47 protein-coding genes and 1 pseudogene (1 of these 48 running past the window's edge) are annotated in these 57,671 nt (G+C 59.5%); 26 read left to right on the top strand and 22 right to left on the bottom strand.

Translation table 11 applies throughout. The annotated features are described in order from the left end of the window. Both HMPREF3160_RS03975 and HMPREF3160_RS03970 read right to left on the bottom strand, forming a co-directional pair. Positions 1–3,197: the 5' portion of a hypothetical protein gene (locus HMPREF3160_RS03975; protein WP_070507156.1), read on the bottom strand. 1,381 nt of this gene lie to the left of the window's left edge; only the first 3,197 of its 4,578 coding nucleotides appear in the window; the start codon lies at positions 3,195–3,197; its stop codon lies beyond the left edge, outside the window. Beyond that, on the bottom strand, positions 3,190–4,086 hold the full coding sequence (locus HMPREF3160_RS03970) for a DUF4132 domain-containing protein (RefSeq protein ID WP_035754413.1): 897 nt from the start codon (positions 4,084–4,086) through the stop codon (positions 3,190–3,192). The genes HMPREF3160_RS03975 and HMPREF3160_RS03970 overlap by 8 nt, the downstream gene beginning before the upstream one ends. A gap of 115 nt (positions 4,087–4,201) precedes the next feature. On the opposite strand from HMPREF3160_RS03970, the gene HMPREF3160_RS03965 reads away from it, so the two are divergent. Both HMPREF3160_RS03965 and HMPREF3160_RS03960 read left to right on the top strand, forming a co-directional pair. Then, positions 4,202–5,227 (top strand): DUF4272 domain-containing protein, encoded by a 1,026-nt coding sequence (locus HMPREF3160_RS03965; protein WP_035754415.1) that lies wholly within the window; start codon positions 4,202–4,204, stop codon positions 5,225–5,227. A gap of 64 nt (positions 5,228–5,291) precedes the next feature. Continuing rightward, the gene (locus HMPREF3160_RS03960) at positions 5,292–5,675 is read left to right on the top strand and encodes a VOC family protein (RefSeq protein ID WP_070507154.1); all 384 of its coding nucleotides are present in this window, start codon (positions 5,292–5,294) and stop codon (positions 5,673–5,675) included. Positions 5,676–5,791: 116 nt separating this feature from the next. Here the strand turns inward: HMPREF3160_RS03960 and HMPREF3160_RS03955 are convergent, their stop codons facing one another. The 5 genes from HMPREF3160_RS03955 to HMPREF3160_RS09590 all read right to left on the bottom strand — a co-directional run bounded on the left by HMPREF3160_RS03955 (position 5,792) and on the right by HMPREF3160_RS09590 (position 9,066). Then, positions 5,792–6,829 (bottom strand): ankyrin repeat domain-containing protein, encoded by a 1,038-nt coding sequence (locus HMPREF3160_RS03955; protein WP_070507152.1) that lies wholly within the window; start codon positions 6,827–6,829, stop codon positions 5,792–5,794. Positions 6,830–6,928: 99 nt separating this feature from the next. Continuing rightward, positions 6,929–7,201 carry an SdpI family protein gene (locus HMPREF3160_RS03950; protein ID WP_070507151.1) on the bottom strand — a complete coding sequence of 91 codons (273 nt, stop codon included), beginning with the start codon at positions 7,199–7,201 and terminating at the stop codon, positions 6,929–6,931. Further along, positions 7,173–7,334, bottom strand: coding sequence for a hypothetical protein (locus tag HMPREF3160_RS09980; RefSeq protein WP_176744696.1), 162 nt, complete (start codon positions 7,332–7,334; stop codon positions 7,173–7,175). Before HMPREF3160_RS09980 ends, HMPREF3160_RS03950 begins: the two co-directional genes overlap by 29 nt. 48 nt (positions 7,335–7,382) lie before the next feature. Then, the gene (locus tag HMPREF3160_RS03945) at positions 7,383–7,913 is read right to left on the bottom strand and encodes a hypothetical protein (protein ID WP_218078955.1); all 531 of its coding nucleotides are present in this window, start codon (positions 7,911–7,913) and stop codon (positions 7,383–7,385) included. Positions 7,914–8,469: 556 nt separating this feature from the next. After that, positions 8,470–9,066 (bottom strand): hypothetical protein, encoded by a 597-nt coding sequence (locus HMPREF3160_RS09590; protein ID WP_218078865.1) that lies wholly within the window; start codon positions 9,064–9,066, stop codon positions 8,470–8,472. 233 nt (positions 9,067–9,299) lie between these two features. Here HMPREF3160_RS09590 and HMPREF3160_RS09975 point away from each other — a divergent pair, with 233 nt between their 5' ends. Continuing rightward, positions 9,300–9,440, top strand: coding sequence for a hypothetical protein (locus HMPREF3160_RS09975; protein WP_176744695.1), 141 nt, complete (start codon positions 9,300–9,302; stop codon positions 9,438–9,440). Between the two features lie 181 nt (positions 9,441–9,621). Here HMPREF3160_RS09975 and HMPREF3160_RS03935 read toward each other — a convergent pair whose 3' ends face one another. The 7 genes from HMPREF3160_RS03935 to HMPREF3160_RS03905 form a co-directional block, all read right to left on the bottom strand. Continuing rightward, positions 9,622–11,247 carry an inorganic phosphate transporter gene (locus tag HMPREF3160_RS03935; protein ID WP_070507149.1) on the bottom strand — a complete coding sequence of 542 codons (1,626 nt, stop codon included), beginning with the start codon at positions 11,245–11,247 and terminating at the stop codon, positions 9,622–9,624. A 107-nt stretch (positions 11,248–11,354) separates the two neighbouring features. Further along, positions 11,355–11,960: a response regulator transcription factor gene (locus HMPREF3160_RS03930; protein WP_070507147.1), complete on the bottom strand. Its 606-nt coding sequence runs from the start codon at positions 11,958–11,960 to the stop codon at positions 11,355–11,357. Continuing rightward, positions 11,957–13,150, bottom strand: a complete 1,194-nt coding sequence (locus HMPREF3160_RS03925; RefSeq protein WP_218078954.1) for a sensor histidine kinase — start codon at positions 13,148–13,150, stop codon at positions 11,957–11,959. The genes HMPREF3160_RS03930 and HMPREF3160_RS03925 overlap by 4 nt, the downstream gene beginning before the upstream one ends. Further along, positions 13,087–13,851 (bottom strand): ABC transporter permease, encoded by a 765-nt coding sequence (locus HMPREF3160_RS03920; protein WP_218078953.1) that lies wholly within the window; start codon positions 13,849–13,851, stop codon positions 13,087–13,089. The genes HMPREF3160_RS03925 and HMPREF3160_RS03920 overlap by 64 nt, the downstream gene beginning before the upstream one ends. Positions 13,852–13,855: 4 nt before the next feature. After that, positions 13,856–14,824 carry an ABC transporter ATP-binding protein gene (locus HMPREF3160_RS03915; protein WP_083285395.1) on the bottom strand — a complete coding sequence of 323 codons (969 nt, stop codon included), beginning with the start codon at positions 14,822–14,824 and terminating at the stop codon, positions 13,856–13,858. A 149-nt stretch (positions 14,825–14,973) separates the two neighbouring features. Then, positions 14,974–15,807 carry a PspA/IM30 family protein gene (locus HMPREF3160_RS03910; protein WP_052048207.1) on the bottom strand — a complete coding sequence of 278 codons (834 nt, stop codon included), beginning with the start codon at positions 15,805–15,807 and terminating at the stop codon, positions 14,974–14,976. 181 nt (positions 15,808–15,988) lie between these two features. Further along, entirely contained in the window at positions 15,989–17,623 is a 1,635-nt protein-coding gene (locus HMPREF3160_RS03905) for a coiled-coil domain-containing protein (protein WP_141739816.1), read from the bottom strand. Positions 17,624–17,752: 129 nt separating this feature from the next. On the opposite strand from HMPREF3160_RS03905, the gene HMPREF3160_RS03900 reads away from it, so the two are divergent. The 4 genes from HMPREF3160_RS03900 (at position 17,753) to HMPREF3160_RS03885 (ending at position 22,156) form a co-directional block, all read left to right on the top strand. Then, positions 17,753–19,225, top strand: coding sequence for a S1C family serine protease (locus HMPREF3160_RS03900; RefSeq protein ID WP_070507142.1), 1,473 nt, complete (start codon positions 17,753–17,755; stop codon positions 19,223–19,225). A gap of 170 nt (positions 19,226–19,395) precedes the next feature. Then, positions 19,396–20,202 carry an electron transfer flavoprotein subunit beta/FixA family protein gene (locus HMPREF3160_RS03895; protein ID WP_070507140.1) on the top strand — a complete coding sequence of 269 codons (807 nt, stop codon included), beginning with the start codon at positions 19,396–19,398 and terminating at the stop codon, positions 20,200–20,202. A 79-nt stretch (positions 20,203–20,281) separates the two neighbouring features. Next, the gene (locus HMPREF3160_RS03890) at positions 20,282–21,253 is read left to right on the top strand and encodes an electron transfer flavoprotein subunit alpha/FixB family protein (RefSeq protein WP_035754435.1); all 972 of its coding nucleotides are present in this window, start codon (positions 20,282–20,284) and stop codon (positions 21,251–21,253) included. Between the two features lie 12 nt (positions 21,254–21,265). After that, positions 21,266–22,156 (top strand): PIG-L deacetylase family protein, encoded by an 891-nt coding sequence (locus tag HMPREF3160_RS03885; protein WP_256173924.1) that lies wholly within the window; start codon positions 21,266–21,268, stop codon positions 22,154–22,156. Between the two features lie 101 nt (positions 22,157–22,257). On the opposite strand, the gene HMPREF3160_RS03880 is transcribed toward HMPREF3160_RS03885, so the two are convergent. The 3 genes from HMPREF3160_RS03880 to HMPREF3160_RS03870 are packed head-to-tail and all read right to left on the bottom strand — an operon-like array spanning position 22,258 to position 24,379. After that, positions 22,258–22,824 carry an anti-sigma factor domain-containing protein gene (locus HMPREF3160_RS03880; protein WP_070507138.1) on the bottom strand — a complete coding sequence of 189 codons (567 nt, stop codon included), beginning with the start codon at positions 22,822–22,824 and terminating at the stop codon, positions 22,258–22,260. Between the two features lie 16 nt (positions 22,825–22,840). Beyond that, on the bottom strand, positions 22,841–23,347 hold the full coding sequence (locus tag HMPREF3160_RS03875) for a tRNA (cytidine(34)-2'-O)-methyltransferase (RefSeq protein WP_052048208.1): 507 nt from the start codon (positions 23,345–23,347) through the stop codon (positions 22,841–22,843). 30 nt (positions 23,348–23,377) lie between these two features. Next, positions 23,378–24,379: a J domain-containing protein gene (locus HMPREF3160_RS03870; protein WP_070507136.1), complete on the bottom strand. Its 1,002-nt coding sequence runs from the start codon at positions 24,377–24,379 to the stop codon at positions 23,378–23,380. Between the two features lie 142 nt (positions 24,380–24,521). On the opposite strand from HMPREF3160_RS03870, the gene HMPREF3160_RS03865 reads away from it, so the two are divergent. From HMPREF3160_RS03865 to secA, 9 genes are all read left to right on the top strand, one after another. Continuing rightward, complete coding sequence (locus HMPREF3160_RS03865) at positions 24,522–25,760, top strand: cysteine desulfurase family protein (protein ID WP_070507134.1); 1,239 nt, start codon at positions 24,522–24,524, stop codon at positions 25,758–25,760. Positions 25,761–25,908: 148 nt separating this feature from the next. Further along, positions 25,909–27,048, top strand: a complete 1,140-nt coding sequence (mnmA, locus tag HMPREF3160_RS03860) for a tRNA 2-thiouridine(34) synthase MnmA (protein ID WP_070490546.1) — start codon at positions 25,909–25,911, stop codon at positions 27,046–27,048. Positions 27,049–27,057: 9 nt separating this feature from the next. Beyond that, positions 27,058–27,423 carry a chorismate mutase gene (locus HMPREF3160_RS03855; RefSeq protein ID WP_052048209.1) on the top strand — a complete coding sequence of 122 codons (366 nt, stop codon included), beginning with the start codon at positions 27,058–27,060 and terminating at the stop codon, positions 27,421–27,423. Positions 27,424–27,445: 22 nt separating this feature from the next. Beyond that, positions 27,446–28,750, top strand: coding sequence for a hypothetical protein (locus HMPREF3160_RS03850; RefSeq protein WP_141739814.1), 1,305 nt, complete (start codon positions 27,446–27,448; stop codon positions 28,748–28,750). Between the two features lie 96 nt (positions 28,751–28,846). Next, a complete protein-coding gene (gene mtrA, locus HMPREF3160_RS03845; protein WP_035754442.1) occupies positions 28,847–29,527 on the top strand; it encodes an MtrAB system response regulator MtrA in 681 nt (226 codons plus the stop codon). Between the two features lie 67 nt (positions 29,528–29,594). Beyond that, positions 29,595–31,406, top strand: a complete 1,812-nt coding sequence (gene mtrB, locus HMPREF3160_RS03840) for an MtrAB system histidine kinase MtrB (RefSeq protein ID WP_141739813.1) — start codon at positions 29,595–29,597, stop codon at positions 31,404–31,406. Further along, positions 31,403–33,142 carry an LpqB family beta-propeller domain-containing protein gene (locus HMPREF3160_RS03835; protein ID WP_070507129.1) on the top strand — a complete coding sequence of 580 codons (1,740 nt, stop codon included), beginning with the start codon at positions 31,403–31,405 and terminating at the stop codon, positions 33,140–33,142. The genes mtrB and HMPREF3160_RS03835 overlap by 4 nt, the downstream gene beginning before the upstream one ends. Positions 33,143–34,345: 1,203 nt before the next feature. Next, positions 34,346–34,990: a ribosome hibernation-promoting factor, HPF/YfiA family gene (hpf, locus tag HMPREF3160_RS03830; protein ID WP_035754448.1), complete on the top strand. Its 645-nt coding sequence runs from the start codon at positions 34,346–34,348 to the stop codon at positions 34,988–34,990. A 186-nt stretch (positions 34,991–35,176) separates the two neighbouring features. Next, on the top strand, positions 35,177–37,867 hold the full coding sequence (gene secA, locus HMPREF3160_RS03825) for a preprotein translocase subunit SecA (protein WP_035754450.1): 2,691 nt from the start codon (positions 35,177–35,179) through the stop codon (positions 37,865–37,867). Between the two features lie 123 nt (positions 37,868–37,990). Here the strand turns inward: secA and HMPREF3160_RS10150 are convergent, their stop codons facing one another. Together HMPREF3160_RS10150 and HMPREF3160_RS03815 are read right to left on the bottom strand one after the other, a co-directional pair. Continuing rightward, on the bottom strand, positions 37,991–38,482 hold the full coding sequence (locus HMPREF3160_RS10150; protein ID WP_256173901.1) for an Rv3235 family protein: 492 nt from the start codon (positions 38,480–38,482) through the stop codon (positions 37,991–37,993). Between the two features lie 91 nt (positions 38,483–38,573). Further along, positions 38,574–39,272: a LysM peptidoglycan-binding domain-containing protein gene (locus tag HMPREF3160_RS03815; protein WP_070507127.1), complete on the bottom strand. Its 699-nt coding sequence runs from the start codon at positions 39,270–39,272 to the stop codon at positions 38,574–38,576. Positions 39,273–39,431: 159 nt separating this feature from the next. On the opposite strand from HMPREF3160_RS03815, the gene HMPREF3160_RS03810 reads away from it, so the two are divergent. The 4 genes from HMPREF3160_RS03810 (at position 39,432) to HMPREF3160_RS03795 (ending at position 47,664) form a co-directional block, all read left to right on the top strand. Beyond that, positions 39,432–39,974 (top strand): hypothetical protein, encoded by a 543-nt coding sequence (locus HMPREF3160_RS03810; RefSeq protein ID WP_070507125.1) that lies wholly within the window; start codon positions 39,432–39,434, stop codon positions 39,972–39,974. 262 nt (positions 39,975–40,236) lie between these two features. Further along, complete coding sequence (locus tag HMPREF3160_RS03805; RefSeq protein WP_070490539.1) at positions 40,237–40,881, top strand: SAF domain-containing protein; 645 nt, start codon at positions 40,237–40,239, stop codon at positions 40,879–40,881. Positions 40,882–40,890: 9 nt separating this feature from the next. Then, on the top strand, positions 40,891–42,654 hold the full coding sequence (locus HMPREF3160_RS03800; protein WP_070507123.1) for a CpaE/TadZ family protein: 1,764 nt from the start codon (positions 40,891–40,893) through the stop codon (positions 42,652–42,654). Positions 42,655–42,708: 54 nt separating this feature from the next. Then, positions 42,709–47,664: an NAD-glutamate dehydrogenase gene (locus tag HMPREF3160_RS03795; RefSeq protein ID WP_141739811.1), complete on the top strand. Its 4,956-nt coding sequence runs from the start codon at positions 42,709–42,711 to the stop codon at positions 47,662–47,664. Positions 47,665–47,849: 185 nt separating this feature from the next. On the opposite strand, the gene HMPREF3160_RS03790 is transcribed toward HMPREF3160_RS03795, so the two are convergent. Further along, the gene (locus HMPREF3160_RS03790) at positions 47,850–49,001 is read right to left on the bottom strand and encodes a lytic transglycosylase domain-containing protein (RefSeq protein WP_070507121.1); all 1,152 of its coding nucleotides are present in this window, start codon (positions 48,999–49,001) and stop codon (positions 47,850–47,852) included. 405 nt (positions 49,002–49,406) lie between these two features. On the opposite strand from HMPREF3160_RS03790, the gene HMPREF3160_RS03785 reads away from it, so the two are divergent. Then, a complete protein-coding gene (locus HMPREF3160_RS03785) occupies positions 49,407–49,799 on the top strand; it encodes an Rv2175c family DNA-binding protein (RefSeq protein WP_176744693.1) in 393 nt (130 codons plus the stop codon). 92 nt (positions 49,800–49,891) lie between these two features. Here HMPREF3160_RS03785 and HMPREF3160_RS03780 read toward each other — a convergent pair whose 3' ends face one another. Then, a complete protein-coding gene (locus HMPREF3160_RS03780) occupies positions 49,892–51,007 on the bottom strand; it encodes a polyprenyl synthetase family protein (protein ID WP_035754461.1) in 1,116 nt (371 codons plus the stop codon). Between the two features lie 107 nt (positions 51,008–51,114). On the opposite strand from HMPREF3160_RS03780, the gene dinB reads away from it, so the two are divergent. From dinB to HMPREF3160_RS03755, 5 genes are all read left to right on the top strand, one after another. After that, complete coding sequence (dinB, locus tag HMPREF3160_RS03775) at positions 51,115–52,431, top strand: DNA polymerase IV (protein ID WP_176744692.1); 1,317 nt, start codon at positions 51,115–51,117, stop codon at positions 52,429–52,431. 74 nt (positions 52,432–52,505) lie between these two features. Beyond that, positions 52,506–52,892: a DUF3040 domain-containing protein gene (locus HMPREF3160_RS03770; protein ID WP_070507117.1), complete on the top strand. Its 387-nt coding sequence runs from the start codon at positions 52,506–52,508 to the stop codon at positions 52,890–52,892. 272 nt (positions 52,893–53,164) lie between these two features. Further along, on the top strand, positions 53,165–54,040 hold the full coding sequence (locus tag HMPREF3160_RS03765; RefSeq protein WP_070507115.1) for a hypothetical protein: 876 nt from the start codon (positions 53,165–53,167) through the stop codon (positions 54,038–54,040). Positions 54,041–54,086: 46 nt separating this feature from the next. Beyond that, complete coding sequence (locus HMPREF3160_RS03760) at positions 54,087–55,409, top strand: RND family efflux transporter (RefSeq protein ID WP_141739810.1); 1,323 nt, start codon at positions 54,087–54,089, stop codon at positions 55,407–55,409. Further along, positions 55,409–57,322 (top strand): ABC transporter ATP-binding protein/permease, encoded by a 1,914-nt coding sequence (locus tag HMPREF3160_RS03755; protein WP_070507113.1) that lies wholly within the window; start codon positions 55,409–55,411, stop codon positions 57,320–57,322. The genes HMPREF3160_RS03760 and HMPREF3160_RS03755 overlap by 1 nt, the downstream gene beginning before the upstream one ends. A 21-nt stretch (positions 57,323–57,343) precedes the next feature. Here the strand turns inward: HMPREF3160_RS03755 and HMPREF3160_RS10145 are convergent. Continuing rightward, a pseudogene (locus tag HMPREF3160_RS10145) lies at positions 57,344–57,671 on the bottom strand (hypothetical protein); the annotation flags it as partial.

Below are 57,671 nucleotides of genomic sequence, written 5' to 3'. Positions count from 1 at the left end.
CGCCGGTTCACCTCAGGGCAGGTGTTCCCATCGATCACGACGGGCCCGTCGCTGGCTTTGCGCAGAAGCTGCAGGGGCCTTCTAGAGTAGTCGCTGATGAGTACGGATGAGGGATAGCTGAAGGTGTAGTCCACCGCCACGTCTTCGGGCGGTTCAATCTCGTCCACGACCAGGTCAGTAGCATCCACTACACCGGCTGTACGCATCACGAGCCACAGTTCCTTCAAGCCTTGAATCTCCTCGGCAGTGCGGTCTGGGAGCGCTGCTAGAGCAAGAAGACCGTCCGTGGCGCCGAGCAGCTCAGACCAGACGTGGGTGCCGCTAGCGCCAAAATCAAGCGATTCATTGGCGCTTGTCTCGGTGGTGTTCGTTTTGGACAGTGGGTATTGGTGAAGGCCCAGCTTAGCTGTATCGTCCCAAATTTCTTTGACCTTGATCCGGAACCAGTAGCGGCTCAGAAGCGAGGTAAGCGGTGCGTGATGTTGCTCAAACGTGGGTGCGTCCGGCAGGGTGTCAAGTGGACCCGCAACGTCTGGTTGTGGCCAGGACTCCAGCACGTTACGAGCATGCTGGATAACCGCCGAGCACAAGGCTGGGGAGTTCACGCCAAGCTTGTTGGAGACTTCTGCATACAGCCTTCTCCGCTGCTTAGAATCTCCAGCTGCAGCTATGTTCGCTGCGATGTACTCAAGAGCTGGACGCACGTGGTCTGCGGTGATCGTGCGCAACCGCGAACTGAGCTGAGGGTCCCGTGGCCGGGTATGGTGCCACCACAGAGCGGTGTTGAAATCTACTCCGTAATAACGCGTGGTTGCTCCGTCCTCAGGGTGGAGGAGCGAGTAGCCCCAATCTGTGCGAAGCAGAATGCGCGGTTGCCCATCAGGCAAGCGGACGACACCCGATGCTCGCTGTGCATCTTCGCCTGTAATCGGGTACTCAGTGCCATCCGTGTCAACGATGAGCGCGAAATCCGGGGAATTAGGGCTGTAGAACACTGCGTGCCGGTGATACCCCTGCGCAGTGGAGAAAGGGGAATCGGTGGTCGCCTCGGTGACAGGTCGCAACTGTGAATGGAACGGTTGAAAAATAAGGTCGGGGTGGCGTTTACATTGCTCTTGAATCCATTCCGGCATGGATTGAGGGCCTTCGGCACCGGTTTCCGGATCGATTTCAACGAGTGTCCGATCGTGCTGGAGAATCCAGATGCGGTCTTCTTCTACGAAGAACTGCGCGTTTCGGTTATTCCAGGTGTGGTGATCAGGGCGAATAACTGTCTTTGAGTCGATAAGACGACCGCCCGGAACGGGCACAGACCCGCCGGGAAGATGTCCAGAGCCTGAATGCTGCTTAACCGGGAGGCTCGCGCCGGAAGCAGGCCAGTTGATGTGTTCTTCGCCGGTTTCTCGGTCCAAGGTCAACAGTGCAAACTGTCCATCAACCTCGGTGGCCCCGATGATGGGTTCATCAGTCCAGTGAGGGATATCCCGAGTGGTGCGGCCAGACACGTATGTCGCCTGGTTGTTGTTATAGACCACCACGCCCGGCCAACAGTCCTGAGCGCGGTTTGTATTGGAAAAATCGTGTGACTCTACAGAGCCGTAGGCTTTCTCAAACTCATGCCACCCCAACTCCTCGAGCAGTCCCCGGCGCAGTGTTTCCGCCAGTACCTCGGCAGGATCCTTGTGGTAGGTCCGTACACGGTCCAGTAAGTTCTGCACTTGTTCATCGTCAACTGCTTCGAAGCCACGGACATACCGGGTTGCACCAACCAGCCGATCTACGGTTGGTGCGCTGGCTTCAAGAAGCTCGACCTTCGCGGTGAGGAGTTCAATCACCAGCGGACGGAGGTAAGGGTCCGCGGCAACAGCAGACATGACGTCGGGGTCCGTGAGATTCTTGTCGATGCCGTTGATGATGTACTGCCGGTACTGTTCATCAGCAATCAGGTGTGGAAGCGGAGCCCGGTTTTCACTGTATGCCCAGTTCGCCACATTGATGAATGGCTTGAGGGGCCCACTATGCACGGTCAACCTCACGCCGTGGGCCGCAAGTTGCTCACATGCTTCAGGGGGTATTTGACTGAGCGTTCCCCGCTCCACCCCCATGGAGGTGCATCCAGCTTGTGGAAGAAGTTCCGCAAGCAATGGCGCCAGTTTCGCATTCGCTTGTGTGCGGCCGCTTTTGTGCTGTGAAGCGAACGTCAAAATGAGGGGAACGAACTCGGGGTGGGTGCCCTGCTTGACTAATTCGAGTGAGCCAGTTGCCTGAAGCAGGTCAATCCAGGCATCAGGTTCTGCATTTCTCGGTTGCAGTGTTAACAGATGCTCGCGTAGTTCCGCATCGTGCTGTGCTGCCCTGCGTATAGCGGGATAGTAGTTCTTCCAAAAACTGGGGGCAGCGTACTCGACCGAACTGGTGCGTAGCAGCTCGCGGATAAGGCGGGCTTCTTCCTCAGCAGGGTCCAGTCCGGCGGCCTTTGCCAGCTTGGCTACATCTTTCTTCAAGCTGGCGTGGGGAGACAAGCCGCTGTGGGCACATTCGATGCATAGGGTTCGGAATCTCTCCAAGGCTTCAGCCGGCTCAAGCCTCCGGGACAAACTGCTCGCCTCAGCGGTGAGTTCTTTATGGTTGATTGCCCCGGCGTAAGCGAATTCTAGGAAGACGTCACGGTGCCGTGTTTCGTCGATAGGCACTGCATAGCGGCGCTCAATCTCGCGTGCACGAGTGAACATGTGCGCAGCATATGGGATATTTCCTGCGCGGAGGTAGGCGCGTGCTGCCTCTTCTAGGAATGTTGGCAGGAAGTGTGGCGCGCTCTCCTCCAACGTGGTGGCCAGTGCGAGAAGATTTGCTTTGGTGGTCCCTGGTTTCGACTTGGCGAGGCGGGTTGCTCGTTTCAGGTCCGCAACAAGGTTCAGTGCGTGCCGAGCATTCTTCGGGTCGGTGAGGACAGGCCATGCTGGGAACCCGGTTCCACGGCGCTGAATGTGGCCTACGCGAGTGCTGCCCTTGAATTCGATGCCAGACACCGCAAGAGCGAGGGTCTCTGCTTCCAACAGTGGTTCCGGAATGAGTTTGACGATGTTGCGGCCAGGCAGCATAGCATGGGCGAAAGTTGCCGCGCGGAGCGGGAACGATGCATCGTTAGGCTGCAGCGTGATGCCGCCGTGTTCGGTGATAGTGCGGTCATCAGTCATTTTCTTTCACCGTCCCACCATCGTGAATGCGTGTGGCCATGCGGACACCTTCGCTGTATGCCACGGGTCCAAGCTCCCTCACCGGAATGGTCTTGCCATTAACCAGCCAGGAGAGCTCACCCGTCCACGACTCTTCTGTGCGGTTGTTCGCGGCCCCAATCCGATACTGGGCCAGCACCAGGCGCCCGTCCTCGTGGATGTGGGTCACCGCGAAGTCACCTTGAATGCTGTAGCCAGCTGCGTGGGCGCGGGCGACGGCAAAGAGGCCCTGATCGAACCGCGCGCCTGCCCACGTGTCTAACGCAGTCACAGACTCATCCGGAAGCGGGCCCGGCAGTTCATATGCCGCGCGATGCAACTGATCGAAGCGCTGCTGGATGCCTAGACCCGCAGCTAGCTTTTGAAGACTAGCCAGATCCTCAATCAACGTGGGGTGGGGGATGAGGATCGCCTCGGACACGAGAGTGCGCGTCTGCCCGTCTCGGTTGAGGATGCGCAAACTGATCTGATCATTAGCGGCGTTGACGTCCTGCAAGAACCCTGCCGTCCCCGCATTAGACGTTCCGCCTTCGTCAACAGGCTGAATGAACAGGCCGCGTAGCCAGGACTGCCATGTCTCATCCGGCCAGACCGCTGCAAGAACGGTGGAGGGAACCGGCGACGAGCGCACTAGCCACTTCTGCACTGTCGCCCCGCACTCAGCATCGTGGTCCTGCAACCAGGTGCGCAGGTCCTGGAGATCAAGAAAGATCTCAGTTTTCTTCACTGCGGCCGGCACAGATTTCAAAACCTTACCTTTGGAATTGCGGGCCAGAATCACGCCATCTGCAATGGTCAGCGCGTATCCGTTGGGTGTATCAATCCAGGTGAGATCTGGCGGTACGGTCATGCGTCACAATGTACCTGACTCACAGCCTTGAGGGGCGGGTGGACTGCTCTAGCGTAGCGTGCTTATCCAGCTGTTACGTCTAGCAGGGGGAAGTGAGCTGGGATAAAGTTCAGGCATGCCTATTACTGCATTCGCGACGGTCAAAGACGAGGTCCAAGGACCGTATTCGCAACAGCGTAGTTTCGATACCCCGGAGATGGAACAGCAGCGGCGTGGCTTCACCGGATACGTGTGGGAGCGCGGCGGTCAGGAGATGACACCGAGCATGTTCGGGCTCATCCGTCACATCGCGGATACGAGGCGCCAGTATGTGTTCGAGCGTGAGGACCTGCGCGGCTTGGAGGACTGGGCGGAGCGAACTAATGCGGTGTTCTTGATGCCTGACGGCGCGGTAGTGAACGTCCATGGCGAGGACATCATCGCAGGAGGCTCCGTGCCGTATCATCCTGCGGCTTGGGAACGGGCACAGCGTGTGCGGGCAGGAATCACACGGGATACCGGTGTGGAGTTGCCTGAGCATTATCCTCCGGTGCGTAGCGAGTTTGAGGTTGTGGTGCGCGGAGAGCGCGAGATTGCTCAACGGTTCATTTCGCTCATTGCGGCTACTGAGCTGGCGGGCCACTTCTTTACTGAGGATGGGGCGCCGTTGGAAGCGATTCGTGGCGTGCTACCTGGGGCGTTTGAGACGCTGACACCAATGGAAGCGCGGTTTGTTGAGTTGCTCGAATCCGGAGCGACGGCCCAAACCGAGACGCCTGCCGGTGCGGAGGCACGGAACTTGGCGGCGCAGCTGGAGTGGCAGGTCGAAGCGGCGCAGATGCTCGCGCATGTGGTAGGCCTCTGGGAGCTTCCGGAGGGTGAACTTCAGGTTAGCCCGGGGCCGCTAGTTACATGGGTTGCAGACAACGGTGAGGCCGCTGTCTATGAGAATGTGACCTCGCTGGCCGCGTTGACCGAAATGTGCGAGAAGTACGAGTTTGTTCGTTCGATGCGGTGGATCGCCGACGATGAACGGGCACATCCTGAACGGCAGGCTACTATCGACGTCCCGACCGCCGGCACATTGCTCGAATGGCACCGTGCGCTGTCTTGGCTGTTCAACCCGGAAACAGACTGGGACGAAGTAGACCTATCGACCTAACGGTCGAAACAGGCCGAGCGGAGCTGGCTTTTATTCCTGGACGAGCAAAAAGCAGGTTTGGTGCATGCATCACATAGAAATTTATGTGAGTGATATAGCCAGGAGTCGAGAGTTCTACTCCTGGCTATTAGAGGCACTGGGATTTTTCCTATACCAAGAATGGGAAGAAGGCTTCTCCTACAAAAAAGACAGAACGTATCTCGTTTTCGTTCAAGCCCAAAATAAATATGTGGCGAACGGATACAACCGATGCAATATAGGCCTGAACCATCTGGCTTTTTCTTGCACTGACCCTGAAGAAATTGATCTTCTGAGAGAAAAACTTTTAACCAAAGGGGTCACTTTGTTGTATGATGACAGGTACCCCCATGCAGGTGGAGGTGAAAGCTATGCAGTCTTTTTTGAGGATCCCGATCGAATCAAATTAGAGGTAGCTCTGGCCGATTAAAGCGGGGAAGCAAGATTCACCCTGAGCTAGATGGTCCCCAGCAACCGACCGCGCACCGTTGGAGCGCCTGCGCAAGTACTAGAGGATCGCCTGCGCTGGGCATCCTCAACGCCGGGTTAACGCTGGTAGGGGAGATCATCGCTGTTCGGTACCGGATCAGGGTGCTCGATCACGTACTGCACTGACGCGGCCTCGATCGCCTTGATCGCATTCTTGTCAAGGAGCCCCCGCCTCAATGACGCGATGGCCGTCGCGCGCGTTCCTACGATGTTCAACCAGGTATCGCACATAGCGCGGTAGTCGTCGTCCCAGTTCCCGCCGCCGTTATTGAACAGCTCGCCGCCTATCCTGCCCGCGATGCGCACCACTTCACCCTGCACGGTCTCCGCGGGCCCGCCCATAGGAACTAGGTAATCCCACAGCCACGAGAACTGTTTCCGCACCGGAAGGTCAGGGACTTCGATGCGGCTGGTTCCATCGTGCGCTTCGATCAGTTGCACCGGCGGAACCCCGGAGAGCCGGTACAGTTCCGCCATAGCGGCGTCGACGGCTCGGGTCCCGTCGGTGCTCTCCTTCCTCAACCGTGCGGTCTGGGCATGTTCCTTACCGATCTGCCTGACGAAGCCGCGGCCGTCGTCGGTCAGGTGCGCGCCGGAGTCGAGCAGGAAGGACAAAGTCTCCACGATGTAAGGTAGCTTGTAGCCTCCGTAGGAGTGAGCCACGGCCTTGTCAGCTGCGGTGCGATCGTGCGGCCATTCGAGGGCGTGGATGTCGGCGCCGTGCTCGAGGAGCAGACGTACGGCTTCGACGCGGTACGAGTTCGCCGCGATCATGAGCGGTAGGTGCCTGCTTTCAGGATTGGGGTTGGCGCCAAGCTCCAGCAACAGCTGCATACGTGGGATGTTCCATTTGCTCGCCGCAGCAGCCAGGGGCGTGTAGCCGAAGTGGTCCTGAATATCGATGTCAAGACCCTGCTCGAGCAGCCAGCGCACCAACTCTGGCGGGGATTCAACCAACGCGAGCGCTGTGCGCTTGTAATACCCGGTTGTCGCCTCCAGCAGGCACGTATTGTAGACGGCCTTCATCGCATCGAGGTCGCCGCTTTCGAGGATCTCAGTGAAGTTCTCCGGCAGGGTTTTACGCTTGCGAGCCATACGTTGATGCTAGCAAGCAGAAGGCTGGGTAAGGGGCGGGGCGGAGAGAGTTTGGTTCCTGCGGCGAAACAGCGCGTTCGCCCGCTTGTTGATCCGTTATTAGGGCGCGACATCCTTGGCGCGGCGGTGGCCTATGACGCTGCCCCAGATCAGGATGACGACTTGCAGCGTCAAGGCGACGGTGGGAATGGCGTAGGGGATCGCCGCTTTGTGCGCTACACCCCAGGCCTCATCCGATGCCAAGGTCGCTTTGGTCCGGATGCCGATTAATTGATTGCGCTCTAAACTGCCCTCGTTCGCCGCCTTGGCCATCCAGACCGCTAACAAAGAGATCAGCGACGCATCAATGAGAAAGAAGACGAAAAGAATCAATGGTCCAGCGACTACGAAGGGGAACCTGTGTCACACCTGCCCGGTCGACTTGAATGGCCATTTCGATGATCGAATCGAGCGGGCGCTGGATCTGCTCAGTGAGCGCGGGATAAGGCTTCGCAGTGGTGGCCATGTGGTTATCCACCAGCGTGTATTGCGATCAACGGCACCGAATGCCTCGTTACTTGAGGCCATCCATCAGCGTCTCAATCCTCACCAGGCTTGTTCTGTCGATTCCTCCAATATATTCTTCAACCCAGGTAAAGAACTCTCGCGCAGCCCCCAATACCGCCTTGATGAAAGAATCAGGCTCCACCGGATACCTCTGTCCGCGTAGCTCAAAAACAGCTATCGTTCCCCTCTTCACGAGGGAGAAGGTAGCTGTTTCCTCGCTAAACTCCCCTTGCCCCCTACCAGTGGATACATAGCTCTCAAGAGCATTAAGTAGTTCCTGCCAAAAAATAGCGACGTTCGTCCACGCATCCATCGGCATGATCTGAACCCCGTTAAGCATGAAAGAAGCCCAGCCTTCACCAGGGAAACACTTATCGTTTTGCCAATGCCACCAACGAGCCGCCTCGCCTGGATTAGCGGAAATAGATACCAGATGCTCGTCATGTTGCTGAGCGAAAAACTCAGGAAACATAACCCCTGTCCCTTTGAGGACAAAAGTTTCTATCTCGACTTTCGTCTCATTCATCCAGTCGTTCATACGCTCCCAATCTATCGTGGATAAAATGGCGAGCCGGCAATCGACTCAGCTAAAATCCGCACACACGAATAGACCGCCGCCGTATGCATCGCGGAGCGTTCAGTCCCCAACCTACCCGAGCTGGTGTGCTCGAACAATAAACTATAAGAAGAACCAAGCACGTGGTCATCACTTTTGCGGGCGGTGGTGCCACGTAACCAATTGATTAAACCCGTGGTGGCCTTCTTTCAATAATAGTTATGGGTGCCTCCACAATGGAGACACCCATAACTTTAGCGGGAATAGCAGGCTCTCACCTGCTGTTATACGGTGGTGCAGCCTGTATCTTATTTCATGGTGAAAACAACGAACTGATCATGATTTCCTGTTTTGATCACGTGGTTGAACATTGGTTTTACTTTTCCAGGTTGCCAGATGTCCAATAAGAGCCCCCGCACACAAAACGGCTCCGATCTTTCCGGTATCAACCCAAAAACTAAGAATTAGCAATGTTAATCCGAGGATTCCCATTACGAAAATAATTATTCGTGCCTCTTTTTGCTTTCGCACTCTATCCTTACTCGAAGCAAGCACTATAAACATTCCCTAGGTTAAAGAGTTCGATCAAAGTCTGTTGAGCTTCTGGTCCAGCCTTTTTTGCAGCCCGCTTAACGGCCCGCGAAACTGCCGTCTTAAATGGTACTTTTGCTCTCCGCTGTGCATCGTAAACACGCTTGAAAGTCTTTGCAAACTTAGTTGCACCACCAGCAGCTTTCAGAGCCGTACGGACTTTCGTAATCTTAAAGATTGGAAGGTTTGTCACGATGGCAAGGCCGATAGCACTAACACAGCCGACTACTCCAAAAGTGGTAATCGCACCTGACTCTGAGTGAAATCCATCTCCCAGTCGCGCTTTGAGCCAAGATTGCGCTACAGCATCTCCGGCTTGAAGGACACTCTCAGGAATCTCTTCAATCGCTTTAAAAGCAGCTAATAGCTGATCCTCCGATAATACAGGGGCTGGTGTGGTGCGTTGTGTGCCGTGAGAAATTTGTTGAGACGATGGTGTGTACTCGCTAAGTGGCGTGGCATTAGCTACTCCGCCAAATGCTAATGACAACGCAATTGTGCAGGTACTAGCAGTCGTCAGCTTCACAAATTTTCGAAGATTCATGGTCTTCATTCCTTTCGTCGTGCTGTCTTGATTGACGGCGGGTAGTGCAGCTTGGGAATCTGGACTACGGCCTCCTCTTAGAGACAAGAAAAATGTTAAGTTAGATAACCCTTAGCGTCAATAATGTTCATAAAAAATTCTCAACACCAATAGACCGCGTGACTCGTACACCGGCCGGCTCGTATCCGCGCCGCCGCCTCGGTTTGTTCCATCTTTAGCCTTAGCACTTCGTTGTGCGAGGTAACAAACTCGTGCCCGGCAAACCCGCAACTGAACGCCACATTGACGAGATTGAAGACAGCGAGCACGTCCTCCCAGACTGGCGTCCAGCCCACGACCGCAAACCTTTGGAAGATCTACGCAACACACAGTAGCCACTGGCTTGGCTTGCCGTTGCGTCCTAAACTGCGTCACTAGGCTCTCAACTTCACCCCAGCATATGGGTTACGCGTTCCGCTTTGCGACCTGAACCACTGCCCAGCCGTCAGGCAATTCCCACACATAAAACGTGGCGGGCAGGTCCGAAAACCTGCCCGCCACAAGGACACTACTTAGTTAGGCGCCGAAGACGGCGCGCAGGGCAAGCACGCCTCCCGCGCCCAAGATGGCTGCGACCGGAACCGTAATGACCCATGCGAGCGCGATCGGCTTCATGAGCTTCCAGTTAGCGGCCTTGTTGACAATGCCCACACCCAAGACAGCACCAATCAGGATGTGCGTCGAAGAAACCGGCAGGCCCATAACCGATGCCAACATCACGATACCCGCCGCGGAAAGCTCCGCCGCGAAACCGGACGCCGGGTGCATCTCAGTCAAGCCAGAACCAACGGTCTTGATCACAAAGCGGCCGATGAACCACAGACCGACAATCAGCGCGACGCCGGCGGTCAGCATCACGGCAGGCGGAACCCCGGCCTCGTCGTTGATCTGACCGGTTTTGAGAACATCGAGGATCGCCGCGAACGGACCAATCGCGTTAGCGATGTCGTTAGAACCATGGCTGAACGCAAACGCGGACGCCGTGAAAACCTGCATCCAGCTGAACAACACAAACGTCGAACGCGAAAGATCATGCTTCTTGAGCGAACGCGCGAAGATGAAAACCGCCATCCACACAGTCGCTGCGATCATCCCGAGAATCAGGAAGTTACCGACCGAGCTGAGCTCAAAATTGAGGTTCTTCAACCCCTTGAACAGCATCATCGAACCGATCACAACCGCGCCGAACGCCGCGAGCAACGGAACCCAGGTTTCAAGCGCGCGGTGCGCTTGAACCTCCCGAGCGCGGGTCTCTACGCTGTGCAGGTCCCGGTAATACTCAGACTCGAGCTCTTCCGGGTCCAAGTCCTCACGCTGATACACCGAAGCGTCACGGGCCATCGCGTTCGTGTAGGAAATCTTCTGCAGCTCGTCGAGCCGCTCAAAAGCCTTCTTATGGCGGGTACGCAGCTCAGCACGCTCACGCCTGAGCTCACGCAGCTTCACATCCACCTGCTCGTTATAAACCAGGATGTGCTTCTTGATCTGCCCGAACAGAACCCACGCAACAATGCCGCCCAGCAGCGGCGACAACACCCACGAGAGCACGATCTTTCCGATCTCGCTCCACTGCACCATTTCGAAGCCACCGGTGCCGGTCGCGAAACCCAACGCGAGCGCCGCGCCAACAATACCGCCAACAATCGAGTGCGTCGTCGAAACCGGCCAACCCATGCGGGAAGCAACCAAAAGCCAGATCGCCGCGCCGAACAGCGCCGACATCATGATGAACACAAAGTCCATCGGCGCAAGATCGATCGCGTTGAGGTCTACGATGCCCGAACGCACCGTCTCCGTAACCTCGCCGCCAGCGAGCACCGCGCCACTGACCTCGAAGATTGCAGCGATGATGAGCGCCTGTTTCATCGTCAGCGTTCCCGCGCCAACACTGGTACCGAACGAGTTCGCGACGTCGTTACCGCCGATGTTGAACGCCATGAACAATCCGAAAAGGATCGTCAGAACGAGGACGGCCTTGTTCGCGCCCGGATCAACATAGGTGAAGGACCAGCTCATAAACACCGCGAGCGTGACGGCCATGAGAGTTCCGAAAGACAGATGCCACCACCGGTCTGGGCCTAAGAAACCGTGTTTGCCTGGAAGCGCTGAAGAATCTTGTCGAGGTTTGAGTGACTGCGCCATAGAAAGCCTTTCCCCAGAGCTGGGATGCTCTAGTGGCAATATCGTGGCGCAGACGGTTGAAATACAGGGCAGGAATACGTGAACACCGCGTGACAAGCTGGTGCGGACTAGATCCAACCGTTCGCTTTAGCGAGGTGGGCGGCCTCAAACCTGTTAGCTGCACCCGTTTTCGCCATAATGTTGGAAATGTGGTTACGCACCGTGCCAGGGGATAGGTGCAAGGCTTTCGCGATCGCGGGTGCGCTCTTGCCTTGGAACAGTTGCTGACACACCTCAGATTCCCGCTCGCTCAAGGGATTATCGGGTACCAGTAAGCTGTCACGTGCCAGGGTTGGGTCTATCACGCGCAACCCGGAATGCACTCGCCGGATCGCGTCCGCCAACTCATCAGGTGGTGTATCTTTGACGATGAAGCCGTCCACACCCACCTTCATCGCCCGTTTCACATACCCGGCTTTACCGAACGTCGTCACAATCAGGCAGCGGCACGGATGCCCAGCCAACTTCTCGGCAACATCGAGGCCGTTGAGGCCAGGCATCTCAATATCCAGTAGCGCCACATCAATGGGTTGTTGCTGCACGAGGTCTATAGCCTCGGTCCCTGTAGCGCATTCCGCGACAACCTCGATGTCCGTCTCCGAACCCAGCAACGCAACCAACGCGCCGCGTACCAGGGACTGGTCCTCAGCGATCAACACACGAATCCTGTTCATTCGCTCGCCTCCTGCACCACAGCGCCGTCACGCATCAGTTCGCTATCGCCGCTCATCGTGATCAGAACCCTAGTCAGCCCGTGCTCACGGCGCACGATGAGGCGCCCGCCAGCGGCCTCAACCCGCTCACGCAGCCCAGCCAGACCGCCCTCGCGGTTCTGCACGGTATCGGTGCTGAACCCGCTGCCGTCGTCAGTCACCTGCAGCTTATCTGCGTTCACGCTGACCCAGCAGGTGTTCGCACCGGAATGCCGGACCACATTTGTGGTCAGCTCACGCAAGCACCACGAGAACACAGTCTCGTGCTCACCCGCCGGCGTCAGACGTTCCGGAAGATGCGCGGTGATGCCCTTCGTCTCCAGAGCCCGGCGCGCCCCCTGCACCTCACCTGCGAAGGTTGGCGTGCGCATCTGGGTGACCGTCGCGCGAACCTCCGCAAGCGCCAGTCGGGACAGCTCAGCGATCTCCTTGAGCTCCTTCTCCGCCTGCTCGGCGTTGTTATGAAGGGCCCGGCGCGCAACCTCAGACTTCAGATTGATGACAGTGAGAGAGTGCCCCAGAAGATCGTGCACGTCGGTAGCGATGTTTTCCCGCTGCTGAGCAAGGTCAAGCTCATGCTGCAACTGATAGCGAGACACATCGTACTGACTGAAAACACCCACCGCGACCAACAGGAACGGCGTCGCGAACAAGACCAGCGATGACCAGCCAAGATCCTCCGGCGCTACAAACCACACCGCGAGAGTGCCAACAACACCAGTCGCGGCCACGATGGGGAGCGACTTCCTCCACGGCACCGAGAACCCCAGCATCGCTGCTAGATACGGCGCGTAACTGATCACACCTGTCTTGATGACTGGAACGCTCGCCAACGCAATCACCAGCAAGACGGCCCACCGCAGCATGGCCCGAGAGAACTGACTCCAGCCGCTCGGATGGCTCTCCATCGAGCCGAACGCCCAGAAATAGAAGGCTGAAAAGACGGCCACGCACGCCGTCATCCACACCTTATCCCTGGCGCTATAGCCCGCCCCCAAGTAAACCTGGACCAAGACCGCGGCCAGGAAAACGAGCCATATCGCGGCGAAGATCGCGTTGTTGAGCTGGAAGTTTTTGAAAGGGTGCATCAGCTTCGGTTCTTGTCGCGTTTGCGCATCATCAGGCAGAAGCCCACGAAGATCGCCGTCCATACCGAGATGCTAACCCAGGCGTGCCACATCGGCTCGTATGTAAATCCCATGCCAGCTACCTGCCCGCCCTCGGCCAGCGGCCACCGAACCAGCATCATGGCGCCATACATCGGGGTGAACCGGCCAATATCCAGCAACGCCCCCGTCAATGGCATGAACATGTTGGCAGCGAAAGCGATGATCACAATGGAGCCGGTAGCGATCCCCACCGTGTTCTCTTTAGGGACCACGAGCGTCCACGCCAAGCCATAAAAACCGAACGGGATCGAACACAGAACGCACGCAATGAACGTCAACGCCCACTGTTCGGGCTGCATTTTCGCGTTCGTGAGGGCCCCGACAATGAATACCGCGGCGATCGGTAACACCGCACGCACAGCGATACTTACCGTGTTAGCGAAAGCTAACTGCCACGGGCGTAGGGGAGTCAGAGCGAGCTGCCGGCCCCACCCGCTACGGCTATCCGTCACGGATGAACCGGCCGCACCGACCGCACCAACCACACCAGCGTAAAAAGCCATGCCCAGCATCACGTACGCGGCGAGGTTACCGCCGTTCATCTCCTGCTCACCGTAGCTCTGCAACGCGCCAAAGATGAGGTAAAAGAAGATCGGTAGCCCGACGCTGAAGAAGATCGTGGTCATGTCCCGGCGCAGACGCAACAGCTCATGCCCGGTGAACCTCAACGTAGTGCTCAACATGTGCTTAGTCCTCCTCGTTGTTCTGGGTCTGGCCGCTGTTCTGCGTCAGGGCGAGGAATGTGTCCTCGAGGCCGTGGCTTGTCACTTCAAGGTCACAAGCGTCAGTTTCGGTCAGTAAGTACCGGGCAAGCGCATCGGAATCCTGGGTTGTGATGTGCACACGGTTGCCGTGAGCCTCAACGCTTTCCGCGCCTGGCAACCCCGATAACTCCGGGACCCCGCCTGGGAACGTGGCGCTCACCGTGCGGTTGGAGCTCATGTTTCGCAGCTCATCGGTGGTGCCGTCCGCGATGACCTCGCCCTTGTTGATCAGCACGATGCGTTGGGCGAACTGGTCTGCTTCCTCCAGGTAGTGGGTCGCGAAGATGATGGTGCGGCCCTGCTCAGCCTGATGCTTCATGGACTCCCAGAATCGATGGCGAGCGCCGGCATCCATGCCGGCGGTCGGCTCGTCAAGAATGAGGACGTCCGGGTTGCCGAGAATCGCCAACGCGAAACGGATCCGCTGCTGCTCACCGCCGGAACACTTGCCGACGCGGCGTTTATAGATCGGTTCCAGATGCGCCTGCTCGATAACCTCATCCAGAGGCAGATGGCGCGGGAAGGTCGAAGCGATCATCTTCAACGTGTCCTTGACCGTGAGGTCGCTGAGCAGGCCACCGGTTTGCATGAGGGCGCTGATCTTTTGCTGATACACCGCTTTTTGAGGGGCCTGACCCGTGACCTTGATAGACCCGGACGATGGGGTGGTGAGCCCCAGAATCAGGTCCACCAGCGTGGTCTTGCCGGCCCCATTAGTGCCCAGCAGGGCAATGATCTCACCGGGCTGGACCGTGAGGCTAACGTCCTTCAAAGCGTGCACGGGATTGCCTGAACGCGCGTTGAAGGTTTTGTTCACTCCGCGCAGTTCTATAGCTGGGGTGAGTTCTATAGCGGGAGAATTCTGTTCCCTCGTCAGGTGTGTTCTCTTCATGCAATTCACGCTAATGAGCCAGCGAGGAACGCACGCATAGCAGGTGTCACCACTTACCCATGACAGTTGTCATGGGCCGCGAACACAGCAGAAGGCCGGTTCCCTCGAAACATGAGGGAACCGGCCTTCTGGCTGTGTCTATACCGGGCTTAGCCTTCGAGCTTACGCAGCGCTTCGAGCTGCTCCGGAGTCAAGTCCTCGTCGATCTTGCCACCGCTAGCCTGCCCGCCGCCAGCCTGGGACTCAACAGCCTTAGGTGCGCCCTTGCCAGCGCCATGCTTGAGGGCAGCGAGACGCGCCTCAACCTCAGTCTGTTCGCCGAGGTCCTCAAGCTGCTCAAACTGCGAATCGATCGAGGATGCGTGCAGTTCCTGCTGGCCGCGAACCTGTGCCTCCTGGCGGCGGATCTTCTCCTCGAAACGGGAGATCTCGCTGGTCGGATCCATGATGTCGATCGAGCCGAGAGCCTCGTTGACCTTGCTCTGAGCGTCAGCGGACTTCTGGCGGGCAACAAGCTGGTTGCGTTTAGTGCGCAGCTCTTCAAGCTTGTTCTTCATCTGAGCAAGGCCGTTCTTCAGCCGCTCAACCACATCCTCCTGAGCCTTGATGCCCGGCTCAGCGGCCTTCACATCGTTCTCAGCAGCCATCTGCTTCTGCAGTGCAACCTTGGCGAGGTTATCGAACTTATCAGCGTCCGCGGAATTACCCTGAGAACGGAACTCATCAGCCTTATTCGACGCAGCGAGAGCCTTCTGGCCCCACTCCTGAGCGGCCCTAACGTCAGTCTGGTGGTCCTCTTGAGCCAGGCGCAAGTTACCGATCGTGGTCGCGATAGCCGCTTCAGCTTCGCGGATGTTGTCCGTGTAGTCGCGGATCATCTGATCCAGCATCTTCTGCGGATCCTCCGCGTTGTCGATCATCGCGTTGATGTTCGCACGGACCAACTGGCCAATACGGCCAAGGATCGACTGTTTCTTTGCCATGGTTCTCCTTCAATGATGATGGCGGAAAGCTGATGAATGATCAGACGAGAAACATCCAGATTTCAGACTAGTGTGCTTCTTGATCGATGAGTAGAGGCCGCGGCGCAAAGTTCGCTAGTGGCACGAAAATCGCCAGCGTCAACGCGCATTAATGCGCGGTTGCTAACGCCCCAGGGCTGCATCAGTACGGGCGGCGGCGTCTGGAATTGCGCCGGTTGTCGTTGGGGTAACCGTAACCGAACGTGATGCGCGGAACCCCGTTGCGTGAACCGGAGAACGTCGGGTTGAAGATGTTATAGACGCTCTCAAGCGGGTCATCTTGATCACTACGGCTGGCGGTTTCCGCCTCGGCGTTACGCGCTGCAGCCTCAGCGAGCTTGAGCGCACGGTCAGCGTGCTGAGCCGCCGTCACTGGGTCAGTAGCGCGCATATCCATCGCCTGGTTCAAGAACCGTTGCGCCTCAGAAAGCCGCGTGCGAGTGGTGGAACCCACCTTGTTGCGGTTCGCGCGAACATAATCCTCAACAGACTCGATACGGGCAGCAGCACGGTTCGCCAGATCATCCAGGCGCGCCTGAGCGCCCGCACGCTTCTCATCTTCCGACTGCGCTTGGCCGAGCGGATCACTCAACGCATCATGCGCGGTTGCCAGCTCATCCGTCAACGCAATCGGATCATGCGGGCCAGCATCCATTTGGCTATAGATCTTCTTGATCACCCGGTCCAAACGATCAGCCGGGCCCTGCAACGCGGAACGGCCAGCATCCACCATCGCCCGTGCCGCATCGATATCCTTCTCAGCCTGATGAATATGCTGCGGCAACTCCTGCTGGGCGGTAGCCAGCCGTTGCTTGACCGTCTCAACACGAGTGACCAGGGCCTCGGCATCCACCTGCGCGGTTTCGGCTTGAACAATCGCAAGTGCCGCGCTCGGCTGGTTCCCGGAACCCCACGCGGTACGGGCATTATTCAACGCTGCAGAAAGGTCTTCCAAACGGCCCGTTGCCCGCTTGACAACACCATCCACACGCTCACGAGCGCTTGCGGTGTATTCCTGTTCGATACCACCCAAATTCGCTTGGCCCTGCTCGAGCCGGCCCACTAGCTGCATCAACGCGGCATTGAGCTCATCGATACGCTGCGGCGCATCATGTTCCACGTTACGGAGCTGACTGAACTCGTCAGCGCGAGCCTGCAACGTGTCGATAGCTCGTTTGGTGCGCTGCAGGATCTCCTCAAGCCACGCGTTCTGATCCTGCGGGGAATCAGGGGTGTCATCGTCAAGTAACTGCTGCCGCTCGAACGCAGCAGACAAATCAGCACGGGCCTCATCCAATGATGCGCGGAAAGACTCAACTTTCTCCTCACCATAGGCAGCGACCGCGAAATCAACCTCCTGGCCTGCGGCACGAACCGCCTCATCGGCGGCGATCAAGGCAGCGGAGGCGTCCTTACGTTTAGCATCCAGCTGCTCAGCGGACAGAACCTGCGGCGCATCCTCCGGCACGCCACCCACCGGCAGGCCGGTAGCGCCCCAGCCTGGCGAGTTCCGCCACCTCTCACGCCGCTCCCTGCGCGCCTTCGAACCCTTCATGTTGAAAACAACGGCCGTGATCACAAACCCGATAATGAAGAAAATCAACAAGCCGAACAGAGACGAACTTGAAGCGGTACGTTCAAAACTATCCCGAATCACGGCATCCTGCGCCGCGTTGAACTGAGCTGGAACAGCGTGCGATGCGAAGGCCTGTGCCGCGGTCACGGTCGAGGAATCAAGCATGTCGATGAGAAGCGCCATATTCAAAGTTTTCCACATAACGGCCCCTCATCAAGCATTCTTTCGGTGAGCTTCAAGAAACCGCGGATTGACCGTCCAGCCGCTTTTCAGGGGATATCGCTACTCTGTTCGTAGAAGTTTTGATCATCTCTATGAGAAAGCCCGCAGATGTCTAATTCTTATCCAGCCGGCCAACAGGGCTACCCCGGCAATCAGAACCAGCCAGGCCAGCAACATACTCAGCCGCCTCCACCAAGCCCCGGCCCGCAACAGCAACAAGAGCCGGTACAGACTCAACATCCAACGCAGACTCAGCAGCCAACGCAGACTCAGCAGTCGCCGCAGACCCAGCAGTCGCCGCAGTATTACACGCAGCAGCTGGGTCAGCAGCCACATGAGTCGCAACCGTCTGGTGGGCGTAAGAAGAAGCAACGCGGCACATCGCGGCGTCCCGGTTGGGGGATCGTTGCGGGGGCTTTGATCCTGGGTGCTGTTGCAGGCGGCGGCGCCGGCGCGGGTGTGGTTGCATTCAACCACTCTGACTCCGGACAGAACCCCGCCGCGAACAGCCCTGCCGCGCAACAGGCTTATCAGGAACAGTTCGGTGGTGACCCCAAGTCCGCGACCCCGGTTTCACTCGCGGCAGCAACCGCGATGCCATCCGTCGTCACGATCTCCGCAAGCGATGGCAAACAGTCCGGCACAGGCTCGGGTGTGTTCATTTCTGAAGACGGCTACGTACTCACCAACCAGCACGTCGCAACGCTCAGCGGTGCTTCAGATAAAGCGACCATCGAGGTCCAGACCTCGGACGGAACAACCTATCCAGCCAGATTGGTGGGCCAAGACCCGCTCTATGACCTCGCGGTTGTGAAGATCGATAACCCTGGGGATACGAAATTCACCCCGATCAAGTTCGCTGATATGAACGATGTGAACGTGGGCTCGGAAGCGGTCGCGATCGGTGCGCCGTTGGGGCTTCCGAACACGGTGTCTACCGGCATTATTTCTAACCGTGAACGCTCGATCTCGATCGCATCTTCGGCGGTCAAATCGACCCCGGAAGATGACCCCAACAATAAAGACCTGCCGGAGTTCCGGATCCCCGGGCAAGAACAGCGTCAGCAACCTTCCGGGCGTATCTCGATCAACGTGTTGCAGACTGACGCCTCGATCAACCACGGTAATTCCGGTGGGGCGCTCGTCAATGACAAGGGCGAGCTGATCGGGGTGAACGTAGCGATCTACTCGCCAAGCGCCCAATCCGGTTCTATCGGCCTTGGTTTCGCCGTGCCAGGCGACATCGCCCAGCGTGTTGCCCAAGAGCTCATGAGCAACGGTAAAGCGACCCACGGCCAGCTCGGTCTGATGGCGCGTGCTCAGCCTTCAAACGCGGGCCGTTCCACGATCTTCACGGAAGGCGCGGTGGTTTCCGAGGTTGTACCTGACTCACCGGCTGCGAAAGCAGGCATCCAGAAGGATGACGTCATCACCAAGGTGAACGATAAACGCATGAATGACGCCGTTGACCTGACCGCGACCATCCGTTCCTACCCGGAGGGCGCTACCGTCAAGGTGACAGTCAAACGCAACGGCGAGGAACACACCATGGACGCCACATTGGGTGGCACTGACGCATAAATCAACGAGCGCATTCGCATCAATCAGCCAGCGTGGACGCCTACTTTCTGGCTGCGGGATGCCACGATGCGGGCGGTGGCTTATACGATGGACTACGGAAGGCATCGTATAAGCCACCGTTTTTTGTTCATCGAGAGCAGTTTGTGTTCATTGCGAGCAGGAGTGAAAACATGAGTACAGCCGAGACGAGCCCACAGCATGTGATGGTCTTGGTCAAGTACGTTCCTGATGCTCAGTTTGAGCGGCAGTTCGATTCGGAGAACCGCCTGGTTCGTGAGGAGTCGATCTTGTCTGAGCTGGATGAGAACGCCATCGAGGCGGCTGTCGCGTTGTCTGAGGCTGCTGGCGGGGACAAGGTGTGCCCGGTCACTGTTGTGACGATGGGCCCAGACGGAGCTAAAGCCGCGTTGAAGAAGGCCCTGCAGATGGGAGCAACACGGGCCGTTCATGTTCTGGATGACGAGTTGGCTGGTTCTGATGCGTTGTCGACCTCTCGTGTTTTGGAGGCCGCGATCCGGGGCGAGAACCCGGATGTTGTGGTTTTCGGCATGGAATCCACTGACGCGGAGATGGGTGTCATGCCTTCCCTGGTCGCCGCGCGTCTTGGCTGGCCGCAGCTGACGATGCTGGATTCGCTTGAGCTTGATGCGGGCCAGTTGCGTGGCCGCCGCCAGGGTATCGGCGAGGTGCTTGAGGTTGCTAGCGGCTGGCCGGTGGTGGTTTCGGTTACGGATCAGGCTAATGAGCCGCGCTACCCGAACTTCAAGTCGATGCTTGCCGCCCGGAAGAAGAAGACGGACACGGTCACGCTTGCGGATCTCGGCTTGTCTGCTGACTGGGTGGGGGCGTCTGCGGCCTCTGCTGTTGTGACTGCTGCGGAACCGGTTCCGGCACGTAAACCGGGCCGTGTGATTGTTGATGATGGTGCAGCTGGTGAGGCGCTGGCTGAGTATTTAGCTGAAAATAATCTGCTCTAACCCTCGTGCGCGGCAGGCGGGGTGTCTGCGGCCGGCAGAGTTTCTCGGTATCGGGTTTTAGACGTTTCTGGAGTTTCTTGTGACTGTTCTTGTGTATCTGGATTCTGTTGGGCCGCAGCTTTCGGCTTCCCAACAGGAAGTTCTCGGTGTTGCGGCCGGTTTAGGGCCCGTTGCTGTTGCCGTGGGTTCGGCCGTCTCAGCCGATGCGGTCGCGGCGTTGGGTGCCGCGGGCGCTCAGCGGGTGTATGCGGCTGAACAGGATCCGTCGGGCTCTGTTGCGGTGGGGCAGGCCGATGTTTTGGTCGGTGCCGTGCGTGCAAGCGAGGCCGTGACGGTGCTCAGCAGCATCGAGCCGATCGAAACCGAAGTCATGGCGCGTGCGGCCGCGCTTACGGAGTCGGCGCTCATCACTCAAGTTTCCGCCGTTGAGCCTGCAACTGAAGGCCCACTCACCGCGGCCTCGGGTCTTGCGGTGCGTAAGGATGTGCTTTCGGGGGAGTGGAGCTCTGCAGTGCGCCCCACCACGGCGACCGCTTTCCTAACGCTGGTTCCGGGCGTTCCCGCTTCCGCGCAGGCTGCCGCACAGACCGCCGAGGTGGTTACGTTGAGCACGGGCGGGCGTGAAGGCGCACAGATTATCTCCCGCACCCCGGTGGTTTACGACGGACGCCCCGACGTGTCCTCGGCCCGAGTTGTGGTTTCGGGCGGCCGCGGTACCGACGGCGATTTCGGCCCGGTCGAACAGCTCGCTGACGCCCTCGGCGGCGCGGTCGGTTCAACACGTGATGCGACCGATGAAGGCTGGATCCCACACAACACACAAGTGGGGCAGACCGGCGCCACGGTGCGGCCTGACCTGTATATCGCAGCCGGTATATCAGGTGCGGTGCACCACGTTGCGGGCATGCGCCAGTCCGGCACGATCGTCGCGGTGAACACTGACATGGACGCCCCTATTTTCGATATCGCTGATTTCGGTATCGTAGGCGATCTGAACACGGTCCTACCTCAAGCTGCTGAAGCTATCCGCGCCCGTAAACAACAGGGATAGTAGGGCAGTGTCGTGAACGCTTCAGCGTCGGTGAATTCGATGTCAGTAGATTCGACGGCCGTGGATTCGACGGCCGAGGTAGAGGGCCCCGGAGTAGCGAGCGCTGCGGTAGAGGGCGCCGGGGTAGAAGGCGCTGGCGCGCTTGACCCGGCCACAGGCGCCCCGGTGGGTATATCGAAGGTTCTGGTGCTGACAGCGCACCCAGACGATGTTGACTTCGGCGCCGCTGGAACACTGGCACGGTGGGCGGCAGGCGGCATCGACATCCACCTCACCGTGGTGACCGGCGGGGGCGCCGGCGGTTTCAGCGATGAGGCCCGCGGCGATGATGTTGTATCGCGCCGTCGGGAGGAACAGCGGGAAGCGGCAGAGGTTGTGGGGATCGCTTCGGTCGAGTTCTGGGACTACCCGGACGGGGACCTGCACGTGAGTGATGAGCTGCTCAAGGACATCGTGGAGATCGGACGCCGAGTGCGCCCGGACCTGATCTTGACCCACCACCCTGAGCGGGACTACACGAGCTTCCAGAAATCACATCCTGACCACCTTGCTGTAGGGCAAGCGGTCACCCACGCAGTGTATCCATCCTTGGAGAACCCCTACGCATACCCGGAGCTACTGGAAGCGGGCCTCGAGCCACACAAACTGCGTCACCTGTGGTACTTCGGGCAACCGGGGCGCCTAACGAACATGGCCGTGGACATCACAGCGAGCCTCGAAACCAAGATCGAGGCCCTTCTCAAGCACGCATCCCAACACCCGGATGTGGAGAAGATGCAACAGTTTGTGCGGCACCAAGCCGCACGCATCGCCCAGCAACGCGCCGCCTCGGACGATGCGAAAGCGGCGGAGTCGTTCCACGCGGTGTGCGTGAACTCCGCCGAGACGATCGCCGGTTTCTAAGCTGTCCCGATAGTCGGCCTTTAGCAGCGGCGATACTGGCCCTCTGCCCTGCCGCTAGTGGCCCTCTACTGCGGCGCTAGCGAGCACCTCCGCTATCCGCGCTACTTACCGGCGCCTTCCGGGATCTGGATGGCAACCACATCGTTGGCTGGTGGGCGTTGCTGCCCGCCTTCGGTGACGATTGTGACGTGGATTTCACGCGTCGTGTTGAGTTCGTTGCGGACGCCGACCCACTCATCGTTCGGCTGCCCACCTAGCAAGGTGGAGGGGCGTAGCGCGTTGTCTTTGTCGCTTAGATACAGCTGGTATTCGCTGTTCTGCGGAGCGTGAGGGACACCCTTGACCTTGACCGCGTACGAGTTCAACTCCGCGCTAGTGACCACCTCAATCTCGCCGTCTTTCGACTTAGCGGTGTGGGTCTGGGCGTCCGGGGCGTCGAGAACCTCTTGCGCGACCTCGCCTGCGATCTTTTCAGAAGACGGCCACATGGCACGCACCGCGAAGAAACCGATCACAGCGAGCACAACCACCGTGATGACGCTGATGACCGCGATCTTGCCCGCCGAAGGCGCCTTGCGGCGGCTACGGCCGTGTTCTTGATCCTCAAAACCGTCGAGTTCCTCAAAGTCACCGAGTACGTCAAGGTCGGCTTCATTCAGTTGGTTCATGGTTGTAAGCCTTTCCTTAAACGTTTCCAATAGTGAGATCAGCAGGTGCCGCATCCAGCGGCCGGGAACCTGGGAACCCGTGTTGCCGCCACGCCTCATAGACAGCGATGGAAGCCGAATTCGCGAGGTTTAGAGACCTGCGGGCCGGCTGCATCGGGATCGTGAGACGTTCAGTGATGCGCGGATGGTTCTTTTCTTCTTCGGTGAGTCCGGAGGACTCTTTACCGAAGAGGAGAATATCGTCTTCGCGGTAGGTCACGGTGTCATAACGGGTGTGTCCGTCAGTAGTGAAAGCAAAAACACGTCCCGGCCCCAATTTCTGCAACGCAGTATCCAGGTCCGGATGCACCGTAACCACAGCCAGATCATGATAATCGAGGCCAGCGCGGCGCAATTTCGCGTCTTCAAAATCGAAACCCAACGGCTCCACAAGATGCAGTTCGGCGCCGGTGATGGCAGCGAGCCGGATCGCGTTACCGGTGTTGCCGGGGATCTCAGGAGTATTGAAGACGATGCGTAGCACGCCGCCAGTTTAGCTAATGTAACGGTTTGATCACGGAACGGTGTTCTTTTTGTGTGTGTCGCGTCCTGCGAACTGGAGCAACTGACCATACACAGAAAGGTTGATGCTACTGGGGTTCGGGCCACCTGCAAGATAAGCAATCCCCTCGCCGGCGGCACGCGCAATCGGTGAAGGCCCCGTGACGCCCGCAGTAGCGCCCACCCGGTTCACCACCGGATGTTGAGCCGAACGCCCCGGAACGAACAACACATGCAACGCCTCAGCGCGGCTGCCGCCGATCTTGCGTTCCAACGCATGCACCGCATCGTGGTCTGGGGTATAAGCCAGGGGCTTCCCATTCGCTCGCAGTGTTGTGCCATCCCACGCGTGTTCGGCATCCACGGAAGCCTCAACATCAACCGCGAGCAGACGGTGGCCAGCAAAAATCACTGCTTCAATATCCGTCCCGTCGATGCGGACGCCCAGCACCATGCGGGCCGCAGGAACGTGTTCGTGGATGCGTTCGAAAAGATCCATGACGGCCGCGGTGCGCGCCTCGCGGTAGACGGCGCGGTCAAATAAGCTGCGACGGCGGATAGAGCCCCGCACGAGCGTGTGCGCGTCACGCTCACTCAATGCAGGGTGGGCGCCGTCGTAGGTGACGTCCTGGGAAGCAGGGCCAGATGGTGTGTAGCGGTTGTCTGTGTTGTGTGCGGCCGTGCTGTTGGCGCGTGAAGCGGCGCCGCTAGCGCCCGATGCGTGCCGGGTCTGCGCTGGACGCTGGGCAGACGGCGCGGACTTCGACCGCGCAGAAGGACTCGCTGGCGGCTGTGCGGTCGCAGCTCTAGCGGCCGCGGTATCGGCTTGTGCCGCAGCGGCAGTGTCGGTCAGGACCGTATAGGCGGTGGTGATCGCCTGATACGTTTCGGGATCGCCGCCGAGATCCGGGTGATGGGTACGTGAAAGCGCACGGAACGCTTTACGGATGGCTTGGCTGTCAGCGTTAGGGGGTAGACCGAGAGTTTCAAAAGCTTGACGGCGGCTGGCGGACATAGTCAATATTCTGCCTTACCTCACCCATCGGGTGCGGAACACGGTGAGCGCTGGGGAGCGAGGGTGGACGAACCAGGCTGGAGTGAACCAGGCTGGAGTGAGCCAGCAGTGCCAGCCAGGGGAGCGGGGCTAGGCTGGGAGGGTGAGGAATCAGCCGATCCATTACTTCGACCACGCCGCAACCACCCCGCTGTCTGAGCCGGCACGTGCCGCGCTCATCGAGCATATGGGGGTTATCGGCAACGCGGGGTCGCTCCACACCGCGGGCCGCACTGCTCGCCGTATCCACGATGCCGCGCGCATCGAGCTCGCGCACGCCGCCGGGGTTGATCCCGCTGAAATCGTGTTCACTTCAGGCGGCACCGAGGCCGATAACCTCGCAATCAAGGGCCTCTACGCCAAACGCAACGCAGTGCCCGGTTCCAAGCCGGAGCCAGCTGTGGGCAAGCCGGCCCGGCCGCGCATCATCTATACCGGGATTGAGCATCCTGCCGTGCTTGATGTGATCGAATACCTCGCCCAACACCACGGCGCCGAACCCGTGCTGGTTCTGGTCACCGAGGATGCCGTGGTGGATCTCGATGCGTGGCGTGCCGCGCTAGCATACGCGCCGGAACGCACCGCTCTGGCGACCCTGATGTGGGCGAATAACGAGGTCGGCACCATCCAGCCAGTCGAAGAAGCCGCAGCCATCGCTGCCGAGCACGGTGTGCCCTTCCACACGGATGCGGTGCAGGCTTTCGGACACACCCCTACACAGCTGAACAATCCTGCTATCACCACCGCGGCCATCACCGCTCACAAACTCGGCGGGCCAGTGGGGATCGGGGCGCTCATTGTGCGCCGCACCGCCCAGCTCACACCGCACATCCACGGAGGCGGACAAGAACGTGGCCTACGCTCCGGAACTGCCGACGTCGCCTCCGCGGCAGCCTTCGCCGCTGCCGCGACCGCCGCGCAAGCAAGCCTCGACCAAGAGATTGAACGGCTGGAGTGCCTGCGGGAAAAACTGGTCCACGCGATCACCACAACCATCCCCAACGCGACCGTATCCGGCGTCCAGGCAGCCGCTAACCGGGCATCACGTGGCGGGAACTCAGCGCAGCAGTTGCCCGGCATCGTGCATCTGAGCGTCCCAGGCGCCCAGGGGGACTCGGTCCTGTTCCTCCTAGACAGCCTCGGGTTCGCGACCTCGACCGGCTCCGCATGCACCGCCGGGATGGCGCAGCCCTCCCACGTCCTGTTAGCGATGGGCCGTAGCAAACAAGACGCAACCGATGTGCAACGCTTCAGCATGGGCCCACTCACCACCGAAGAATCAGTGCAGGCGCTCATCGACGCCCTCCCCGGGGTCATCGCTCAAGCCAGAGGCGCCGGTTAGCCCGCGCATGCATTGCTGGCACCGCCCGCAAACGCCACTAGCGCCTACAAAGATCACGGCATCACCGGTGGTGCATGAAACAATAGAGAATTGCCCTTGCGCACAGCCTTGAGCAGAATTGACCGGCCACAGTTTTGAGGGGGATTTCATGAAGGTTCTGGCCGCAATGTCTGGCGGCGTGGACTCCGCCGTAGCGGCGGCGCGCGCCGTTGAAGCCGGCCACGACGTCGTGGGTGTCCACCTCGCCCTTTCACGCATGCCCGGAACCCTACGCACCGGATCGCGTGGATGCTGCACCATCGAAGACTCCAACGACGCGTTCCGTGCATGCGAAACCCTCGGCATCCCGTTCTATGTGTGGGACTTCTCCGAACGTTTCAAAGCCGATGTGGTGGATGACTTCATCGACGAATACGCCGCCGGCCGCACCCCGAACCCGTGCCTGCGCTGCAACGAGAAAATCAAGTTCGAAGCCCTGCTTGATAAAGCGATCGCGCTAGGGTTCGATGCGGTCGTGACCGGCCACTATGCCCGCGTGGATCAGGACGGTGACGGCCGCCCAACCCTGCACCGAGCCGCCGATATGGCCAAGGACCAGTCCTATGTTCTGGGTGTTCTGCGGGAGGACCAACTCGCGCACTGCTGGTTCCCGCTGGCACACGCACCCACCAAAGCGGAGGTCCGCGCGGAAGCTGAACGCCGCGGCCTCGGCGTGGCAGAGAAACCCGATTCGCACGATATCTGCTTCATCCCAGACGGCGACACCCGCGGCTGGCTCGCCGAACAGATCGAGATGCAGCCAGGCAAAATCATCGACCAAGAAGGCACCCAAGTAGGCGAACACGAAGGGGCCCAAGCCTTCACCGTAGGGCAGCGCCGCGGGCTCGCTATCGGCCACCCAGCACCTGACGGTAAGCCGCGCTTTGTGCTCTCGATCCGGCCGAAAACCAACGAAGTCGTTGTCGGTCCCAAAGAGGCGCTCGCCGTGGATCGGCTCAGTGGCATTCGCGTCTCATTCGCGGGTGCGGAACCTGCCGAGGCCGCCAGCGGCGCATGGATGGACGTCACCGTCCAGGTTCGCGCCCACGGAAAACCTGTACCGGGCCGCGCCCGCTGGGTCGCCGACGACGAACACGGCCGCCGCGTAGAAGCCGAGCTGGAAGAAACACTCAACGGGGTAGCACCAGGCCAGTCGATGGTCCTCTACACCGGGGACCGTGTGATTGGGCAAGCAACAATTGCCTCAGCCCATTCATCAACGTGGAATCCGGCCGCACTCACTGCGTAGGGTGAGGTTATGAGCGATCAACACGAAGGCATCGTGACCAACGAATGGGACCCGGCGGCATCCTCGCTACCTGACACTGTTGACCCTGCCGTGATGCAGGAACTGTTGCGGATCCGCGGCAGCATCGACAACATTGACGCGACGCTGGTATATCTGCTCGCAGAACGGTTCAAATGCACCCAGCGAGTAGGCCACCTCAAAGCCGAACACCAACTCCCGCCAAGCGACCCCGGGCGTGAAGCCGCCCAGATCGCCCGCTTGCACTCGCTTGCCAAAGACGCGCAGCTAGACCCGGAGTTCGCCGAAAAATTCCTGAACTTCATCATCGCTGAAGTGATTCGCCACCACGAGGCGATCTCCGAACAACGCAACTGAGCCGGCAGGCTTGATTGTGATCATGACTTCTTCTACTTCTACGGCTCCCGAGCGTTCAGCAGACACCGAGCAGGGCATTGCGTGGCAGGGTGTTGTGTGCGCGCCGCAGGTTCGTACCCAGGCGCGCGCCCAGGCACGCACACCGGGCCAGGCACAAACTCACACCCCGCTACGTGCAACACCATTGCGGGCAACACAGCTACTCAACGAGGTGTTTGGCGGACTCGAATCCGGCCCACACGTTCTGCCTCTTCCGGAGTCGCCGTCAGACACCGCGTGGGAGCGCACCATCACGCATCTGTCCGGGTTGCCGGTGGACCTCACAGCGCACGGATGGCGGCTGACCGGAACCCGCGCTAAAGCTGGGATCGCGATGCGCCGGGCGAGTAACGGCTTGCGTGAGCTCATCCAGCTCACCGCGGATGACGCCCAAGACGCTCCGCTCGGGCATCGCAGCGTCACCGTGATGGGGCCAGCCACCGTGATGCACCGGCTGGCGTTACCGAACGGCGAGCCCATAGCTTCCGACCACGCTGCCCGCACCGACATCGCGCAAGCCTGGTGCGAAGGCATCACCGAGCTAGTGCCGCAACTCGCTTCACTGCCCGGCGCCACGCCGGTGGTGCGGATCATCGATCCCGATGCGCACCACGCGTTCGCAGGCTCGTGGCGTTCCAGCTCCCGATACCGCAGGCTTGCGCACCTGGACCAGCAATGGTGGGAATCCCTCATGGCCGATGCGGCAGCGGCACTAACTGCAGCGCGGACCACCGGCAGCGAAACGCAAACCCTAGCTCGCGAGAACACGGTGACCGTGTGGCTTCCTGAGGCTGCGCGAGGGCGCGCGCAAACCATTGCGAAGGCTGTGGAGAAAAACAACGGCGGCGTCTCGGTCGGGTTCGAAACCGTTTCATGGCCGGAGGATGCCCACGCGGCGGAAAACCTACTGGAAACCATCGAAGCGCTCGCCGATGGGGAACACACCGGTAGCCGCGTGCTTGCGCCGCTACCCGAGAGTGCCGTGAATGAACCGCTAGCCGATGGAAAGGCCCGAACCCTCGCCCGCACTGGGCAATCCTGCCTCACCCGCACTGCAGACGAGCTGTTGGAGCCGCTGCGGCAAGCCGGGCTGGAACCCCGCCACCTGCTTGGCATAACCCTGCAAGCCAGCTACGGTTTCCGTTCCGCGGCGCCCGCATCGGCGGCAACCACGCCCGGTGCCGCCCAAGGAAGACCGGCGCCCGAGCTCACCGACTTGCAGCTTGGCCGCGGGCTCACCAGGTTGAACGATCTAGCGCAAAAATTTAGCGACATCGCGCATGGTTGACCCAACCGAGTTTCTATGTGCTGATCACATAGGATAAGAGATACATAGGCCACGGTTCGGTGGATTCGATGCGTCAGATGTGAGGGAATGCGGGAAATGAAGGGACACGTCCTCGTCGTTGATGATGATGAAGCATTGGCGGAAATGATCGGCATCGTTTTGAAGAACGATGAACATGAGCCGGTTTTCTGCCATCACGGCATGCAAGCTGTCGAGATGTTCCGCCGCAGCGAACCAGACCTTGTGCTGCTGGATCTGATGCTTCCCGGGAAAGACGGCATCCAGATTTGCCGTGAAATCCGTGAAGAATCCGACGTCCCCATCATCATGCTCACCGCCAAATCAGACACGCAGGACGTGGTGCGCGGGCTCGAGGCGGGCGCTGATGACTACATCCCTAAGCCCTTCAAACCGGCGGAGCTGCTCGCGCGCGTCCGTGCACGCTTGCGTGGCGGCGGGCAACGCCACGACGGTAGCAAACTCACGGTCAAAGACATCACGATCGACGTGGCGCGCCACACGGTTTTCCGTGGGGACGAGCAGTTGCAACTGACCCCACTGGAGTTTGATCTCTTGACCACCATGGCCCGCAAGCCGGGCGAGGTTTTCACGCGCGAAGACCTGCTCAATGAGGTGTGGGGTTACCGCGAAAGCGCAGACACGCGGCTTGTGAACGTGCACGTTCAGCGTCTGCGTTCCAAGGTTGAGCGTGACCCGGAAAACCCAGAGATCGTTCTGACCGTCCGAGGGGTAGGTTATAAGACTGGCCAGAACTAAACCGAAGGGTAGGCGAGCAGCCCTACCCAACCGTTATTTAGTGCGCAGGCGCCGCCGAAGCACGGTGGTGCCCGATCCGAGCGCGCACTCCAAATGGGATCCACGCAGATGGTTTGGCCTCGGTTTGCGGTTGTGGCGGCGTTCCGTCCAGTTCCGAACCGTGGGAATCACTGTGGTCCTGGTGGGTCTTGCCGAGATTCTTGTGGGCGGGTTCTTGAGCGCCCAGATCTCCAAGGGCCTGTTCGAAGAACGTCTTGAGCAGGTTTCCGCTGAAGCGACCCGCGGGCTCGCACAAGCGGACTCCGCGTTCTCTTCCGCATCGACCACCAACGCCAACGCCGCATCCACCCTCGTGATGGACACTCTGCGCGGCATGCAAGGCGACGGTGTCGCGGTGCGCCGCGACGTCGTGTTCCGGCTCCTGCCAGGTGCTTCCGCCTACTGGGTTCCAGGCCAGGACACCTCATCAGTCGCATCGGCGGCTATCACCGATGATCTACAGAACCAGGTCTCCAGCGGCTCCGACATCTACTGGCAATCGGTCGAGCTGACCGGGGAAAAAGGCGAGATCAAACCCGGGGTTGCGTTCGGTAAACGCGTCACCGTCCCGCCGGGCCGCGACTACGCGCTATTCCTCGTCTATGACTTCTCGCAAGTAGCTGACACCCTCGTGTTGGTTCAACGCGTGCTGCTCGGTGGCGGCGCGGTTCTGTTGCTCATCATCACCGGTATTTCTTGGTATGTGGCCCGTCGTTCGCTGCAGCCTGTCGCGGAAGCCGCTCAAACCGCCGAGAAGGTCGCGGCCGGTAGGCTCGATGAACGCATGGAAGTACAAGGCCAAGACGAGCTTGCGCGTTTGTCTACGTCCTTCAACCGGATGGCGGATTCACTCGCCGAACAGATCGTGCAGCTTGAAGCGCTCTCACAGATGCAGCAACGCTTCGTATCTGACGTGTCTCACGAGTTGCGCACACCACTGACCACGGTACGTATGGCCGCTGAGGTCCTCTACCTCAGCCGCGACGAATTCAGCACCGTCAACGCCCGCTCAACCGAACTGCTCTATGACCAGGTTGAACGCTTCCAAGGCCTGCTGAATGACCTGCTCGAAATCTCCCGCTTCGACGCCGGCGCCGCGCAACTGGCGGAGACGAAAACCGATGTCGAAGCAGTCGTTTCCCGCGCGATGGCCACAGCCCAACCGTGGGCAGACAAAGCTGGCTCGCCCGTCAAAGTCACCATCGTGGGTGCTGATAAAAACAAGCGTGGGGTCTATGCGTCAATGGATCCACGCCGCATCGAACGCATCATCCGTAACCTGATCCTCAACGCGGTCGAACACGGCGAAGGCAACCCGATCGAGGTGCTGATCGCTGAGAACTCCGATGCGGTTGCAGTCGCCGTACGAGACCACGGCATTGGCCTGAGCGAAGAAGATGCGGTGCGGGTCTTCGAACGGTTCTGGCGTAAAGACCCAGCCCGTGCACGCACGACCGGCGGCTCGGGGCTTGGCCTATCCATTGCGCGGGCGGACGCACGCTTGCATGGCGGTGCGCTCGAGGCATGGGGTAAACCTGGCGTAGGCTCGACCTTCCGCCTGACACTGCCTAAAACCCTCGGCGAGAAAATCACCGTCTCCCCGCTGCCGCTGGGACCCTACGGTAAGAGGATTGGCGCTATCGAAGCCGCAGTCAACACCGACACCAACCCGATCCAACTGCCCGCTGCGGAGGAGAAAGCAGCGGAGGCGAAAGCGACGGAACAGAAGACGACCGCGCAGCACGCAGCGACACAGAACACGCCAACTCAGAACACAGCAGCCCAGCACACAGCAGCATCGACGAAGCCGGCATCGCCTGAGGGGAGTGACGCGCCATGACCTCGCTGATTTCACCCAGCCACAACGCAAGCTGCAACACAGGCTCGCGTGGCTGGCGCATCGTGCTGATGTCCGTGCTGAGCGTTGTGCTCGCTACCGTCCTGGCTGGGTGCGGGAGCATCCCCACCGCGGGGCCTGTCGGAACGTTGGAGCCGAGCGAACGCAGTGGCGGGGAACAAAGCTATACCTTCGATGTGCCTGGCCCGTCCCCGGGGGATTCACCAGAAACCATCGTGAGGGGTTTCCTCGCCGCCGGTGTCTCTTCACAGGATGACTGGGCGGTGGCCCGCAGCTTCCTGACTGCAGAGAAGGCGCCTGAATGGAACCCGACCCATGAAGTCATCGTCACTGACTCAACACCTGAGGTGAAGCGTTCCGGGGAGGGCGCGAGCGCTCTGGAAGCGAACCCTCGCGTGCTGCGCACGATCGACGCCTACGGTGTGAAAACCGATGCTGAGAACCCTAAACCACGCAACCTCAAATTTGAGGTTTTGAAAGAAAACGGGGAATGGCGCATCTCGAAGGTGCCCGATGGCGTAGTGGTTGAATCGCAGCTGTTCCAACGCGCCTACGAACCTGTAGAGCTCGCGTTCTATAACCCGCAGTTCACGGCCGTGGTGCCGGATGTTCGGTGGTTCGCGCGCCGTCAAGGTATGGCTACCGCTGTCGTGACCGCGCTACTGCATGGCCCTGCGCCCTATCTTGAGGGTTCGGTCTCGAGCGCGTTCCCGCGCGATGCGAAACTTGCCCGGCAGGCTGTGCCCGTGCAGGACGGCATGGCTCAGGTTGATGTTCCGGAGGGTGTTGTTGCTGGCGCTGATGACCGGCAACGTAGCCTCATGATGCGGCAACTGGACCTGAGTTTGAACGAATTGTCCTCGGTCAATCAGGTCTCAATGTCGGTGGATCAGCAAGAGCTGAAGGTTTCCGCTGATGCTGAACGCAATCCACCTGTTGTCGAAGCCGAGGTATCGGATAAGCTCGTGGGGCTTCAGAACGACCTTTTGGTGCGTGTGCGTGATTCCAACAGCACACTCATTGAGACGGATTCGACTTTAGGCCCGGGGCTGTCGTCTCCGGCGATGCAGCCAGAAGATGACACCAAATACGCGGTCTTAGCGGCCCAACAGACCCGGCTTCTGGCCGTGGACGGTGAGAAAAGAACGTACAAGGAGCTCGCCAGCGGCCCGGTCATGACCGCGCCGTCGATGGATAGCTTCGGGTGGGTGTGGACATCGGACCCTGAGGGCGTGGTGGCCTACGATTCCTCGAACGGGAAAACGGTCCGCATGAAGTTGGACATGAAACCTAACACCTCTGTGACCTCGGTGCGGGTTTCTCCGGACGGAGCACGGCTTGCGTTTACGCTCACGGACGCTGATGGCGAACGCTTGCAGGTATCCGGTATTCAACGCACCAAGACTGACCGTCCGGTAGCTTTAGCGAGCCCGCTGAGGTTAAAGACCACCGTGAACCCGACACGCGTGCAGTGGATCGGGGCGGCCGACCTGGTTGTGTATAAACCCGATTCCACGGCCCGGGTGGATGTTGAGCAGATCGGCCTCAACGACGAAACGAGCATGTGGCGGCAACCGTTGCTGGGGCTAACGCACCTGACGGTGGGTGTGGGCCCCGAGGATGTGTATGCAGAGAACGCTGACGGCCTCTATCAGCGCACCTCTAACGGATGGCGGCAGGTTCGCAGAGACGGAAGCCAGCTTTCCTACGCAGGCTAAGTAGTTGCTGCGTTTGCCTATTCACAGGTCTGGTTTCCCGGTGTTCTGTCCACATCTTTTCCTTCTCGCGGTTGAGTGCGGCGTGCGGTGCGCGATGCTGAGTACATGGCGGCACCAAGCAGGCGCTTAGACGGAACCGGTGGAACCGACAAGCGCGGAACAACCGGCAGGCGGCGACTCAACAACAGCCCTGGCGGTCGTGTAGCGCGGTGGCGGGAGGCCGCTGATGCCGTATGGTTTGGGCCTGCCGGAACCACGATGCGCCAGGCAGTGAGTGAGGCAGCACGTGCGATTCTGCCTGCTCGGTGCGTGGGATGTACCAGCGATGCCGGCCCGCTGTGTCCGGAATGCTCCTCGCGCTTAGGCAAGGCTCTGTTGCACCCTGCGGTAGTTGATGATCTACGCGAATTTGATGTTCTAGCCCCGAGCTCTCCGGCCCCGGTGGTGTGTGCGGCACCGTACTCCGGGATCGTCTCTAATGTTTTGCTGGCGGCAAAGACGCGTGGTGGGCTGGGGTTGATCGAACGATTTGGGCCTGCCGTTGAGCGGACGTGGAACCTTTTGCAATCGGTTGCGGGACCTGTTGCGGTTGTTCCGATACCCTCGAAAGCTTCTTCGGTGCGATCCCGTGGGTTCTCTCCGGTTGAAGAGCTCTTACGTGCTTCTCACGTGGGTCCCGTCATGAACCTCTTGCGGGTGCGGACGTTGACGAGCCTGGGGCTGGCCAACCAGGGTCCGCAGAAGTCCCGGGGTAGAAGTGGCCGAGCGAACGCAGTGAAAGGACAGTTCGCTGTCGATTACCGTGCCGTGGCCCACGTGAAACATCGCAGTCCCTACAGAAAGGTTCCCAGGCATGTGGTTCTGTTCGATGACGTAGTAACGACCGGTGCCACGCTTGCCGAGGCTTCCCGCGTCTTGCGTGCTCACGGCTTCAACGTCAAAGGGGCTTTCTGTGTCGCCTGGGTGCGTCCACCGGGAGGGGCAAACGTAGTGTCAGAAATAAGCCACCCGCTTAACTGATCCACAACACGAGCACATGGGATGCGCTCCAGGGTGTGACCGGGGTAACTTTAAGCATGGGCTTGAGTTCGAGGATGAGCCTCCAGCCAAACCCATCACCTGGCGTCAACGGCGGTGATGAGTTCATAATCTTCCCGTCAGACCGTCACCGGGTGTTGTTTCGGAATTGAGGGAGGACCTCTCATGGATGTCAACGTAATTGGCCGCAACGTCAGCGTTACTGACCGGTTCCGCGAATACGTCGAGGACCGTGCCGCGAAGGTTGAACAGCTTTCACCGCGGGCCCACAACATCGATATCAAGGTCTCACGCCAACCGAACGCACGCGTCTCTGATTCTGAAATGACTGTCGAAGTCACCGTGATCGGGCCTGGCCCGGCGGTCCGTGCTGAAGCGCACTCGTCCGAGAAGTTCTCGGCTTTTGACCTCGCATTCGCTAAGTTGCTTGAGCGTTTGCGCCGTGCACGCGACAAAGCAAAGGACCACCGCCGCAATGACCGTGCGTTGAACCCGCCGATCGATCCGGAAGCTGTTCCTGCAAGTGATAAGTCCCTGGTTGAACAGGTGCAGGAAGCTCAGCGTAAGGAAGAGGTTGGCGATGTTCCGGTTGAGATCCGCCGCAAGCGTTTCCCAGCCATCCCCATGACTGAAGACGATGCCGTGGACAACATGGAGCTGGTGGGCCACCCGTTCTATTTGTTCCTTGACTCCGAAACCGGCCTGCCATCGCTGGTTTATCGTCGCCGCGGCTGGTCTTACGGTGTTATTTCCCTGGATGAGAACCTTACGGAAGCAACCCGGGACGGAAGCAAGACCTACCGCAGCTAACACAAGCATCGTGTCTAGCCTTCCCGTGGCAGTGGGGAACTAGAGTTTTAATAACTGTCGCCTGAGTCAGTGGCGGGAGATTTTTCATGAATCTCCCGCCATTGGCTTGGGGTTAAAACATATTCAACGCGTAAGATGGCGAAAGGCCGGTAGATTCCGGTTGCTTTGTCATGGGGGAGAACACACGTGGCCAATCTGTTCGAACGTATTCTGCGAGCTGGCGATAAACGCATTCTGAAGCGACTGCGTTCATACGTTTCACAGATCAACGCACTCGAAGACTCCATCATGGAACTCACGGATGACGAGCTGCATTCCATGACGGATCAGTTCCGTGAGCGTTACGCGGCGGGCGAGAGCCTCGATGACATGCTCCCGGAAGCGTTCGCGGTGGTTCGAGAAGCCTCACAACGCACACTGGGTATGCGTCACTTTGATGTTCAGATGATGGGTGCGGCCGCCCTACACCTGGGCAATATCGCTGAGATGAAGACCGGTGAAGGTAAGACGCTCGTGGCTACCGCGGCCGCGTATCTCAACGCGATCTCCGGTAAGGGCGTCCACGTTGTGACGACCAACGACTTCCTCGCCAACTATCAGGGCGAGCTGATGTCACGCCTCTACCGTTTCTTAGGCATGAGCACGGGTGTCATCGTTTCGAATCAGAAGCCTGCGGTGCGTCGTGAACAGTACGCCGCGGACATCACGTACGGAACCAATAACGAGTTCGGTTTCGACTATCTGCGTGACAACATGGCTTGGTCCAAGGATGAGCTGGTTCAGCGCGGCCACAACTTCGCGATCGTCGATGAGGTCGACTCGATTCTGATTGATGAGGCCCGTACTCCACTCATCATTTCCGGCCCCGCGCAGGGGGATGTGAACCGTTGGTACAGCGAGTTCTCCAAGCTCGTGCGTGGCATGAAGCTGGATGAAGATTATGAAGTCGATATCAAGAAGCGCACGGTGGGCGTTAAGGAATCGGGTATCGACAAGGTTGAGGACTACCTGGGTATCGACAACCTGTATGAGTCCGCGAATACTCCGCTGATCGGTTTCTTGAATAACGCGATCAAAGCTAAAGAACTGTTCAAGCGGGATAAAGACTATGTGGTCATGAACGGCGAGATCATGATCGTCGATGAGCACACGGGCCGTTCACTGCCTGGCCGCCGCTATTCGGAAGGCATGCACCAGGCGATCGAGGCTAAAGAAAACGTTGAGATCAAGGCCGAGAACCAGACCTTGGCAACGGTGACGTTGCAGAACTATTTCCGTCTCTATGACAAGCTCTCCGGCATGACCGGTACAGCTGAGACTGAGGCTGCGGAGTTCAACAACACGTATAAGCTCGGCGTGGTCCCGATCCCAACGAATAAGCCGATGCAGCGCGTGGATAAGCCGGACTTGATCTATAAGAACGAGATCTCAAAGTTTGAGGCGGTAGCTCAAGATATTGAGGACCGCCACCGCCTGGGCCAGCCGGTGCTGGTCGGTACAACATCGGTTGAGAAGTCCGAATACTTATCGCAAAAGCTTGCCAAGCGCGGTATCCGCCACGAGGTTTTGAACGCTAAGCAGCACGAACGCGAAGCCGCGGTTGTTGCTCAGGCCGGTAAGAAAGGCGCTGTCACGGTCGCTACGAACATGGCTGGCCGTGGTACTGACATCATGCTCGGCGGTAACGCTGAGTTCCTCGCTGTCACGGAGATGAAGAACCGTGGCTTGGATGCAGAGAATGATCCTGAGGGCTACCAAGCGGTCTGGGATGAGGTCTTTGACCATATCCAGGCTGAATGCGAAGCCGAAGGCGACGAAGTGCGCGAGCTGGGTGGCCTCTACGTTTTGGGTACCGAACGCCACGAATCCCGCCGTATCGATAACCAGTTGCGTGGTCGTTCCGGCCGTCAGGGTGACCCTGGTGAGTCTCGTTTCTATCTGTCGATGTCGGATGAGCTCATGCGTCGGTTCAATGCCGGTATGGCAGAACGCATCATGAATTCGCCAAACATGCCGGATGATATGGCGCTTGAATCGAAGATGGTTTCGCGTGCCATCGAGTCCGCTCAGCGCCAGGTTGAGTCTGTCAACACGGAGCAGCGTAAGAACGTTCTGAAGTATGACGATGTGATGAACCGTCAGCGTGAAGCGATCTATGCTGACCGCCGCCAGATCCTCGAAGGCGAAGACTTGGGTGAGCGGATCAAGCAGTTCATCGAAGACGCCGTGGGTGCGATGGTCACCGAAACCACTCTGGCCGGTGAGCCGTATGATTGGGACCTCGACGCGTTGTGGAGCAACCTGCGGGTTCTCTACCCGGTAACGCTGAGCCCGGAGGACCTCATTGAGGAAGCCGGCGGCGATAAGGGTGGCTTGACCGCGGAGATGCTCAAAGAAGAGATTGTCTCTGATGCGATGGTCGCTTATGAACGCCGCGAGGAGTACTTGGGTTCGAGCACGATGCGTGACCTTGAGCGCCGTGTTGTGTTGTCTTCGATCGGCCGTAAGTGGCAAGAACACCTCTACGAGATGGATTACCTCAAGGAGGGCATCGGTTTGCGTGCGATGGCTCAGCGTGACCCGCTGGTTGAGTATCAGCGCGAAGGCTATGAAATGTTCGAGGCCATGATGGAAGCGATCCGTGAGGATTCGGTTTCCCTCTTGTTCCATGCCGAGGTGGAGCCGGGCCATGACGCCGGTGAGGCTCGCGGTGCTGGCCTGATGGATGCCCAGACGAGCCAGGAAGATCTCGAGTATTCGGCGCCGGATGAAAGCGGGGAGGCGCGTACTCGCCGGACTCGCGCTGCCAAGGAAGGGCCGAGGATGACCGGTAAACAAGCACGTAAGGCTAAGAAGCGTTCACGCAAGCGCCACTAGCTTCCAAACGGATGAGCGAACTAGGGCGCAGAGTTAGAGCGTTGACCTAGGTAGCGGTTCTGATGCAGTGGGGTTTGCACACCAGCCTGGTGTGCAAACCCCACTGTTGATTTAGCTTTGCTTTCACCCGATGTGTACGTCGGTGCAACGCAACCTGCGGCCGTGTGGTTTCAGGGTGAAGGCGATGGCGCGTACCCCGCGCGGGGTGAGGATGCTCGCGCAACATTCAAGCGTGGGGAGTGCGCGGGTGTCTTCGTGTTTGTATTGGGCTTGGACGTGGCATGAGATGAGTGAAAGTGTCCGCCACGGCCATGGGGTTGCGTTCGCTTGGGATGCTTCGCGTTCCCAACCGGCACGGTTTTGGACTTTGTTGAGTGGCATGAGTTCAAACCACCCGGCCAAAGCGAGGGAGGGGCGACGCCCGGAGAGTACATCGGCGATCGCTTGAGCTACCGTTCGTGCCAGATGCTGATGCGCCGGAGCACCCGCCCGCACCGGAGACTGTGGCGTGCTTAATGGCTGTGCTGATAATGGTGGTGCTGGCGCAGGTGCACCTGTTGATGCGGTTGCAAGTGTGGCAGCTGTGGTTGGTTCGCAAAGGGGTGCGATGGTCATGGGAAGTCCTTTGTTTCCTTGCTGTGATGTGTCAGTAGAGGGCAGTGGGGTGACTGCAGGGCTGGATTGCTAGTACAGGGCGCTGCGCTGTCTAGGCGGGGATGTGTAGCTCTTGGCCGGGCATGATCAGGTGGGGATTGTCTCCGAGGAGATCGCGGTTAGCTTGGTGCCATCGGTTGGTTTCGGCTGCGATTTGTTGTGGTGTTGCGCCGGGTCCTAGGTGGCGTGCCGCGATGTCCCAGAGTGTGTCGCCCGATGTGACTACCACGGTGTCGTTTCGAGCTGGTGTACCCATGTTGCGGGGTAGGGGGACGGGGTCGGATTTCTTGATTGTGAAGGTCTCTTGCTGCTGTTTCGTTGATGGTGCTTGTTGCTCTTGGTCGTCGATCGGGAAGGCGGCGCTGAAGGGTGTGGGAGAGGTGTGCGTGGTGGTTTCGGTTGTGACCACGGTTGTGTCAGGCGTGGGTGCCGCGTGGGATGTTGCCGGAGCTGCGAGGATCAGGCCTGCGGCAACAGCTGATGCGCGGGGGACCCAGCGGCTCCAACGTTCGGTGCTCACGCCGAGTGAGCTGAGGCCGCGTAGGAGGAGGGCGAGCGTGTGGGTGAACAGAAGCCAAGCGCTGATGAGGCATAGGGCCCAGGCCCCGATGCGGGCAATGAGGGTGTCCGCTGACTCTGCGGCTGGGAACCACGGGTTGAGTAAGGCAAGGCCGGTAGCTCCGATGATGAGGCCTAAAACTGGGGCGATCCAAGCGGCTGTGATGTGTATGCGTGAGGCTTTCTGGTTCATGTCGTTGCCCTCTTTTGAGACTCGAGAACTGTGTGTTTCTCAGCGCCTATTGAGTGCTGTAGGGAGGTGCCTCCCTATGGGCGCCAATTTGTTGTGCTTTGATTCTGTTTGATGTTTCGCGTTGGTGTCAAGAGGTAATTTTTTCAGTAGCCTGTGAACATGCGTTTTGACGATCTATTCGAGGACATGGCCCATGAGCTGCAGGCTGGGCAATGGCAGGAGATGCGTGCCGAAGCTGGCGAGCTGGCACGGGCGGAGTACGCGAGGCGAGGGTTCCTCACCGAGATCGCCGGCGCACATGTGAAAGTTCATGCGAGTGGGCACTCGTTTACAGGCGCGGTCGCGGCAGTGGGTGTGGGGTGGTTCGGTGTTGAGACTGCAACCGAGTCGTGGATGTTCCCGGATCAGGGCGGTGCCTGGGTAGAGGTTCTTATGCCTAACGCTGGTGTGCGCGAGCGTGACATGAAGGGTTCGTGTCGCCGCACCAAAGCTCCATGGAAGTCGGCTCTACGTGCGATAGGTAGGGACCGTCAGAGCGTTCGTTTCATCTTGTCTGACGGGGTGGTGGGCAGTGGCCTCATCGTTGCTGTGGGGGCGGACTTTATCCGTCTGCAAGCCCAGGTGGGTGGGACGGCGGCCCGCTCGCTTGTGCTGGTTCCGTTGGTGGCGCTCGTGGCGGTATCTGCGGTATCGACTAGCTAAACGCATCCCGTCGAACCCTACTCAAGGAGAACCTGTGTGAGACCTGTGTCCGAGATGCCGGATAGCACTACTTGTCAGTAGTTGTTGTAGTTCATCGTGCTGGTTATCGTCTAAGCATGCTTGTAGACGACCTCGCGAGGCATCGAACCGCGAGGCATCGAACCACGCGGCGGAGCATCGTGCATGGCTACCAAGCGATGCGCGGCTGTCCATCGCGCACGGTCCTCGCGAGCACGCAGGTGTAAAGAGCTTGAGGTGAACAATGACTGACCGCAGTGGCAATAGTTCGTCAGTGATGCGCTGGCAACCAGCTAGTTGGCGTGACCCTAGGCTTGTGATCGGCATCGTCCTGGTTGTCGCATCTATTCTGGGCGTCGTCTTGCTGGTGCGTTCGGTAACCCGCACGGACACCTACATGGTCGCAGCACATGATCTTGCCCCGGGGACCGTCCTGACTGAGAAGGACGTGGTCCCGGTTGAGGTTCGGCTTGCTGGCCCGGGTGAGCGGTATGTTCCAAGCGACACCAAGCTAGGCGGTGTGGTGGTGAGCGATTTCGTTTCGAAAGGTGAGTTGCTGCCTCGCCGCACCATCGAATCGGAGGCCCCCGCTGATTTGCGTTCGTTTTCGTTGACGTTGGAAGGCGCTCTCCCCGCGGGGGTGAAGGTCGGTAGCGGGGTGGATGTGTATGTGACCCCGAAGGACGCTGAGGAGGACGCCGAACCGAAGCGCGTGCTTTCTGGTGTGCGCGTTGTGAAAGTTGATCGCGCTGATTCCGGTTTCGGTGTCACTCAGGGGCACGTCTTGGAAGTCCTGATTCCGCGTGAGGATGTTGCCACGATGGTTGGTCATGTTGCGCGCGAAAACGTAGTGAGCGTGGTTTCTGCCCCGCTTTCAGGCAAGGAATAGGGGTCGGCTGTGAGTTCTTCCGTTGTTTTGTTTGGCGAGTCCCCTGAAGTATTTGCCCGCTTGGAGTCAGAGGTCGGGCTGGTTACCGTGGTGCGGGTCTGCACTGACGGGGCAGAGCTTTTAGCGACCCTAGCGGCCGGCTTGGCACGGTATGTGATTTTTGTGGACCAGTTCGATGAGGTCGATAGCGGTCTGGTCGATTCCGTCCACGCTGCCGGCGGCCGTGCTGTTGCGGTCACCAACGATGCGGCGGTGGCCTCGCGATTGCTCCGGCTTGGTGTCGGCTCGGTGAGCCGCTCGTCTTCGGCAGAAGTGATCGCAGAAGCGCTATCGCGTGCCGGCGGGCTTGTACCGGAACAGCCCCGTTCCTTACCTAAACGGCGGGGCCTGCGGCATATCGAACCTAAGCTGAAGACCCCTAAGGTTGTCGACCTTAAAGGTTTCGGAGTCCAAAGCGCGGCCCCCTCGAAATCGGAACCGGTGACGTCGAAACCAGACTCGGCCTCTCCGCAATCGGATTCGGTCCCGCCGAAAGTGGAGCCAGCTCCGTCGCGACCGGAGCCCGTGCCTACGAAACCGGAGCCAGCCCCGTCGGGACCGGAGTCCGCGCCTACGAAACCGGAGCCAACCTCTACAGAACAGGAGCCAGCCCCGTCCCAACAGGAATCAGCCTCTCCGCAACCGTCAAGTAGCTCGGAAGAATCGAAACCTGCCGGCCTGAAAGAGCTGAAACCACGCGCACCACAAGAAGAGAAGTCATTCGATGAGTTGGTGGCTGGAATCCCGGACGATCTTTCGCAGCTGTACGTGGTTGATCCGCATACAGGAATGCTGAACCAGCCAGAGACTCAAACAGATCAAGCCGACTCACAGCATGCGGCTGGGCATAAACGGGGCCGCATCATCGTGGTGTGGAGCGGGGCAGGCGCGCCAGGCCGCAGCTTTCTAGCGATCGAGCTAGCAACGGAAGCCGCGCTAGCCGGGAAGAAAGTCACGCTCGTGGACGCGGATACGCGCGCCTCGAGTATCGCCGCACGCCTAGGGATGCTGGGGGAGACCTCCGGGATCGTGCGTTTGTGTCGTTCGGTCGAAGCGGGCACGTTTTCACCCACCGCTGACACGGATGCGCATGCCCGCATCCGCATCGGGAAGGCTGTACTCCGCGTCACCACGGGACTTCCGCGGCCCAGCCGCTGGCAAGAGGTCGGTAAGGCCGCGCTCAAGCGTAGCCTCGAGGCGCTACGTCAGGCTTCCGAGGTTGTGATTGTGGATGTCGCCGCACCGGCGGATAACGATCACGACGTCAGCTTCGACACGTTCGCCCCGCAACGTGATGACGCCACACTAACGGCCCTTGAAGTCGCCGATGACGTGGTGGTGGTCGGTACTGCGGACGCGGTAGGTTTGCCGCGTTTGATGCGGGCGGCCGCACACGCGCCCGAGCTCACGCAAGCACGGATTTCTGTTGTGGTGAACCAGGTGTCCAAGGGGGCTGCCCGCGGGGTCAAACGCGCGTGGGAACGTTTTGGTCCCAAGACGATGCAGCCGGAGGTTTTCATCCTGAAAGATGCTGAGGCGGTAGAGCATGCACTGGACGCTGCGACCGCGTTGAGCCACTCGGCGCCGCGCTCGCCGGTGCGCGCAGTGATACGGGAGTTTGCGCAGAGCTTATGTGAGTGTGAAGAGAATCTGGAAACTCCCTCAAAACAGGTCCGTGGCAGGCGGTTTAAGGCTAGGCTGAATACGGCTCCATCTGTGACCCGGGGCACATAGAAAAAGGCCGTTGCATACGGCCGTGCGTCTAAACATGTGAAGGCGGTGGGTTGCGTGTCGAACACGCAGTCAGTTCCTCAGTCCGGCTCATCTGCGCAGTCTGGCTCGTCTGTGCAGTCTGGCTCGTCTGTGCAGTCTGGCTCAGATCCTCAATCAGGCTGGCTTGGCGATGATGTTGTTGAGCGTTATGGAGCGGATATTGATGCTCAAGAACGTGAGGCGTTCGGTGTTGACCGGGTGCGGGAACTGCTGGAGCGGCACGCGTCAGTGGGGCGGGTACGGCAACCGGGTTCTGCGGTGGTCAGTGTTGAGCCGCATGAGCGGGGCACTGTCGTTTTCTTGGTTGCGGATGACATGCCGTTCATTGTCGATTCGGTGACTAACTGCGTGGTGGAGTTCTCAAATAAGATCGGTTTTGTTTTCCACCCGACCTATATGGCGCATCGTTCGGTTGAGGATGGTTCGCTGGTTGGTTTGAAGAAGGTCCCGCTTTCGGATGCGGCGCCGGCGTCCGAGAGCACTGCGGCGTTGCCTGCGTTGGGTATGTTGGCAGCACCTGAGGGTGCCCGAGCTGTCATTGAGTCGTGGACTGCGGTGTTGGTGACTGAGGAACTGGATGCTGATCAGCGCGTGCAACTGCAGCAAGCTGTCGAATCGGTTTTGAAGGATGTTCGCAGCGCGGTTGAGGACTGGGAGCCGATGCGTGTGCAGGCCCGCCGTCTAGCTGATGCGCTTGAGGCGGATATCCCTTCGGTTCCTGAGAAGGAACGGCGTGAGGCCGCGGCGTTTTTGCGGTGGATGGATGATGATTCGTTCACGTTCTTGGGCTATCGCTATTACGAGCTTGAACAAGATCAGGGCCGTGAGGTTTTGCGTGGCGATGTCGATTCGGCGTTGGGTCTGATGCGGCGTACGGATGCTGTTTCCCGTTCGTTGAGTGGTAAGTCCGCTCAGAAGGCGCGCGAGCCGCATCCACTGGTTTTGACTACTGCTAACCGCCGTTCCACGGTGCATCGTCGCGTGTATTTGGACTATGTGGGGGTCAAAGAGTTTGCGGCTGATGGTTCGGTGATCGGGGAGCACCGTTTCATTGGTTTGTACACGTTTGAGGCTTTGCGTCAATCGGTCACTGATGTTCCTGTGGTGCGTTCTAAGGTTCGGCGCGTGCTTTCGCGAATGGGGTTCTTGGCTACCTCGCACACGGGTAAGTCGATTTTGCGGATTCTTGAGTCGTATCCGCGTGAGGAGCTCATCCAGTCGAGCACGGATGAGCTCACGGAGATTGTGGCGAAGATTGCCCGGTTGGGTGAGCAGCGCCGTACGCGTGCGTTCGTGCGGGGGGATGCTTTCGGCCGGTTTGTGACGGTCATGGTGTATTTGCCGCGTGATCGTTACAACACTACGGTCCGGTTGCGTGTTGAAGAAGAGCTTAAAGAGACTTTCGCGGCTGAGGCGATGGATCTGGATGTCTGGAATTCCCCGTCCACGGTGGTTCGGTTGACGTACCGGATCAAGGCTGGCGAAGGCGTTGACACGGTAGAGATTGATGAGCAGGCACTTGAGGCTCGCCTAACACGGGCGGTGCGTTCGTGGAGCGAGGGCATCCTTGAGGTGTTCACGCAGGAGCATGGTTCGCAGGAGGGTCTGCAGCATGCGCAGCAGTGGGCTGAGGCGTTCCCGGCTGATTACCGGGTGCGGTATGAGGTTGAAGATGCCCTTGATGATGTCCGTGCTTTTGAGCGGGTTGAAGATGATGAGGATTCTGCCGGTATCGGTCTGCGCTTGGACACGATTGATAACCCGGAAGAGCTCGATGTTGAGGCGGATGGCGTAACGATCGCTAAGTTGCGTCTGTACTTGAGCGAGCAGGCTCCGTTGTCCTCGATCATGCCGCATCTTGAGGCGTTGGGGATCCGCGTGATTCAGGAGCGTCCTTACGTTGTGGAGCCTTTGGGTGCCCGGGAACGTTATCTCTATATCCTCACGGTCGCATTGGCCCCTGAGATTGATATTGCCCGGATCGCTCCGTTGGTTGAAGATGCCTACCGGGCGGTTGCTGCTGGGCGCACGGAGTCTGATGCGTTGGAGGGTTTGGTCACGGCACAGGGCCTCACCTGGCATCAGGTCGCGATTTTCCGTGCTTATGTCCAGTATCTGCGCCAGTGCGGCTCGATGAACAGTGTTGACTTCGCGGCCACCACTTTGCTGCGGTATCCGGCGGTGACGGCTGCGCTATTGGGCTTGTTTGAGGCGCGTTTTGACCCGGACTTAGCGGGTGATCGTGAGCAGGGCCAGCAGGATGCCCGCGATGCGTTGGCATCGGCGTTGGATGATGTTGCGACCTTGGATGCGGATACGTGGATTCGACGTATGCGTGATGCGATGGGTGCCACGTTGCGCACGAACGCGTATCAGGGCAAACCTACTGTCGCGCTGAAGATCGCAACGGGTGAGTTGGGTTTCGCTCCGATGCCGCGTCCGTTCCGTGAGATCTGGGTTGATTCCCCGCGCGTTGCGGGTGTGCATTTGCGTTTTGGTGAGGTCGCCCGGGGTGGCTTGCGTTGGTCGGACCGTGAGGAGGATTTCCGTACGGAGGTTCTCGGTCTGGTGAAGGCCCAAGCTGTCAAGAACGCCGTGATCGTGCCTGCGGGTGCTAAGGGCGGTTTCTTCGCTAAACAGTTGCCTGATCCTGCTGTGGATCGTGGTGCTTGGGTTGAGGCTGGCCGGGCGGCGTATCAGGAGTTCATCCGTAGCTTGTTGGATATTACGGATAACTATGAGTACGCCGATGACGGCTCGCGTTCGGTGGTTCACCCTGAACGGGTTGTTGCTCACGATGGGGATGACCCGTATCTGGTGGTCGCCGCGGATAAGGGGACGGCGGCGTTTTCGGATACCGCTAACGAGATTTCCGCTGAGCGTGGTTTCTGGCTCGGCGATGCGTTCGCATCTGGCGGCTCGGTTGGTTATGACCACAAGGCGATGGGTATTACGGCCCGTGGCGCGTGGGAGTCGGCTAAGCGTCATTTCAAGACGCTGGGTACGGATGTGCAGTCTGAGGACTTCACGATGATCGGTATCGGTGACATGTCGGGGGACGTGTTCGGTAACGGCTTGATGCGTACCGAGCACGCGAAGTTGGTTGCCGCGTTTGATCACCGTGACGTGTTCATTGACCCGAATCCGGATCCGAAAGTTTCGTTTGAGGAGCGGGTGCGTCTGTATAACACGCCTCGTTCTTCGTGGCAGGACTATAACCCTGACTTGATCAGCTCAGGCGGTGGCGTGTTCTCGCGTTCCGCTAAGTCGGTTTCGGTCACCGAGCAGATGCGTGAGGTACTCGGCCTTGCTTCCGATGTGCGGGAGCTGACTCCGCAGGAACTGATTCGGGCCGTGCTGGTGGCCCCGGTTGATTTGATCTATAACGGTGGCGTTGGCACGTACGTGAAGGCCGAATCGGAGACGAACGCTGACGTGGGGGATCGCGCTAACGATGCGATCCGTGTCAATGGTTCGCAACTGCGGGCTCGCGTGGTGGTTGAGGGCGGTAACCTCGGTTTCACTCAGGCAGGCCGTGTTGAGGCCGCGCAACGTGCGGGGACGGTCAATAACACTGACGCGATCGATAACTCGGGCGGTGTTGAGTCTTCGGACCGCGAGGTTAACATCAAGATTCTGATGGACGGCGCGGTCCGTGATGGTCGTCTTGCGTTTGAGGACCGGCCGGCGTTGTTGGCAGAGATGACTGACAATGTCGCCGACGCCGTGTTGGCTACGAATAAGGCGCAGAATGTTTTGCTCGCTGCTGAGCGGGGTGTCGCGGTTGAATTCGCGCCGGCCTATGAACGTCTGATGGGCTTCCTTGAAGAATCGGTTGATCTTGACCGTGCGCTTGAAGACCTGCCGAGCTCGGATGAGTTCGCTGCTCGCAGGCAGGGTGGCGAGGGGCTAACGACCCCTGAAACATCCGTGGTGGTTGCCTACACCAAGATGCAGCTGATCGATGCTCTGGTGGATTCTGATCTGCCGGAGGACCCTGCCATGCAGAAGGTCCTGGAAGCGTATTTCCCTCCTCAGCTGGTTGAACGTTTCCCTGAAGCGCTCGCCGCGCATCCGTTGCGCCGTGAGATCATCGCGACGATGGTCGCTAACCGCATCGTGAACATCGGTGGCGTGACGTATGCGTTCCGTGCGATGGAGGAGACGGGTGCGGACGCGGCGCGTCTGGCTCGGGCTTTCTTAGCGATGGACGAGGTCTACGGTATCGCTGAGCAGGTTGAAGCGATCGCCCAGTTGCCGGCAACGATCGATGATGAACAGTGGCTGCAGTTGCACGTGGATTTGCGGCGGCTTCTGGATCGTGTGACGCGGTGGGTTCTGGAGCACGAGGCTCTGGATAGTTCAGTTGATGAGATCCTTGCGAAGTTCGCTGATCCTGTGGCTCGGTTGCGTGAGGGTCTGCCGGGCATGCTGTGTGGCGTGGATGCCCAACGTACACGTGCATGGTTCGAACGCGATGTTGAGGCGGGGCTCCCTGAGGAGCTCGCGCAGCGGCATAGCTTGGACTTTGAGTCCTACACGTTGCTGGATATCACCGCGTTGGCGTCAACGGGCGAGTGGGAGCTTGAGGAAGCCGCTGAGGTCTATTACGCGGTGTATGAGCGTTACGGAGTGGACGATCTGCTCTCGCAGATCAGCCAGTTGCCGCGCTCTTCACGGTGGGAAGCGTTGGCACGTAGCTCACTGCGTGATGACCTTTATGCCGCGGTGCTTGGTTTGACCCGCGCGGTTCTAGAAGAGACGGAGGGCACCGAATCACCGGACGTTAGCGATGCGGATGGCGTGGAGCTGTCTGCCGCGCAGGCTCGTGTGGTTGCTTGGGAGCAGCGTGATGCTGGCCGGATTGAGCGGGCGCACGAGCAGCTTGATGCGGTGCGTGAGGTAGGCGGCGGCCAGATGGCTCCGTTGTTGGTGGCTACACGAACCTTGCGTTCGATGATCGGCCGCTGAAGCTAGTTCCGGCAGGCGTGTGTTGGGCGTGGCCAGCGAGTATTCGCTGGCCACGCCCAGTTTTATTGTGCCCGTTAAGGCAACTGGGGCGGTTGATCTTCCCCGGATCTACCGCCCCAGTTGGCTTGGTGGGGCCCCATGCTTGCGTCCGTTCCATAGACGCCGAGTCATGAGCCCCGTGCTTGTTACATGAACGCGCGGACTTTGCGGACGTAGTCCCTGGTGTCTGCGTACATTCCGTACCGCTTGATGCCGGCGAGGCCCTGGTAGTAGGCGCCGATGGCTTGGTCGCGGTTGTCCGCATTGTTGTGCAGGTACTTGATGAACAGGACCCCGGCGGTGACGTTGTCGTGCGGGTCGAGCGGATCCAGCTGACGGCCGATCGTGTTGCCCATCCATTTAGCGGTGGATGGCAGAACCTGCATGGTGCCGACAGCGTTAGCAGGGGACACAGCGCGGGCATCAAAGCCGGATTCGATTTGTGCATGTGCCAGGGCCAATCGTGGGTCCACGCCATAGCGGACTGCCGTGTCGGCGACGATCTGCCGCATCTGAGCGCGGGAAGGCACCTGGCGCGCAAACAGTGTGCGCTTGGATGCGTTGGCGTTGGCGTGCGTCTGCGCATCGTAGGTGTAGTGCAGGAACTTATTGGAGACCAACGAGTTGTTTGCCGCCCGCTTGGTGGTCTTCGACGCGGTCCTCGCGGCGGTCTTTGGGGCGGACGCGGTGCCGCTGAGCTTGATCTTCTGGCCTGGGAAGATGACCGTGGAGGCGCCCATGTTGTTGGCGCGGAAGATGGTGGCGAGGCTCACGCCGTTCTTGGCTGCGATAGCCGAGAGGGTGTCGCCCGCCCGCACCGTGTAGGTCTTAACTGCAGAGCCGGCGCGTGTTGACCGTGCCTTGCGAGTGGCCTGCTTCTTACCTGCTGGCTTTGACTTCTGAACGCCTGGCTTAGGGAGGCTCGCACCTCGGCTGATGGTCAACTTCTGGCCTGGGAAGATCAAAGACGAGGCCTTGAGCCTGTTCAGGCGCAGAACCTGCTCCACGGGTACGCCGTGCCGGGATGCAAGGCCCCACACGGTGTCGCCGGCCTTAACAGTGACGGTCTTGGCTTTCGGCTTGGCCGCCGCAACCAGTGTTGCGGCGCGCGCCTTTGCTTCTGCGACGTTGGCTGGCGTTGGGACTGCTGCGGGACGCACCGTCGGCTTGAATGCCGGGGTGTTGCTTGCGTGAGCGGTTCCCGCGAGGGAGCCGAGGGTCGAGAGGGTGATGATGGGCAGGGCCGCCGTGGCGATAGCGCCATTGACGGCTGTGCGGCGCGGAGGCGTTGGAGCCATGATTGCTGACCTCACGTTGTGGGGACTTACTTACTGCACTGTTCTCTGCATCGTGCAGGTGGTATCCGCGAGAAGGCAGGAGGGGCAGCTCCCGGGTTCAGCAGTTGCTGTTTTGTTATCCCGCAGACAACACCGTGATGCAAATGTGACATCTGTGAATATACAAGAACAAAGTTCCTAATGTAAACCCAAGTTGTAAAAGTTTCTCAAGAGGTACCTGTGACACAAGTTAGAAAAGTGGCGACTGAGGCAAATGTGACTGTTGTGACTCATGTGTAATGGTGAGGCACGATCGACTGCGGCAACACAGGCTTCGCCACGACATCTCAGGCTTCGCCACGGCAACACAGGGCCCGGATCGTGGAAAACAACACTTCTTGGGCGAGTGTGTGCCACAGTGGTGGTGTGCAGAATTCAGTACAGAATCATCAGGCGCCGTATGGCGAACAGGACCTTGAAACGCTGGTAGGCGAGTGGACGACCGTCCCAGACCTTGTCGAGTCCACCGATCTTGATGTGCGCGAGCTGCGTCGCTTGCTCGATGTTCGCGCGATCCTCGCTGTTCCCATCGGAGAGCGTGGCGTGAAGAAGATTCCGGCACGCTTTTTCCGCGATGGAGTGCCCCTAGATTCGCTCAAGGGCACCATTCAGGTGCTCACCGATGCCGGGTACAGCGACGAAGAGCTCATCGCGTGGCTCTTCACGGAGGACGAGACCCTGCCAGGCAGCCCCATGGATGCGCTGGAAGCAGGGCGCAAGAGCGAGATTCGCCGCCGCGCATCAGCCCTGGCCTGGTAGTAGCCACCGGTCAGCAACGGCTGAGTTGAGCAGTGACGCTGAGCTGACTCGTGGATCGCTGACTCGTAGAACTGAAGCGCGCAGCGGCGCTGTTAGGCGTGGCGGCGGACTGCCGCGGATGCGACCGAGCGTAGCCCTTCGCGGGCTTGGGCTGGGATGTCAAGGCCATCGAGTGCGTTCATCGCTTGGTTGTAGAGCGCATCGATCTGGCTGGCGTGTTCTTCTGCTGCACCGGAGTCACGGATCAGTTCGCGCACCTTCTCGATCGTGGCGTCATCAAGGTCATCGCGGCCCAGGACGGATTCGAGCCAGGCTTGCTGTTCGGTATTGATCCGTTGGCGGGTCAACGCGATAAGCAGAGTGCGTTTGCCTTCGCGGATATCGTCTCCGGCAGGCTTACCGGTTTGGGCTGGGTCGCCGAATACGCCGAGTTCGTCGTCGCGCAACTGGAACGCTTGCCCTGCCGGCAGGGAGAAATCGGACAGCCCGTCGAGGAGCTCTTGATCCGCACCGGCCAGTGCGGCACCGAGCAGGGTTGGCTTTTCGGCCGAATAGCGGGCCGCTTTATACGTCACGATCGTCCAGGAGTTCTCCGCCGCCTCATCCGGGGAGAGCTGGGAGCCGGTTTGCTCAGCTAAGACGTCAAGGTATTGTCCCGCCATGACCTGGGTGCGCATCTCGTCGAAGAGCTCACGAGCAGTAGGCCCGGCTTCTGCGCGGTTGAAGAGGGTTTCGCTCAAGGCCAGCGCGATGTCACCTGCGAGGATCGCGCCTGCAATACCGAACTCTGAAGCAGACCGATTCCATCCGTTGTCCCGGTGTAGCGCCTCAAGTTTGCGATGCACCGCGGGCTGGCCGCGGCGGGTGTCTGAATGGTCGATGATGTCGTCATGGATGAGCGCGGCGGCCTGGAACAGCTCAAGTGAGGTGCCTAGGGTGAGGAGGCGTTCATCATCTGGGCTGCCTCCCGCAGCGAGTGCCCCCCACAGCGCGAAAATGGGGCGGAGCCGCTTACCGCCTGAGCTGAGAGCGCTGATCGCATCGATCAAATCGTTAGTGCGGGGGCTCACGCGGGTGAGGTCTTGGCGTTGCTGTTCAAAGAAGGTTTTGACGTGTTCTTCGATGGCGTCGCGGAAGAGCGCGCTGATGCGCTCGGGCGAGGTGTCTGGGCTCAAGCCTGCCAGGGATGCCTTCGTAGAATCAGTCATGTCACCATTCTAGCGACGCGCGGTTCTTACGCGGGCCTGTCCCGCCCCTGTCGAGGCGGAGCGGGGCGGCCAGGTGAGGTACTGAACTGATGGGAGGTGGTTGCCGGGTGAGTGAAGCGAGGCGTAGGCCGGAGCGGGTGATCGCTCACGTTGATATCGATGCGTTCTTTGTTTCGGTCGAGCGGATCCTTGACCCTACCTTGCAGAACCGCCCGATCATCGTGTCTCAAGACAGTCTGCGAGCCGTGGTGCTATCTGCTTCGTATGATGTGCGGGCCTATGGGGTGCATTCGGGGCAGCCGGTAGCGCAGGCCAAAAACATGGCTCCGCACGCGTTGATTGTCCCGCCCACACGCTCTGCCTATGGTGAAGCGTCGGCACGCGTCATGGAGCTTCTAAAGGATCTGACCCCGCTGGTTGAGCAGGTGAGCGTGGATGAGGCGTTCATGGACATCACCGGGGTGATGCGCCACTACGCCAACCCGTTTCATTGTGCGCAGGTGGCGCGGGAGCGCATCAAACAGGCGGTGGGTTTGCCGGCTTCGGTGGGGCTTGCGCCGAATAAGTTTCTGGCGAAGATGGCTAGCGATAAAGCGAAGCCGGACGGCGTGTATGCGATCACGCCTGCAGATGTTGAAGGTTTTATGCAAGCGTTACCGGTGGGTGAGCTGTTTGGGGTAGGTAAAGCCACTGAGCAGAAGCTGCATTCGCAAGGGCTCATGACCGCCGGCGATGTTGCACAGGCTGATCCGCGCCGGATGCTGCGCGTGCTGGGTAAGCATGGGCCGGATCTGATCAAGCTCGCGCAGGGGATCGATCCGCGCCCAGTGGTGACCGAGAGGGTCGAGAAGTCGATTTCTCATGAACACACGTTCGATGTTGATGTCACGGATGAAGCGCACTTGCGTACCTGGATCAAGGAGTTGTCCTTCAAAGTCGCTGAGCGTGTCCGGGCTGCCGGGCACCGTTTCTATGTTGTGGGTTTGAAGGTCCGATGGGATGATTTCACGACCGTTTCGAGGCAACGCCGCCTCAGTGACCCGACTGACTCTTCCTCAGTTATGAGCGAAGTGGCGCTATCCTTGCTTTCCGCTTTGCCACGCCCGTTGAAGCCCGTCCGCTTGATCGGGGTGCGGGCGGGGGAGTTCGCCTCGGAATGGGAAGGTGAACAACTCATGTTCGAATGGGAAGAAGCATTCAGCGACCACAGCGGGCGTGAACACGGTGGCAGTGAAGGCAACGCGACCGGACGCAGTGGGATACAACAACGTAGCGGGAGAGAGCATGCGGGACCTGCGGCACGGGCTGCGGGTTCGCAAGCGGAGAAAACGATGGACGCGATCAACGCGCGTTTCAAGGACAGCGTGCGCCCCGCATCGTTATTGAGAGGGGGTGAAGGTGAAGAAAAGCGTAGCGGCGGATAGGAAGTCGGCTCGAACTGTTAGCGCCCGCCTGCGTACAATGGGAATCCAGGAGTGGTCCGAAGAAGGGGGAAGCAGTGGGTTTATCTGAGAGTGAGCGCCGCATGCTCGCTGAGATGGAGAAGCAACTCCACGCAGATCCACAGTTTTCGAGCACAATGCGCCGCGTTGAACAGACGCCGCAGAATAAGCTGAGCACCCGCAACATCGCGCTCGGTGCGCTGATCGCATTCGCTGGCTTGGGCCTCCTCCTGCTCGGTATCGGCATCAGCGCAGGGCTGATCGTGACCGTGATCATGGGGATCGCAGGGTTCGGGATCATGGTCGCCGGTGCCGCACTCGCAATGCGAAAGACTGAACAAGAAGTCACCACAGAAAGCCCCAGCCAGCCAACTAAACGGCGAGGCGAAAGCCTGATGGCGCGGCTTGAAAAAGACTGGGACAACCGCCACAACCAAAACTAAGCGCCAACTCTCAACCTCAGGCGCTAGGCGGCAGGCTCCCAACACCAGACGCCAGAGATTCTCAGGTGGGTTCGAACATAGCTTTCGAACCCACCTTTTCTATGTTCAAACCTGTCTCATACACGCACCGTAAACCGCCCCCGTGGCGCTAAGAATTGTGCACTGAAAAGTTTTTCGTGTTGAAAGTAGGAGAAGATTTTTTTGCGTCTATGCTGATGCTAATTAACAACCGAATCCCGTGAGGGATCACTGCTTCCAAAGGCGGAACAGTCATGATGAAATCTGGGAAGAAGCTGTTGGTCGGTTTCGCTACCGTGTTCTTAGGCGCATCGCTTGCGGCGTGCGGCGGGCCGGAAGCTAGTACCGAAGCTAGGGATCCGGACGCGCGGGCAAAACTTGACCGACAGTCTTCCCAGATCCTCACACCGTTCTCTGCATATCTGCAGAACGACGACCCTGCAGATCAAGCCTTGGTAGACCAAGCTAACCGTATCTTCACCTCGAAATGCATGGCTAAGAAGGGCCAAAAGTTCTCAGCTGTTGGTCCTGAAAACGCGATCATAGATGACCGAACATTCGGTATGTGGGACGAGAAATTCGCTGCCCAATACGGTTGGGGATCCATGCCCAGCAGCGTAGACAAGACCTGGCAAGAAGAGGAGACAGCGGGAGGTAAAGCCTGGGAAGAAGCCTACGATGAATGTCAAACGGCCTTTGAAGAAGACTCTGAAACGGAGGGCCTCAGAGACATTGACCAGGAAGCCTCCGCTCGGGCTGAGGAGCTGAGCACTCAGGCTTTCAACGCTGCGGTTAAGGATGAGGAGTGGAAGCGAGTCCACGAGGAGTGGTCTCAGTGCATCACGGATGCGGGGCTCACCGCTCCGAAAAACTCTGAACAGTGGGCGTCCGTTGAAACTAAGAAACTTCTAGAGTCTGAAGGCGCTCAAACCTCGAAGGAAAGCATCCGGCTTGCCAGCATTGAGGCCCGCTGCAATAACCAGACCTCAACAAGCCAACGCCTAGGCGATCTTGTGGCCTCTTATCAGCAGCCGCTCATCGACAAACATGAGGCTGAACTTAAAGCAGCTAAAGAAGCAAAGGACCGCGTCTTGTCTGCGGCCCGCGAATATACTGCACGGAATGGCTAACTCTGGCCCACAGTAGATCTGACCCACAGTAGAAAGGTGTTTACGCATGAGGAAAGCCGGAGCACCGCATCTTTCACGGGTGGCTTTCCCCGTGCGTACCCTGATTATCACTGTGGTGGTGATCGGTGCGGTTGTTGCAGCGTTTTTCATCGGTACACTCACAGCCCCGAAAAACTCGGTCGCCACAGTCTCGGATGAAAGAATCCAGGCCACCGCGGTGGTTGAACAGCGGGCCATCGTGCCTGACACGGTCATCTTAGGCACGGTAGGCGAAGGCAAAACGAAGAATATTGTGCCTTCTGTCCTTCCTGAAACCGCCACCGTCACCAAGCAAGCGTTGAAGAAGGGCGACGATGTTGTTGCCGGCCAGCTCCTTGGATCCGTGGCTGGAACACCGGTGTTCGCGATGCAGGGGAAGCTACCTCTCTACCGTGACCTAGCCGCTGGAGATAGGGGCGACGACGTCGTAGCGTTCCAAGAATCCCTCCAAAACTCCGGGTACACGGTACAGATCACGGGCGTCGTAGACTCCGCGACCATCCAAGCCGTAACGGGTATGTTCCAACGCGCCGGATATGCACTACCGCAACGCGAGATCGAGCCACCACCGGAATCTACCCCGGCAGAACCTGGCTCAGATGGCGCCTCGGGCGAGGGCTCATCGGAAGAGGGCGAAACGAACGCAGCACCCGCGCCGCGCACGCAACCCTATATCCCGGTCTCCGCTTTCGCCGCCATCGACGGTAAAGGCGGAACCGTACTGAGCGTCGCCGCTGTCGCATCCACTGTTGGGCCTGAGCAGCCGCTGGCGAAGGTGCGGGTTGGCAGGCGGAGCATCAGCGCGCACGTCAACGCTGTAGAAGCCGAGCAACTCAGCAAAGGCACGGAAGTCCACATCACCGCCGACGCTGACACGTTCGCGGGCACAGTCGAGAACGTCGGAGAGTTCCAAGCCGGTTCAGAAGGTCGCACCCCTGGGCATAACGTGACCTTCACAACCAAAGATGAGGCCTTCGACAAAGTCCAGAACGGGACCCAAGTTCGCGTAGGCCTGAAAACCAAAGTGAAACCGCAAAAAGCCGTGCCAGTCACCGCGTTACGCCACGATGCCGACGGAGACTATGTCCTCGTCCAAAGCACGGGATCGGGCTCAGAACCGAAACACGACAACGGTCAGGGCGCTGACAAACAAGGCTCAGACAAGCAGGGCGCTGATAAACAAGGCTCAGATAGTCGGGGCGCTGACAAGCAGGGCGCAGGCAGCACATCCGAGCCGCGCCGCGTCAAGGTCACGGTGGGGAAGACTGCCGCCGGATGGGCCGCGGTTGAATCAGACGATCTGGCCGTTGGTGACACCGTGGTGCTTTGATGGAACGCCAAAGACTCATTCAGATGCGCGGGGTAACCCGCCAATACGGCCCGGACAGCACCGCCGGTATCTTCGACGTAGACCTAGACATTGACGCGGGAGAATACGTCGCCATCGTGGGCCCCTCAGGGGCGGGTAAGAGCACACTCCTGCAGATCCTCGGTTTGCTCGATGCCCCGAATGAAGGCTCATACACGTTCGCAGGCAAGGACCTTACAAGTGCAACGGAAAAAGACCGCGACCAACTACGTGCCGAAAGCATCGGCTTCGTTTTCCAAGCCTCACACGTGCTGCCTCACCTGGACGCGCTATCCAACGCGGCCCTAGGAATGGTTCCACACGCAGTACCCCTGCAGGAACGGTCAGAGATCGCATATGAAGCGATGAACAGCCTCGGCATCGCAGACCGCGCAACCTATAAAGCGGGTGTGCTCTCAGGCGGTGAAAGGCAGCGCCTCGCCGTTGCGCGCGCCCTGGCACCCCAGCCGGAACTGGTGCTCGCTGACGAACCGACAGGTGCACTCGATACCGCATCAGGCATGGCGGTGCTCGCAGACCTTGAGCGCGCGCGGGAACACGGCGCCACGCTCATCGTCATCACCCACGACGAAGACGTAGCGGCCCGCGCCCACCGCGTCATCCGCATCGTGGATGGCCGGATCGCCGAAGACACCGGCGCCGCCGAGTCCACACCAGCCGCCGCTAACGAATCTGTAACCAAACCACGCAAGGGGCCGCTACGAACACGCGTCGCTGACGTGCTGGCCGAATCCCTCACCGAAGTGCTGCTACGCGGGATCCGCACAGCGTTCCTGGTGTTGGCTTTCGCTCTAGGCATCGGCGGATTGATCGCATCAGTCGGGATCAGCCAGACAGCCGCAGTACAGATCAACGAACGCCTCGAAGCCGCAGCGTTCGACGAAGTGTGGATCTCCACCCCAGACTACGCACGCGAGGAACTAGAGAAGAACCTCGCACAGGATCAACATCGACTCAGGCAGCTCCCGCACGTGCAGAGGGTGACCCGCATGATCCAGCTACCCACCGAATCCACCGGCCTATACCGGGTGGAACCAGGAGACGTGAACGTCAGCGGGGGACTGCAGATCATCGCCGTTGACGACCAATTCTTCGAAACCCAAGACCTCACCCTAGGTAAGGAACACACGGCTGATCTTTTCGGGATGCCTGCTGTGACCTCGGTGGCGGTCGTCGGGCCCGATGCGCATGAAGCCCTGCAACTGCCCGGCAGCGAAGCCGGCGGCACGGTGGTGGTGGGAGGCCACCGTTTGACCGTCGTGGATTCCTTCACAACCGGTGAACGCCGCCCAGGCTTGAGCAACGCCGTGCTGGTTCCGTTGTCTCTGGCCCCTCAACTGCACCTGGGGCAACCGCAATTAGTGATGCGTACAGATAAAGGCTTCCCAGCCGCGCTCGCAGAAGCCGTACCGATGCAGTTGAACGCCGCAGACCCAGGCAGCTACAGAGTCCAGACCGTCGCAGACCTACGAAACCTCCGCATGGGCGTCTCAACAGACCTCGATGCGCTGGTCGGGATCATGGCGGCAACCCTACTGATTCTCGCAGCTGTGAGCGCATCAACCTCGATGTACCTCACCGTGCTCTCCCGAGCCCCAGAAATCGCCCTGCGGCGAGCTTTGGGCACCACACGAAAAGGAATCGCGGCACGGTTCGTAACCGAAGGCGTAATGATCGGTTTCATCGGCGGGGCGGTAGGCGCACTCGCGGGCGTCCTCGGGGTTGTGGCGGTGTCTGCCGCGCAAGGCTGGAAACCACAAGTAGAGCCGTGGCTTGTACCCGTAGGCTTAGGCCTCGGGGTTGTAGCCGGACTCGTATCCTCCGTAGTCCCAGCCTTCATCGCGAGCAAACAGCCACCAAGCAACGCCCTCTAAGCGCGCCAGGGCATCTCACCGCTACGATGCGCGCCGACGCAAAACCAGCAGGCTGACGCCACCCAGCATCAGTAGAGCAACCGAAGCCAGCGCCCCTTCAACGCCGATACCGGTACGCGCCAACGACGAACCACCCGGCGTATCAGACTCACCCGGCGTATCAGGCTGGCCCGGGGAGTCAGGTTGAGCTGGGTTGTCTGGTTGAGCTGGGTTGTCTGGCTGGCCCGGCTTACCGCCGTCACCGCCGTCTCCACCGCCCGGGGCGCTAGGGCCTTCGCTTGGACCGTCGCTCGGAGTCTCGCTCGGCTTCTCAGAAGGAGATTCGCTTGGCGATTCGCTTGGCGATTCG

Origin of the sequence: Arthrobacter sp. HMSC06H05 (genome assembly GCF_001807395.1) — a bacterium.
Lineage (GTDB): Bacteria > Actinomycetota > Actinomycetes > Actinomycetales > Micrococcaceae > Pseudoglutamicibacter > Pseudoglutamicibacter albus.
This window is presented reverse-complemented; position numbering and strand designations above follow the sequence as displayed.

Bases quoted from the DNA above. Each gene is read 5' to 3' on its own strand.
- HMPREF3160_RS03945 (WP_218078955.1), bottom strand. From the start codon at position 7,913: ATGAACGACTGGATGAATGAGACGAAAGTCGAGATAGAAACTTTTGTC.
- HMPREF3160_RS03960 (WP_070507154.1), top strand. From the start codon at position 5,292: ATGCATCACATAGAAATTTATGTGAGTGATATAGCCAGGAGTCGAGAG.
- HMPREF3160_RS03855 (WP_052048209.1), top strand. From the start codon at position 27,058: ATGAGCGATCAACACGAAGGCATCGTGACCAACGAATGGGACCCGGCG.
- HMPREF3160_RS03920 (WP_218078953.1), bottom strand. From the start codon at position 13,851: ATGTTGAGCACTACGTTGAGGTTCACCGGGCATGAGCTGTTGCGTCTG.
- HMPREF3160_RS03805 (WP_070490539.1), top strand. From the start codon at position 40,237: ATGACTGACCGCAGTGGCAATAGTTCGTCAGTGATGCGCTGGCAACCA.
- HMPREF3160_RS03790 (WP_070507121.1), bottom strand. From the start codon at position 49,001: ATGGCTCCAACGCCTCCGCGCCGCACAGCCGTCAATGGCGCTATCGCC.
- HMPREF3160_RS03815 (WP_070507127.1), bottom strand. From the start codon at position 39,272: ATGAACCAGAAAGCCTCACGCATACACATCACAGCCGCTTGGATCGCC.
- HMPREF3160_RS03905 (WP_141739816.1), bottom strand. From the start codon at position 17,623: ATGTGGAAAACTTTGAATATGGCGCTTCTCATCGACATGCTTGATTCC.
- HMPREF3160_RS09590 (WP_218078865.1), bottom strand. From the start codon at position 9,066: ATGAATCTTCGAAAATTTGTGAAGCTGACGACTGCTAGTACCTGCACA.
- HMPREF3160_RS10150 (WP_256173901.1), bottom strand. From the start codon at position 38,482: ATGACCATCGCACCCCTTTGCGAACCAACCACAGCTGCCACACTTGCA.
- HMPREF3160_RS03935 (WP_070507149.1), bottom strand. From the start codon at position 11,247: ATGGCGCAGTCACTCAAACCTCGACAAGATTCTTCAGCGCTTCCAGGC.
- HMPREF3160_RS03755 (WP_070507113.1), top strand. From the start codon at position 55,409: ATGGAACGCCAAAGACTCATTCAGATGCGCGGGGTAACCCGCCAATAC.
- HMPREF3160_RS03955 (WP_070507152.1), bottom strand. From the start codon at position 6,829: ATGGCTCGCAAGCGTAAAACCCTGCCGGAGAACTTCACTGAGATCCTC.
- HMPREF3160_RS03900 (WP_070507142.1), top strand. From the start codon at position 17,753: ATGTCTAATTCTTATCCAGCCGGCCAACAGGGCTACCCCGGCAATCAG.
- mtrA (WP_035754442.1), top strand. From the start codon at position 28,847: ATGAAGGGACACGTCCTCGTCGTTGATGATGATGAAGCATTGGCGGAA.
- mnmA (WP_070490546.1), top strand. From the start codon at position 25,909: ATGAAGGTTCTGGCCGCAATGTCTGGCGGCGTGGACTCCGCCGTAGCG.
- HMPREF3160_RS03760 (WP_141739810.1), top strand. From the start codon at position 54,087: ATGAGGAAAGCCGGAGCACCGCATCTTTCACGGGTGGCTTTCCCCGTG.
- HMPREF3160_RS03910 (WP_052048207.1), bottom strand. From the start codon at position 15,807: ATGGCAAAGAAACAGTCGATCCTTGGCCGTATTGGCCAGTTGGTCCGT.
- HMPREF3160_RS03895 (WP_070507140.1), top strand. From the start codon at position 19,396: ATGAGTACAGCCGAGACGAGCCCACAGCATGTGATGGTCTTGGTCAAG.
- HMPREF3160_RS03765 (WP_070507115.1), top strand. From the start codon at position 53,165: ATGATGAAATCTGGGAAGAAGCTGTTGGTCGGTTTCGCTACCGTGTTC.
- hpf (WP_035754448.1), top strand. From the start codon at position 34,346: ATGGATGTCAACGTAATTGGCCGCAACGTCAGCGTTACTGACCGGTTC.
- HMPREF3160_RS09980 (WP_176744696.1), bottom strand. From the start codon at position 7,334: ATGGCCACCACTGCGAAGCCTTATCCCGCGCTCACTGAGCAGATCCAG.
- HMPREF3160_RS03915 (WP_083285395.1), bottom strand. From the start codon at position 14,824: ATGAAGAGAACACACCTGACGAGGGAACAGAATTCTCCCGCTATAGAA.
- HMPREF3160_RS03870 (WP_070507136.1), bottom strand. From the start codon at position 24,379: ATGTCCGCCAGCCGCCGTCAAGCTTTTGAAACTCTCGGTCTACCCCCT.
- HMPREF3160_RS03850 (WP_141739814.1), top strand. From the start codon at position 27,446: ATGACTTCTTCTACTTCTACGGCTCCCGAGCGTTCAGCAGACACCGAG.
- HMPREF3160_RS03810 (WP_070507125.1), top strand. From the start codon at position 39,432: ATGCGTTTTGACGATCTATTCGAGGACATGGCCCATGAGCTGCAGGCT.
- HMPREF3160_RS03965 (WP_035754415.1), top strand. From the start codon at position 4,202: ATGCCTATTACTGCATTCGCGACGGTCAAAGACGAGGTCCAAGGACCG.
- HMPREF3160_RS03835 (WP_070507129.1), top strand. From the start codon at position 31,403: ATGACCTCGCTGATTTCACCCAGCCACAACGCAAGCTGCAACACAGGC.
- HMPREF3160_RS03880 (WP_070507138.1), bottom strand. From the start codon at position 22,824: ATGAACCAACTGAATGAAGCCGACCTTGACGTACTCGGTGACTTTGAG.
- HMPREF3160_RS03930 (WP_070507147.1), bottom strand. From the start codon at position 11,960: ATGAACAGGATTCGTGTGTTGATCGCTGAGGACCAGTCCCTGGTACGC.
- HMPREF3160_RS03925 (WP_218078954.1), bottom strand. From the start codon at position 13,150: ATGGACGGCGATCTTCGTGGGCTTCTGCCTGATGATGCGCAAACGCGA.
- HMPREF3160_RS03970 (WP_035754413.1), bottom strand. From the start codon at position 4,086: ATGACCGTACCGCCAGATCTCACCTGGATTGATACACCCAACGGATAC.
- HMPREF3160_RS03780 (WP_035754461.1), bottom strand. From the start codon at position 51,007: ATGACTGATTCTACGAAGGCATCCCTGGCAGGCTTGAGCCCAGACACC.